Raw genomic sequence first — 54,528 nt, 5'->3', positions numbered from 1 at the left:
AAGCACGCGGATGTCGAACGCCTCGAGAAGCCGGCGTATCTGCCGGTTGCGGCCTTCGTCGAGAACGATCTCCAGCCACGCGTTGCGCTCGCCCGCGCGCAGCAGACGCGCCCGGCGCGCCGACAGAGATTCCCCTTCGATCGCCACGCCCGCCTCCAATGCATCGAGCAGGACCCGATCAGGCACGCGGTCGACCTGCACGTGGTAGGTCTTGTCCTGGCCGTGGGCCGGATCGGTGACGCGTGCGGCCCACTCGGGATCGTTGGTGAACAGCAGCAACCCCTCGCTCGCCTTGTCCAGGCGGCCGACCGGGGCAAGCCATGGCAGGCCCGCCCCCTCCAGGCAGCGATAGACGGTGTCGCGCCCCTGTTCGTCCCGCGTGGTCGTGACCAGGCCGCGCGGCTTGTTAAGCATCAGGTAGTGGCGTGGCGCAGCGGCGGTTTCTTGGTCGTCCACGCGGACCTCGTTCCGACCGGCGACGATGGGGAATTCGGGATCGCGGACGACGCGCCCGTCCACGGAAACGCGTCCTTCGACGATCCAGCGCGCCGCTTCGGTGCGCGAGCAGACGCCCTGCTTGGACAGCACGCGCGCCAGGCCGTGACGCACGGCGGGCGCTGCATCGGTTCGTGGACGCGTACGTGCGCGCCCACGCGGGTCACGGGGCGGTCGTGGCGCGGGCATTGCGTGGCGGCATGAAGAAACGGCCGGGATGCCGGCCGTCGGAAACTCAGTTCTTTTTCGCCGGCTCGGGCGCGGGGGCCGGTGCGGCCGCCGGTGCGCCCGGCGCCTTGACCACACGCACGCCGCGAGCCTTCATCCAGGCATCGAACTCATCGGCGGTCATGCGCTTGCCGTTCTGGCTCATGTCGAAGCGCCACGGCGTGTTGTCGTGCGCGGTCTTGGGCTGGTAGGCCGCAGGGCTGTTGGCGACGGCGGCGGCAGGCGCGCCCGTCGGCGCAGGCAGCGCCTTCGCGACATTGCGGCAACCTTCGATGCGCAGGCGCAGCAGGACGCGGTCTACCGACTGCGCCTCATCGAATGCGTGGGAAGCGAGCACGCCCGAGGGAGCGCCGAGTTGCGTGGCGGTGGCGGTGAACTCGGGAGCGACCGGCGCGATCACCGTGGCAGGCGTCTTCAACGGGGCCTGCACCAGACCACTCGCGCAATCCGGCGCCGCGTACGCGGCAGGAGCGGCGGCGATGCACAGCAAGCTGGCGAGGACATGGCGGCGCATCGGGCAACTCCTGATTCTTTTCTACGTGGCGCGAGTGTAGGCAGCGCATCCGGGCATGGCAAGAAAATGCGCGGCGGCATGCGCGGCGATGCGAAAAGACGGCGCTGGGTCACGCAAGGCGCGCGAACCGCGCCGAAAAAAAGAAGCCCGGCACTAGGCCGGGCTTCGGTACTGCGGGAAGAGCGTCCGATCAGTTCTGGACGTTCAGTTCCGTACGACGGTTACGCTCGCTCTTGCAGCCCGGCAGGGTCTGCGCGGTCGGTTCCAGCGGACGGCTCTCGCCGTAACCCACCGGGCCCACCAGACGCGAAGCGTCGACGCCATTGCTGGTCAGGTAGTCGTACACGGTCTGCGAACGACGCTGCGACAGCGACTGGTTGTAAGCGTCCTTGCCGCACAGGTCGGTGTGGCCGGCCACTTCGACGCGCAGGTCGGGGTAACGCTTCAGGATCTCGGCGGCTTCGCTCAGGATCGCGATCGCGTCCGGACGCAGCGTCGACTTGTCGAAGTCGAAGTTCACGCCCTTCAGGTCGATCGAAACCTGCACCGGGCAGCCGTCCGGACCGATGGTCTGGCCAGCCTGCGAACCGGGGCACTTGTCGTCGCAGTTGTTGACGCCGTCGCCGTCGTCATCCAGGTCCGCGCAGGTGGTGGTCGGAGCCGGCGCCGGCGCCGGGGCGGCTTCCGCCTTCGGGCCCAGCGGGATCACGACGCCGACCGAAGCCAGCACGTCGCCGAACCAGCTCTCTTCCTGCTGGTGGATGCCGCCTTCGGCGGTGTAGCTCTGATCGTCGAAATCAGCGCGGTAGGCCACTTCGGCACGCACGGCGATGCGCTTGTCGAACGTGGACTGCAGACCCAGGCCCAGCTTGGCGGCCAGGTTGTTGTCGCGGCGCTGCGCCGGCGAGTTCGGGCTGTTGATCACGTACTCTTCTTCCGAACGCTGCATGCCCAGGCCGGTGACGAGGTACGGGTTCCAGCCGCGGCCTTCCTTGATGAAGTGGCGACGCAGGTCGAGCGACAGGCCGTACTGGCTCCAGTTCAGATCTTCGTTGAAGGAGAAGTTCGGGTTCTGGTAGTTCAGCTCACCGTCGAGCGACCAGTTCGGGCTGATGAACTTGCCCAGACCCAGGGTCACGAACTGGGTATCTTCGGTACGACGATCGTTGTCCTGCATGTTCTGGCCAACCGAACCAGTCAGGTACCAACGGTCATCGAATTCCTGCGCCATCGCGGTGTTCGCAAGGCTCAGGCCGCCCAGCAGCGCGGCGCAGAGAATCTTCTTGTTCATTTGCAGCTCCTTGGAAAAGTTCAGTTGTAGAGAAACCGAAAGACTTTGTTCGTGGTTCCGGCGATTCTTTTTGTTATTCGAGGCGACAGACTCCCGTCGCCTTGCTGAACAGATTATGCGGGGGTACGTGAAGACTGTGTTAACGGTACCATAACAAGTTGGGCAAGGTTAACACTCTTCCCGAGAACTGGCACCTGGATCGCCCCCCGATACCCATCCGTTGCCGCGGTACGCACTCAACCCCCACCACGGCAACACACTGATGCGCCGGGGTGACTTGGTGATCGCGGCCCCAGCCTCGATGCTGTCGGCATGGACACGTCGCCCGCCTCCGATCTCCCCAGTCTCTTCCTGTCGCACGGTTCGCCGATGCTGGCCGTCGAGGACTCGCCCACCGGCCGTTTCCTGGATCGCCTGGGGGGGATGATGCCGCGTCCACGAGCGATCGTCGTGGCGTCCGCTCACTTCATCCACGCACGCCCCACGGTCACGGCCACCCCTGCGCCGGACACGATCCACGACTTCGGCGGTTTCCCCGAGGCGCTCTATCGCATCCAGTACCCCGCTGCGGGTGCGCCTGCGCTTGCGGAGCAGGTCGCCACTGCCCTGCGGGACGCTGGCTTCCCTGCGCAGGTGGACGCCCATCACGGGCTGGACCATGGGGTGTGGGTGCCGCTGCGGCGGATGTACCCGGATGCCGATATCCCCGTCGTCGCCCTGTCGGTCAATCCGGCGCAGACCGCCGAATGGCACTACCGCCTGGGGTTGGCCCTGGCGCCATTGCGCGAGCAGGGCGTGCTGGTGGTCGGGTCCGGCGGGTTCTCGCACAACCTGCGGGCGCTGGACTGGCAGCACGCGCATGCTGCCCCCTACGATTGGGTCGCCGCGTTCACCGATGCGCTGCGCGAGCGACTGCTGGCTGGCGACGCCATCGGTGCGCTCGACTGGACGGCGCTGCCCGAGGCCCATCGCAACCATCCGACGACCGAGCACCTCTTCCCTCTCTATGTCGCGCTGGGAGCAGGTGGCGCGCGCGCGAAGGGACGGCTCCTTCACCGCGACGTGGAAATGGGTGGCCTGGCGCTGGACGCCTTCGCCTTCGCTGCCTGAGCCGCCCTACAGCCCGCGCTCCCAGGGCGGGTGGTCGCCGAACTGCTCGATCAGGAAGTCGGTGAATGCCCGTACGCGGGGCGGCACCAGCCGGCGCTGCGGCATTACGGCACTGATCGCGGTCGTGGCCAGCGGGTAGTCCGGCAAGACAACTTCCAGCCGGCCAGCGCGCAGGTCATCGGCGACATGCCACAGCGAATGGATGACGACGCCCTCGCCCGCCAGCGAGGCATCGCGCAGGACTTCGCCGAAGTTGCTCTCGAAGCGCCCCTGCACCCGCACCGCGACCTCGCCACCCGTCGGCGTGCCCAGCCGCCACACGTCCTGGCGGCCCCCGCTGCCGAACAGCAGCAGGCAGTCATGCTGGGCCAGGTCGTCAGGCGTGCGCGGCCGACCGCGCCGCCCCAGGTAGTCGGGCGAGGCGCACAGCACGCGCCGGTTGGGCGCGATCCGTCGCGCCACCAGCCTCGAGTCGTCGAGCGCGCCGATGCGGATCGCCAGGTCGAAGCCCTCGCTGACCAGGTCCACCACGTTGTCGCTCAGGTGGATGCTGAGCCGCAGCTTCGGGTGGCGGGCGAGGAACGCCGGCAGCAGCGGCGAGACGTACTGGCGTCCGAACGACGCAGAGGTCGTCACCCGCAGCGTGCCGGCGACGTCGCGGGCGGCCTCGCGCAGGCCGGTGCCCAACGCCTCGAGCTCCTCCACCAGCACCCGCCCCTGCTCGGCCAGCGCGGCGCCCTCCGGCGTCGGGTGCAGGCGGCGGGTCGTCCGGTGCAAGAGCCGCACGCCCAGTTCCTTCTCCAGCCGCTTCAGGCGCTGGCTGGCCACCGCCACGGACAGGTCCAGGCTGTGGGCGGCCGCCGTGATCGACCCGAGATCGAGCACGCGGAGGAACAGGGCCAGGTCGCCGACACGGTCCATTATCAATAATCCATTGATAGTGATTCGGCATATTCGCCATTTTTCATTACCAAGGGAAGGCGCAAGCTGCGCGCCTCGTTCCCTCCGGGCTTCCACCATGCCTTCCGCTTCCACGTCCTCCCGGCTGCCTTTGGGCCTGTATGCGCTCACGGCCGGCGCCTTCGGCATCGGCACGACTGAATTCGTCATCATGGGCCTGCTGATGCAGGTCGCCGCCGACCTGCAGGTCTCCATCGCTGCCGCTGGCCTGCTGATCTCCGGCTATGCGCTCGGCGTGTTCGTCGGCGCGCCCCTGCTGACCGCCGCCACCAATCGCATGCCGCGCAAGGCGGTGCTGGTCGCGCTGATGGTCGTGTTCACCCTGGGCAACCTGGCCTGCGCTCTCGCGCCGAACTACGAACTGCTGATGGCCGCGCGCGTGATCACGTCGCTGGCGCACGGTACGTTCTTCGGCGTCGGCGCCGTGGTCGCCACCGGCCTGGTCAGCGAAGACCGCAAGGCCTCGGCCATTTCCATCATGTTCACCGGCTTGACCGTCGCCACGCTGCTCGGCGTGCCGGCCGGCGCCTGGCTGGGGCTGGAATACGGCTGGCGCGCGACCTTCTGGGCGGTGACCGCGATCGGCGTGTTCGCCACCGTCATCATCGCCACGCTGGTGCCGGCCGATCGCAGCGCGCCCGCGCCGCTGTCGTTCCGCGACGAACTGCGCGTGGTCGGCCGGCCGCAGGTGCTGCTGGGCCTGTTGATGACCGTGCTCGGCTTCGGCGGCATGTTCACCGTCTACACCTACATCCAGCCGCTGCTGACGCAGGTGACGGGCTTCGCCGATGCGGCGGTCTCGCCGATCCTGCTCGTGTTCGGCGTCGGCATGATCATCGGCAACCTGCTGGGCGGGCGCTTCGCCGATCGTCGCCTCGCCACCGCCCTGCTCGGCACGCTCGCGGCGCTCGCCTTGGTGATGGGCGTGATGAGCTTCGCGCTGCACAGCCGCTGGGCGATGATCCTGTTCACCGGCCTGCTGGGCGCCGCGGCCTTCGCGACGGTGTCGCCGCTGCAGCTGTGGGTGCTGCAGAAGGCCAGCGATGCGCAGAGCCTGGCCTCCAGCCTGAACATCGGCGCCTTCAACCTCGGCAACGCGCTCGGCGCGTGGCTGGGGGGCGTGGTGATCTCGCAGGGCCTGGGCCTGTCGGCGCTGCCGTGGATCGCCGCGCTGGTGCCGGCCTCCGCATTCGCCGTCGCATTGTGGGCGCTGGCGCTGGAGCGTCGCCAGCGCTTCGCGATCGCCGCCGACTGCGCCTGATCCTCCCTTCGTCGCATCGCCTGTTTGTCCCGCGCGCCGCATCATCGCGGCACGCGTCCCGACTCCCCACGAGGAACCGCCATGAAAGCCGTTGCACTCACCCGCTACCTGCCCATCGACGATCCGCAATCGCTGCTGGATGTCGAACTCGGGACGCCCACCGCCACCGGCCACGACATCCTCGTGCGTGTGGAAGCCGTCTCGGTGAATCCGGTCGATACCAAGGTGCGCTCGCCGAAGCCGCAGGTTGAAGCGCAGCCGAAGGTGCTGGGCTACGACGCTGCGGGCGTGGTCGAAGCCGTCGGCGAGGCCGTGACGCGCTTCAAGCCCGGCGACGCGGTGTACTACGCCGGCGACATCACCCGCCCCGGCAGCAATGCGCAGTTCCAACTGGTCGACGAACGCATCGTCGGCCGCAAGCCCGCGACGCTGGACTTCGCGCAGGCCGCTGCATTGCCGCTCACGACGATCACCGCCTGGGAACTGCTGTTCGACCGCATGCGCTACGCGCCGGACGGCGGTGGCGCCGGCAAGTCGCTACTCGTCATCGCCGGTGCCGGCGGCGTGGGATCGATCGCGATCCAACTGGCGAAGCGCGCCGGCTTTACCGTCATCGCGACAGCGTCGCGCCAGGACACGATCGACTGGTGCAAGGCGCTGGGCGCCGACCATGTGATCAACCATCGCGAAGCGCTGGGCCCGCAGCTGAAGGCGGCGGGCTTCGACACGATCGACGCCGCCTTGAACCTGGCCGACACCGACCGCTACTGGACCGAACTGGGCGAACTGCTGGCACCGCTCGGCCACGTCGGCCTGATCGTCGAACCACGCGGCGAACTGCGCATCGGCGACCCGTACAAGGCCAAGAGCATCGGCATCCATTGGGAAATGATGTTCGCCCGACCGCGCTTCCGCACCGCCGACATGGGCGAACAGGGCGCGCTGCTGGACCGCGTCGCCGACCTGATCGATGCCGGCCAGCTGCGCGGCACGCTGACCGATACGCTGTCGCCAATCAATGCCGCGAACCTGCGCGAAGCGCATCGTCGGCTGGAATCCGGCACGACGATCGGCAAGCTGGTGATCGCCGGCTGGTAAAGGTGGGATCGCTGTGGGAGCGACGCAAGTCGCGAAGGATGCGAGGAGACCCCTGCATCTCCTCCTTTCCGATCGCGACTTGCGTCGCTCCCACAGCATTACCCCGGATCACGCGGCCGCGGCATCCCCACTGCGGTCGCGCTTCAGCACGGCCACCGGCTCGGCCCAGGCGCTGGCCGCGCGACGCTTGCTGGTCGCCAGCACCAGGTCGGACGGCTCGAACACATTGACGTTGTGCGTGATCGGCGTGGTCAGGATGTACTGCGCGTCGGTCGAGCGCAGGAAGCGTCCGACCTTCTCGATGTTGGCCACGTCCAGGTGCGCGAACGGTTCGTCGATGAAGACGAAGCCGCCGGGTTGCTCCTCGTCCCGCAGCAGCGCGACCAGCAGCAGCAACGACTTCATCACCTGCTGGCCGCCCGAGGCTTCGCCGTCGTCCAGGCCGATCCAGCCCTTGCGGTCGAAATCGAAGCGCACGGTCAGGCCGGCCTGCGCCAACGCGGTGTCCTCGTTCACCAGTTCCGGCAGTTCGGCATCCACGCCGATGCCCGCCAGTTCGCCGAGCGACGCCAGGTTGCGCTTGTAGCGGCGTACCGTGGCGCGCAACACGTTGATGTAGGCGCCACGTGCTTCTTCGGTCAGTCGGCGCGCACGGTGAAGGTGCGTCTCCCGCTTGCCGATGGCGGCCTCCAGGCCGGCATGATCGGCCGCGAACTTGTCGCGCAGCGCGACGCATCCATCGTCCTCGACGTAACCGCCGCGCGTGATGCGCTCGTCGATCCGCTCCAGTTCGCGACGCACGGCGCTGGCGCTTTCGTACTCCTCGCGCGCCGCACGCAGCACGGCCGCACTGCGCCACGCGACCGGCATCTGCGCGCGCCGGCGACGGAAATCGAGGATGCGCTGGGTCAAGGCGAGGCGTTCCTGGCCGATCTGCTGGCCGCGTTCGTGCAACTCGCCCGCCAATGCCTTGATCTCGCCGGTTCGGCTGGCCGCGGCGATGCCTTCGGCCTTGTCCTGTGCTTCGAGCGCGTCGAGCTGCTGGCGGGCTTCCGCCAGCGTCGCCGCCGCTTGCGCCGCCGCATCGGCCAAGGCCGGCAGGCGTTCGGCACCATCGGCGAACTCCGCCGCGCGCGTCACCAGTTCCTGGCCGGCATCCAGCCCCAACAGGCGCGACTGCGCGGCATCCAGTTGCTTGCGCAGGGTCGCCAAGGCGTCCTCGCGCTGCTGTGCCCGGTCCTGCAGCATTGCCTGTTCGGAACGCAGCGACACCAGGTTCGCCTGACGGGCACCCGCGCCGAAATGATGCGCGCCGCCACCGACGTGGCGTCCACCGCGCTGCTCACGCAGGTAACCCTGCGCCGTGATCCAGTCCTGGCCCTTCGGCAGGCGATGGCCCGCTTCCACGTCGGCCACACGCTGGATGCGGTCCAGGTGGCGCGGCAGCCAGGCCGGCGGATCCTCGGAGAAGCGCACGACTTCCAGCAGCGAGCCTTTCGTCGCTTTCTCCACCGGCGCGCGGTCGGCGACGACGAAGTGGCGGTACTGCATCCGCTCGCCGAGGCGCCAAGCCTCGCGTGCGTCCTTCGGGTGCTCCAGCAGGACGAGGTGGCGATACGGGGCCAGCACCGCCTCCACCGCCACCGCCCAGTCGCGGTCCGCCACGTCGACCATCTCGGTCAGCACGCGATGCGCGATGCCTTCGCGATCCAGCGCAACGCGGAAATCGCGTTCGAAGGCTTCCACCACCCGGCCGCCACCACTCAACGCGGCCACCTGCGCGGCGATTTCGCCGCTGCGCTGGCGGTCGCGTTCGGCTTCCAGCTTCAGCTCGGCCTGGCGGCGACGTCCGTCCTCCAGCGCGCGCGTCAGCGCATCCACGTCGTCGCTGCCGCGCTCGGCCTGCAGCTTCGCGAGGTCGTCGTGGCGGCGCACCAGCGATTCGGCATCGCGCGCGTGGTCGCGTGCCTGGGTGAAGGCGTGCTCGGCCTGTTTCAGGCGAGCCTTGGTCTCGGCGAGTTCTCCACCCGCTCGATCACGCTGCAGTTGCGCGGCGACTTCCTGCGCGAGCAGTTGGGCATGCGTACGTCCGCGCTCGCGCAGCGCGCGGCGCAGGCCGGTCAGGCGCGGGCGCGCGCCCTCGATGGTGGCGCGCTGGTCCGCGAGTTCCACCTTCGGCGCGATCTCGGTCTGCAGCCGGTTGCGCTGCGAGCGCAACGACAGGCCATCCTCGAACGAACGCACGTCGGCGCGCGACGACTCCAGCCTGACATGCAGTTCGGCCAGGCCCTGCTGGAGTTGCGCGATCTCCTTCTCGACGTCGAACTGCTCGTTGCGGGCGCGTTGGTAGTCGTCCAGCACGGCCTTGTCTTCGAACACGTCGAACACCAGCTGCAGCAGCTCGCGCGGCGACAGCTGGCACAGCTTGTCGGTGGCGCCCTGTTCCAACGTGAGGACGCGGCAGATCGCCCGACTCAGGCCTGCCCCTGCCAGCCGCACGCGGTAGTCGCGTACGCCCAGCCAGTCGCCGCCCTGGTCCAGCGTTTCCACCGGCACGTCGCCGGCGACGATCTGGTAGTCGCGCGACCAGTCGCCACCGCGCTTGCGGATGCGGCAGGCGATGGTCACCTGTTCGTCCATGTGCGGGAAGAACGCGCGCTTGCCCCGCCGGTCGACCGGATTGCTGACCACCGCGCGCAGCCAGGCGTACGGCTTGCCGTTGTGGCGCAGGTAGGTCTTGTAATCGCGGGCCATGTCGCGGTCGTCGATGGCCAGCAGCGTGCGCAACGCATCGAGCAGCGTGGTCTTGCCGGAGCCGTTCGGCCCCACGACGGTGATGATCGAGGCGTCCAGCGGCAACGTGTAGCGCTGCCAGTAGTCCCAGTGGACGACTTCCAGGCTGCGGAACTCAAACATCGGCCTGCTCCTCGTTCGCTTCGTCCATGCGCTCGTCCACCGGCGCCTCGGGCGCGTTCGCCTGCGAGGCGCGTGCCTCGTCGATCACGTGCGCGAGCGCGCCATCCATCACGCGGCTGGCGATGCGCTCGTAGTCGAAGGCCAAGTCGAGCAGCGGGCCCTCGTGGATGCGCTCGCGGCGTCGCACGATGAAGCCATGCCGCTGCAACGTGCCCAGGCTCATCTGCACGCGACCCTTGCCGCCCAGGCGGTCGGCGAAATCCGCCAACAGCGTGCGTTCGTTGAGCGGCTCGACCATGTCGCTACCGACCGGCACCGGCTTCATTTCGGCGAACATCTGCTCCTGCTCGTGCTGGCGCTCGCCCTCCTGCCGCGCGATCTGGCGCTGGCGCTTGGGCAGCACCAGCAGCGCCCACAACACCACCAGCAGCGCAATGGCGTCGCGCCCCAGCGAGAGGTTGCTGGCCGCCCACGCGTCGCCGTGGCCGAACACCTCGCTTTCCTGCGCGCGCGCGATGCCGACGGCGACGTGCGCGGCATACGGATGCTCGAGCAGGCGCAGGCCGGCGGCGGCAAGGCGACGGTCCAGGTCGTCGCGCAGGTCGGCGTCGACGAGCACCTGGCGCACGGCGCGATCCTCGCGCGGCAGCCAGCGCTCGGCCAGCAGCCGTGCGATCAGGGAAGCGATGGGGTCATTCATGCGGTACGGGCTTTCTTCTTGCGGGAAGGTGCAGGCTCGGCCTGCGCCTGGAGTGTCTGCGGCAGCAGGCGACCGCGGCTCATGTAGGCCACGCCGGCGCGCTGCACGGGTTCGAATTCGGCATCGACGTGCCACTGCATCGGCAGTTGGGCCAACGACGCAGCCACGCCGTGGCGGTTCTCCGCACCGGCATCACCGATCAGGCCCAGCAGCGACAAGCGGTACGCACTGACGGCGAAGCCGTCCTGCGGCACCCAGTCCGACAGCGGCGCTTCGGTGTCGAGCGCGGCGAGCTGGTCGAACCACTGCTCGGCATGGCCGTAGTCGTTCTGCACGACCGGCGCCTGGGTGTCCACGGGGGCCGCCTGTGCCGGCGGCAGCGAGGCGTCGTCCTGAGCGGCGCGCTCGCGCTCGACCAGTTCGTACTCGGCCACGTCCAGCGCGATCGGCCCCAGCGCGAACGCCGGCTGCGGCATCCGCGCGAGCACGTCGTCTGCCAGGTCCGAGAGCGCAGCCACATCGAGCGCACGCAGGTAGCGATTGACGTCGGAAGACGACAGGCCGCTGGCGCCGAGGTGCACGCGATGGCGGTCCAACTGGTTGAGTGCGCGCTGGAACACCGACGCCTGCCGCAGCAACGCGCTCTGCGCACGACCGATCTGCTGGGCCACGCGGTGGGTCGCGGTGTCGAGTTCGCCATCGGCGGCGATATCGCGGATCAGCGCGGTGCCCTTCTCGACCCACTGCCAGACCGACTGCAGGGTATCGGCGGCGCGCTGGATGCGATGTTCGGAACCGCTCAGCACGGCCTGATCGAAGTCTTCGCGCAGTTCGTTGAGGCGCGACAACAGATGCTGCAGGTCGTCGGCGCCCACGCGCCCCATCGCCTGGCCTGCGGCAAGCTGCGCGGTGACGTACGCCAGTTCGTCGCCTTCGCGGTTGAACTGCAGCAGCAGGCCGATCGAGGCCAGCGCCTGGCGGCCGACCGGGCTGATGCGGTAGCGCTGGCTGGGGGCGTCCCACAGCAGCAGGCCGTTCTCGCGCAGGCGCCCGAGCACCGTGTCGAACTTGACCGGGTCGAGGTAGGCGAACTGGTCGCGCAGCTCCTGCGGGGCCCAGTCCGGCGCCTGTCCGCGCTCGCCGATGGTGCGCAGGACCAGCAGACGCACCATCACGCTCTCCTCGCCGCCGTGGAACAGCGTCGAGAACGCCCGCAGCAGGTCGCGGGCGTTGAGCAGGGGGTGGAGGTCCGGCAGGTCCGCGGCGGCGATGCCGGCGCGCAGGTAGTCGTGCAGGGGCGGTGAGGCGGTGTCCATGAAGGGCCGGGAACCTGGGTAGCCCATGGTCCCCGAGCCGCCCGCGCCGGACAACTCTTGCAAGCCGGCCGGGTCTGTGCCCTGCTTCGCGCCGCGGATGCCGCTTGCGCCGGACGCCCCGGCGCGGCATCGTTCGCTTCTTCCATACGCACGCGTATCCATCGCCCGCATGACGTCGACCGCCACCGCCAACGACTCCACGCCCTACCCCCACCTGTTCACCCCGCTGGACCTGGGCTTCACCACGGTCCGCAACCGGGTACTGATGGGCTCGATGCACACGGGCCTGGAGGACCGGGCGAAGGACTTCCCGCGCCTGGCGGCGTACTTCGCCGAGCGCGCGGCCGGTGGCGTCGGCCTGATCGTCACCGGCGGCTTCTCGCCCAATCTGGTGGGCTGGCTGAAGCCGTTCGGCGGCAAGCTGTCGTGGCCGTGGGAGGCGCGGCCGCACAAGTTCGTGACCAAGGCCGTGCACGAACATGGCGCCAAGATCTGTGCGCAGCTGCTCCATGCCGGCCGCTACGGTTACCACCCGCTGACGGTGGCGCCATCGAAGCTCAAGGCCCCGATCAATCCCTTCACCCCGCGCGCGCTGTCGGCCCGCGGCATCGAACGCCAGATCGGCGCGTATGCCAATGCGGCGAAGCTGGCCCGCGACGCCGGCTACGACGGCGTCGAGATCATGGGTTCGGAAGGCTACTTCATCAACGAGTTCACCGCGCCGCGCACCAACAAGCGCGACGACGCCTGGGGCGGCACGCCGGAGAAGCGCATGCGCTTCGCGGTGGAGATCGTGCGGCGCGTGCGCGAGGCAGTGGGTCCGGACTTCATCATCATCTACCGGCTGTCGCTGCTGGACCTGGTCGAAGACGGCAACCAGTGGGACGAAATCGTCCAGCAGGCCAAGGCCGTGGAAGCCGCTGGCGCCACCCTCATCAACTCCGGCATCGGCTGGCACGAAGCACGCGTGCCGACCATCGTGACCTCGGTCCCGCGTGCGGCCTTCGTGGACGTCACCGCCAAGCTCAAGCCGCACGTGCGCGTGCCGCTGGTGGCGACCAACCGGATCAACATGCCCGAGGTCGCCGAAGGCATCCTGGCCGCCGGCAAGGCCGACATGGTGTCGCTGGCGCGCCCGTTGCTCGCCGACCCGCAGTGGACGGCCAAGGCACGTGCCGGCACGCCGCAGGCCATCAACACCTGCATCGCCTGCAACCAGGCCTGCCTGGACCATGTGTTCGAGAACAAGCTCGCCAGCTGCCTGGTCAATCCACGCGCCTGCCACGAGACCGACCTGCTCTACAAGAAGACGTTCACCCCGAAAACCATCGCCGTGGTCGGCGCCGGTCCGGCCGGGCTGGCTTGCGCGACGGTCGCCGCCGAACGTGGCCACCGGGTGACCCTGTTCGACGCGGCGGGCGAGATCGGCGGGCAGTTCAACTACGCCAAGCGGATCCCGGGCAAGGAGGAGTTCCACGAGACGCTGCGCTACTTCCGCCACCGGCTGGAAGAGACGCGCGTGGACGTGAAGCTCTCGACAGTGGCGACAGCCGCCGACCTGGCCGGCTTCGACGAGGTCGTGCTGGCCACCGGCATCACGCCCCGCCAAGTGGCATTCCCGGGCGCCGACCACGCCAAGGTCGTCAGCTATGTGGATGTGCTGTCGGGCCGGGTGAAGGTGGGCGCACGCGCCGCGCTGATCGGGGCCGGTGGCATCGGCTTCGACGTCGCCGAATACCTGACCCACGAAGGCCATTCGCCCTCGCTGGACCCGGCCCGCTGGATGGCCGAATGGGGCGTGGACCCGACCTTCGAGGCCCGTGGCAGCCTGTCCCGTCCGCAGCCGGAACCGCCGGCCCGCGAGGTCTGGCTGCTGCAGCGCAGCCCGGGCAAGCCCGGCGCCCGCCTGGGCAAGACCAGTGGCTGGGTCCACCGGGCCACGCTGAAGGCCAAGCAGGTGAAGATGCTGGGCGGCGTGGAATACGTGGGCGTGGACGACACCGGCCTGCGCATCAAGGTGGACGCCACCGAACAGCTGCTTCCGGTCGACCACGTGGTGGTCTGCGCCGGCCAGGAGCCGCGACGCGAGCTGCAGGCCGCCCTGCTGGCCACCGGTCGGACGCCGCACCTGATCGGCGGTGCCGACGTCGCCGCCGAGCTGGACGCCAAGCGCGCCATCGACCAGGGCAGCCGGCTGGCGGCACGCCTGTAATCGCGCGAAGAGCGTGCCGAGAGGCACCAGGAACGGTGTCGGAAACCCGGTTTCCGACCCCCTGACCTGCGACGCGCCTCACAATTTCCAGCCAGACCGGGGGGCCCGCGTCAAGCCGGCCCGTTCAGGCCGAGTTGGGTCGCCCCCCCCTACCTTGCGCGCACTTTCCGGCCCGCCGCCCAGTTCAGGCGGGCTGAGCCCGGCGCTCGGACCCTCTCTTGGTCCGGCCTTGCCGGTCCCCGGGCAGCCCGTGTGACGGCTGCCTCCCCATAACGCCCTGCCGCGTCCCCTGATGTCCTTCCCTGCGTAACGGGAGAGGCGGGGGCGCGGGAAAGACGGAGCAAGGAGTTCCCATGAAACTGGCCTGGATCCTATGGCTGTCGCAGATGTTGCCGCAGCCGGCCGCCGATTCGCTTTGCCTCAGCACCACCGTTTACCTGGAAGCCCGCGACCAGACCCTACGCGGCCAGCAGGCCGTCGCCGAAGTGGCCCTGCGCCGCCGCGACAGCGGCCTGTGGGGCGACTCCGTCTGCTCCGTGGTCACCGCCCGCAAACAGTTCGCCCCCACCATCGTCGGCCCCAACACCCGCCTGAAGAATGCGGATGCCTGGGCCAAGTCGGTGAGCGTCGCCCTGAACGCCGAACGCAACTGGGCCCTGCCGCCCGGCCAGCGCAAGGAAATCGTGCCTGGCGCCAGCCACTTCATGGCGCACCAGATCGCCAGCCCGAGCTGGCGCAACGCCTATCACGTGGCGACGATCGGCGACCACACGTTCCTGCGCGTGCAGAAGCTCAAGCCGCGCTCCTGAGAACGGGCGCTTTCGAAGCCACGCGGTCCAACGCGCCGATCCGTTCGCCGCAGTCGGACCCGCATGGCCCCTGCTCCCCTCTCCCCGCGGGAGAGGGCAAGGGGTGAGGGCAAACCACCGCGATACCTGCGGTTCGTACGCGACACGATCCGTTGCACCGCGCATCACGCTGGAAACATTCGAGGCCCGCGATAATCGCGGGCCTTTCTTTTTCCCAGGGGACACCATGAAGCTCTACACCAAGCCCGGCGCGTGCTCGACCGCCGACCACATCGCGTTGCAGTGGACCGGCCAGCCGTTCGACGTGCAGGTGATGACCGCCGCCGAAATGAAGGAGCCTGCGTACCTGGCGATCAATCCCACCGGCGCGGTACCGGCGATCGTCGATGGCGATTTCGTGCTGACCCAGAACGCCGCGATCATGGGCTACATCGCCGACACCTATCCGCAGGCGCACCTGGCCGGCGACGGTTCGCCGCAGCAGCGCGCGCTGGCGGCGAAGTGGTTGTCCTTCGTGAACTCCGACGTGCACCCCGCGTTCCATCCGCTGTTCGGCCCATCCCGCTTCATCGGCGACGAGACGCAATTCGATGCGGTGAAGGACGCGGCGCGCAAGCGCCTGCGCGGGTTGTTCGAGCAGGCGGACAGGCAGTTGCAAGGCCGCGACTGGCTGGCCGGCTTCCGCAGCTTCGCCGATCCCTACTTCTACATCACGCTGCGCTGGGCCGACCGCACGGGCGTGGACCTGTCGGGCCTGCAGAATCTCGCCGCGTTCAAGCAGCGCATGGAGGCCGATGCCGGCGTGCAGGCCGCATTGAAGGCCGAAGGCCTGGCCTGACCCCGCACGGCGCGCGTCAGGCCAGCGACGCGCGCACCTCTTCCAGCCAGCGCGTGGCGAAGGTGTGGTCGCGCGCCTTCGTCATCGCGGTGGCGACATCGGGCAGCAAGGCTTCCAGATCGTCCGCGTTGGCGCAGCGCTCGACCTTGAGTTGCAGGAAGTAACCCTTCAGGCCGATGTGCGCGCGGATGTCGTCGGTGATGCGCGCGTACAGCAGGTTGTAGCGTTCGGCGGAGGTCATGATCACCACGGGCGCACCGTCGTTCGATTTCGTGGCGGCCACCGCGGCCAGCATCGATGCCGCCCCGGACCGTCGCTCGATCAATCCGTCGGTGGCGAGCTGGCGCAAGGCATCATCGGGCGCATGCAGCCCGCTCATCATCGCCTGCAGTTCGTCGTCGCTGCGCTGGCCATCCACCAGCAACAGGATCGAGCGCAACCCCGCCGGCAGCTTGCGCGTGCGCTGCTGGATCTCGTTGCGCCCGGCCTCGGTCTTGCTCCATCTGGTCTGCATGGCATCCCCCCACGCCGCGCGGCGGGCCCCTCCCACGGCTACGGCGTTCCCCTGTCCGCCAGTAGTACCGCGGCACGGCCACCTGCGGCTGCCACGCGGATCACACAAACGACACGGGGCCGCCCGACCTTCGTCGAAACGGCCCCTCAGGGCGCGAGTGCGGACCTCAGCGCTGGTCGATCGGCACGAAGGCCAGGTCGTCCGGGCCGGTGCAAAAAAACGCCCTCACCCTTTGCCCTCTCCCGCAGGCGGGAGAGGGGACGTGGGTGCCATGCGGGTTCGACTTCGATCAGCGCCGGTCCAGCGGAACGAATTCCAGATCCTCGGGCCCCGTGTAATTGGCGCTCGGGCGGATGATCTTGCCGTCGATGCGCTGCTCGATCACGTGCGCGCTCCAGCCGCTGGTACGCGCGATCACGAACAGCGGGGTGAACATCGCCGTCGGCACGCCCATCATGTGGTAGCTGACCGCGCTGAACCAATCGAGGTTCGGGAACATCTTCTTGATGTCCCACATCACCGACTCCAGGCGCTCGGCGATGTCGTACATCTTCATGCTCGACTGCTCGGCGGAAAGATCCTTCGCCACGTTCTTGATGACGTCGTTGCGCGGGTCGCCGGTGGTGTAGACCGGATGGCCGAAGCCGATCACGACTTCCTTGCGCTCGACGCGTGCCTTGATGTCGGCTTCCGCTTCATCGGGCGACTCGTAGCGCTTCTGCACTTCGAACGCCACTTCATTCGCGCCACCGTGCTTCGGACCGCGCAGCGCGCCGATGCCGCCGGCGATGGCCGAATGCATGTCGCTGCCGGTGCCCGCGATGACACGACAGGTAAAGGTGGATGCGTTGAACTCGTGCTCGGCGTACAGGATGAGCGAGGTGTGCATCGCGCGCACCCAGCTGTCCTTCGGCTTCTCGCCGTGCAACAGGTGCAGGAAATGTCCGCCGATCGAATCGTCGTCGGTCTCGACGTCGATCGCGCGGCCGTTGTGGCTCCAGTGGTACCAGTACAGCAGCATCGAACCCAGCGAGGCCATCAGCTTGTCGGCGATGTCGCGCGCGCCGGGATGGTTGTGGTCGTCCTTCTCGGGCGATACGCAGCCGAGGATCGATACGCCGGTGCGCATCACGTCCATCGGGTGCGCGGACGGCGGCAGTTCTTCCAGCGCGGCTTTCACGGCGGCCGGAATACCGCGCAACGACTTCAGCTTCGCTTTGTACGCGGCCAGTTCGGCGCGGTTGGGCAGCTTGCCGTGCACCAGCAGGTAGGCGACTTCCTCGAACTCGCTGGTCGTGGCCAGGTCGAGGATGTCGTACCCGCGGTAATGCAGGTCGTTGCCGCTGCGGCCGACCGTGCACAGCGCAGTGTTGCCCGCGGCGGTGCCGGACAGGGCGACGGATTTCTTGGGCTTGAAGCCGGGTGCGGGTGTGGTTTCGCTCATGGTGGACTCCCTACGTCACTTCTTTGCGGAAAACAGGGTATCGAGCTTCTGCTCGAAGGCGTGGTAACCGATGCGGTCGTACAGTTCCTCGCGCGTCTGCATGCTGTCGACCACGTTCTTCTGGTGGCCGTCGCGGCGGATCGCTTCGTACACGTTCTCCGCGGCCTTGTTCATCGCGCGGAACGCCGACAGCGGATACAGCTGGATCGCCACGCCGACCGAGGCCAGTTCGTCGCGGGTGAACAGCGGCGTCTTGCCGAACTCGGTGATGTTCGCGAGCACCGGCACCTTCACCGCATCGACGAAGCGCTGGTAGGTGGGCAGGTCGTAGGCGGCCTCGGCGAAGATGCCGTCGGCGCCGGCCTCGACGCAGGCGATGGCGCGCTCGATGGCGGCCTCGACGCCTTCGACCTGGATGGCATCGGTGCGTGCGATCAGGAAGAAGTCGGGATCGGTCTTCGCGTCGGCGGCCGCCTTCACGCGGTCGACCATCTCGCCGGCCGACACGATTTCCTTGCCGGGGCGATGGCCGCAGCGCTTGGCGCCCACCTGGTCCTCGATGTGGCACGCGGCGGCACCGGCCTTGATCAGCGACTTCACCGTGCGCTCGATGTTGAACGCGCTGGGGCCGAAGCCGGTGTCGATGTCGACCATCAGCGGCAGATCGCAGACATCGGTGATGCGGCGCACGTCGATCAGCACGTCTTCCAGCGTGTTGATGCCCAGGTCGGGCAGGCCCAGCGATCCCGCGGCGACGCCGCCGCCGGACAGGTAGATCGCCTGGTAGCCGGCGCGCTTGGCGAGCAGCGCGTGGTTGGCGTTGATCGCGCCGATCACCTGCAGCGGCGATTCGGTGGCGAGCGCGGCGCGGAATTTCGCGCCTGCGGACGGGGTGTTCATGCGACGTGACTCCTCATCGGTCAGCGAGTGGCCCAGGCGCGGAGCCGGTGCCGGAGGTGCGTGAAGGGTACGCCCCTCTTCGGGACGCAAATCTGGCACCATCCGCAGGGTTGATCAATCTTGATCGAACGAATCAATATTTCTCCATGGCCTCCGCGACCGACCTACTGTCCGCCCGCGACACCTGCCGCCTGCTGGGCATCAGCCAGGCCACGCTGTACGCCTACGTCAGCCGCGGCCTGCTGGAGTCGCGTCCCGGCAAGGACCACCGCAGCCGCCTCTACCTGCGCCAGGACGTGGAGCGGCTGGCCCAGCGCAAGCAGGTGGGGCGCGGCGCGGCGCGGGGCGCGGCGCAGAGCCTGGACCGGGGCCTGCCCGTGCTGGAGACGCAGATTTCGCTGATCCGGCCGGATGGCCCGTATTACCGGGGGCGTTCGGCGATCGGCATGGTCCACGACGGCGCCACGCTGGAAGACGTGGCGCGGCAACTCTGGGACTGCGGCGACGAGGACCCGTTCACTGCGCGTTCGCTGGCCCACTGGCCGGCCGTCGTCGCGCCACTCGCGTCCGATGCCTCTCTGCCGCCGCTGGAGCGCGCGATGGCGGCGATCCCGCTGCTGGCGCTGGATGTGCGCCACTCCTTCAATTCCGCGCCCCGCGTGCGCCACGAGATCGCCGCGGGACTGCTGCGCCACAACGCGGCGCTGCTGGTCGCCCAGCCGCCGTCTGGTGCGCCGGTGCACCGCGTGCTCGCGCAGGCCTGGCACCCGGGCGATGACGGATTCGCCGACCTCGTGCGCGCCGCGCTGGTCGTTTGCGCGGACCACGAACTGAATGTCTCGGCATTCGCAGCGCGCGTGGTCGCCTCCACCGGGGCGCATCTGCACGCCACCGTCTGCAGTGGCCTCGCCGCGCTGTCCGGACCGCGCCACGGCGGCGCGACGGCGCGTGCGTACGCACTCATCGCCGATGCCCGTGAGGCCGGCAACGCGCGCCGCTTCATCAGCGAGCGCTGGCAACGCGGCGACGACCTGCCCGGCTTCGGCCACGCACTGTATCCGCAGGGCGATCCGCGTGGCGCCGAACTGCTGGCGCGTGCACGCGAGCGCCATGCGGGCGAGCGCGAGATGGCCGCACTGGAAACCCTGGTCGCGGCCACCGAAGACATCAGCGGCCTGCGCCCGAACATCGACTTCATGCTTGCGGCGATCTGCCACCTCAATAGGCTGCCGGCGACGCCCGCGCTGGTGATGTTCGCCGCAGGCCGTCTGGCCGGATGGCTGGCGCACGCGCTCGAACAGCAGGCGCAGGGCCGCCTGATCCGCCCGCGCGCCAGCTACACCGGCATCACGCCACCGGCATGAGGCGCGCGCGGGTTTGACATCGCGGGCGCATGCAGGGACCCTGCGGACGTCCGTCCACCGTGTCGCCTGCAATGCGCCCTGCCCTCGTCCTGTGCCTGCTGCTGACGATGATGACCCCGACCACCATCGCCCGGAACGCCTCCAACCCGCACCCACCGGCCACCGCCTCCACGCCGGTGCCGCCGCCGCCCGCCTGGTTGCCCGCGCTCGATGCGCGTTACGACGCCGAGCTGCGTGCTGCCGGGCTCGACAACCGCGTGTTCACGGCCGAGCACTGGTGGACCGTGGCCACGCCGCTGCTGGAGCGCGCGCGCGGCTTCCACGTGGAGGACATCGGCCGCAGCGTGGAGAACCGTCCCCTGCGCCACGTGCGTTGGGGCGAAGGCACGACGCAGGTGCTGCTGTGGTCGCAGATGCATGGCGACGAGAGCACGGCCACGATGGTGCTGGCGGACCTGTTCCGCTTCCTCGGCGAACATCCGGACGATCCGCAGGTGAAGGCGCTGCATGCGAACACCACGCTGCACGTCCTGCCGATCCTCAATCCCGATGGTGCCGCGCGCTTCCAGCGCCGCAATGTGCAGGGCATCGACATCAACCGCGATGCACGCATGTTGGCGACGCCCGAAGCGCGCACGCTGAAGGCGCTGTACGACCGGGTGAAGCCGATGTACGGCTTCAACCTGCACGACCAGCGCGTGGGCTACCGCGCCGGCGATTCCGACCGCGGCACCGCCATCGCGCTGCTGTCGCCGCCCTACAACCATGCCGCCGACGTCAACGAAGTACGCACCCGCGCCATCGAGGTGACCGGCGTCATCCGGACGGCGCTGGAGCCCTACCTGGCCGGCCATATCGCGCGCTGGGACGAAACCTTCGACCCGCGTGCGTTCGGCGACCTCACCACGCAGTGGGGTGCCAGCACGGTGCTGATCGAGGCCGGCGGCATCGAGGGCGACGTGCAGAAGCAGCGCCTGCGCAAGCTCTACTTCCTCGGCCTGGTGGCCGCGCTGGACAGCATCGCGACAGGCAGCCACGCGGGCGTATCGCCTGCGCTCTACCGCGAACTGCCGGAGAACGGCGATGTCTGGCCCGACCTGCTGGTGCGCAACGGCACGCTGTCGGTGCCGGGCCGCCCGCCGACGAAGGCCGACCTGCTGGTCAACTTCCGCAATCCGCTGGCGGAAACCGAGGGCGCGATCGCGGGCGTGGGCGACCTGGGCAACATGAAGGCGCGGCGGCGCATCGATGCGCAGGGGCTCTTCATCGTGCCGCTGCCGGGGCATGCGGGCGAACGCACGGTGATCGAAGCGAACGACGACAGCGACAACGACGAGCCACCCTCGCCGCTGCCGCTCACCCCCGGCGCGAGCGCACGCTTCGCGCTCAGCCGCGATCCGCAGGGCCGCGACGTGGTCTGGACGCTCGATGGCAGCGTGGACCCGGCCACGCCATCGCCACCTGCGCGCTGACGGTCAGCTACCGACCTCGGGCCCGCGCTCCAACGCGCGCTTCACTTCCTCCAGCGCATTCGGATCGTCGAGCGTGGAAAGATCGCCAGGATCCGCACCCTGGGCCAGCGCCTGCAGCGAGCGCCGCAGCAGCTTGCCGGAGCGCGTCTTCGGCAACGCATTGACGATGTAGACGCGCGCCGGCCGCGCGACCGCGCCCAGGCTCTGCTCCACCGTGCGCCGCATGCCGTCGGCGGCCTGCACGCGCTCGTGCGGTTCGTCGGTGGCCTGCCGCAACGTGGCGAACACCACCGGCACCTGCCCTTTCAGTTCGTCGGCCACGCCGATCACGGCGGCCTCCGCCACGGCCGGGAAGCCGGAAACGGATTCCTCGATCTCGCGCGTGCCCAGGCGATGGCCCGCCACGTTGATGACGTCGTCGGTGCGGCCGAGGATGAAGGTGTAGCCGTCCTCGTCGCGGATCGCCCAGTCCAGCGAGCTGTACAGCAGTTCCTTGAAGTGGCTGAAGTAGCTGGAGAGGAAGCGCGCGTCGTCGTTCCAGATCGTCGTCATGCACCCCGGCGGCAACGGTGGCTGCATGACCAGCACGCCCTTCTGGCCGGGCCCGACCTCCTCGCCGGTGCTTTCGTCGATCACCTTCATCTTGTAGCCGAGGTTCGGGAACCCGGGCGAACCGAACCGCACGGGCTTCATGTCCAGGCCCGGCAGCAACGTCAGCGCCGGCCAACCGGTCTCGGTCTGCCAGTAGTTGTCGATCACCGGCTTGCCGATCGCATCGGTGATCCAGTGCGCCGTCGGTTCGTCGAGCGGCTCGCCCGCGAGGAACAGGTATTTCAGCTCGGACAGGTCGTGGCGCTTGATGAAATCGATGTCGTGCTTCTTCAGCACGCGCACCGCCGTTGGCGAAGAGAACATCGTGCGCACGCCGTACTGCTCGCACAACGCCCACCAGATGCCGGCATCGGGTGCGGTCGGCAGGCCTTCGTAGAGGACCGACGTGGCGCCGACGATCAGCGGCCCGTAGACGTTGTACGAATGACCCACCGCCCAGCCGACGTCGGAGGTGGAGAACATCACCTGCCCCGGCCCCACGTCGAACACCGTGCGCATCGACAGCGCGAGCGCGACGGCATATCCGCCGACATCGCGCTGCACGCCCTTCGGCTTGCCGGTGGTGCCGGAGGTGTAGAGCAGGTAGCTGGGTTCGTTCGACTCCAGCCATTCGACCGGCACCTCGGCGTCGCCGACGGCGGCGCGCAGCGTGGCGTAGTCCTCATCGCGGCCGGCGACCTTCGGCTCCGCCGGATCCAGGCCGCGCGACACGATCAGCACCTTGGCCGGCGGCGTGTTCGCCTTCGCGCAGGCCTCGTCGATGAGCGGCTTGTAGGGAATGATCTTCCCGCCCCGGCTGCCCGCATCGGCGGCGATCAACAGCTTCGGTTGGGCGTCGTCGATGCGCAGCGCCAGGTTGTGCGCGGCGAAGCCGCCAAACACCACCGAATGCACGGCACCGATGCGCGCGCAGGCCAGCATCGCGAACACGGCTTCGGCCATGTTCGGCATGTAGATGACCACGCGATCGCCACGGCCGACACCGAGCCGCTTGAGCACGGCCGCGAAGGCGTTCACTTCGCGGTACAGCTCGCGGTAGGTGATCTCGCGGGTGACATCGGTTTCGGTGGACACCGCCACCAGCGCCAGCTGGTCGCCGCGCTCGGCGACATGGCGATCCACCGCGTTGTAGCAGAGGTTGGTCCGGCCGCCGACGAACCAGCGACGGAACGGAGGCTGGGCATACTCCAGCACCTGCCGTGGCGGCGCGTGCCAATGGATGGCCTTCGCCTCTTCGCCCCAGAAGGCCTCGGGCTGCTCGATCGAGCGCCGGTAGACGTCTTCGTATGCCATGCGAACCTCCCAGATCCGACACCGGGACCAGCATAGACCCGCCCTGCCGCGGCCACCTTCCTACCTTGGTCGCATGGGACATTCCGTCGCACCCGAAAGAAGAACGCCGGGCGCGGACCCGGCGTTTCCCTGGAGCTGCGGCAGCGCTGCGTCAGTTGCGTTTGGCGGGCGCGGGCTTCACGTAGCGGTCGAACCAGGCCAGCATTTCGGCGATGAAGTGCTCGTTCGATTCCTGCGCCGTATACCAGTGCGGTTCGAACGGCAGCATCACCAGGCGGGTGGTGCCGCCGGTGCCGCGAATGGCCTGGAACAACCGCGGCGACTGCAGGGATTCGGTACCCGGGTTGGCATCGTCGCTGCCATGCACGATCAGCAGCGGCTCGTTGACCTTGTCGGCATGGAAGAACGTCGATGCCTGGTCGTACACCTTCGGTGCCGCCCAGAACGAGCGGCGTTCGTTCTGGAAGCCGAACGGGGTCAGCGTCTTGTTGTAGCCGCCGCTGGACGCCACGCCGGCACGGAACAGATCCGAGTGGGCCAGCAGGTTGGCGGCCATCAGCGCACCATGGCTGTGCCCGGTGACACCGATGCGGTCGCGATCGACCACGCCGAGTTCGACCGCCTTGTCGACCGCGGCTTCCGCGTTCGCCACCAACTGTTCTAGGTAGGTGTCGTAGGCCGTCTTCGGATCGCCGACGATCGGGAAGGAGGCGTTGTCGATGATGGCGTAGCCGGCGAGCAGCAGCAGGCGATAGTTCGACAGGCGCGTGAACGTCTGCTCCGAACCGCTCACCTGCCCCGCTTTGGAGGGGTCGGCGTAGTCCATCGGATAGGCGTACAGGATCGCGGGGACGCGTTCGCCTTCCTTGTAGCCCGGTGGCGTGTAAAGCGTGAAGGACAGCTCCACGCCATCCTTGCGCTTGTAGGTCACCAGGCGCTTCTTGATGTCGCGCACCTGCGGCGTGGGATCCGGGAAGCGGGTCAGCGGTGCGGGCTCCGAGCGCAACGTCGCTTCCGCCGGACCTGCACCCTGGATGGCATCGCCCAGCGTGCGGCGTTGCAGGTTGGGCGGATCCTTGGGCGACTGGTGCCAGGTGAGCAGGCGACGGGTGTCGTCTCCTTCGAAGCCCACGAAGACTTCGTACGCCGCCGCATCGCTGCGGAACAGGCGGCGCGTGCTGCCGTCCTTGATCACGTAGCGATCCAGGAAGGGCCGGTTGCCCTGCGGCGTGGCGCCCATGCCGCTCAGGAACAGCGCTCCGTCTTCCTCGCGCAGTACCCACGCGCCGTTGGGCAGTCGGTCGTACTCCGGATTGCCCGGGTCGGCGTACAGCTCATCGCTCGACAGGTCCCACAGCACGCGCGCGGGTACGCGCTTGTCCACGTCCACCAGCGTCGTGGTCTGCCAGTTGCGGTTGGCATCGTACTCGTGCGTCAGCGCGCGACCGCCTTCGCGGAACCAGGCGAGACCGGCGTAGCGCTGCTTCAGGCGCGCGATCTCCTTCGGCTTGCCGGTGAACGGCGCGGCGAGCATCAACAGGCGATCGCGGGCCGGCACGTCGTTCTTCCAGTCACCGCCATCGAGCGCTTCAGCCCACACGAGCGTCGCCGGCTGGTTCGCGCGCCATGCATGGCTGCGCGGACCGGTGGGAACGCCACGCACAGGCACGCGGTCGGCGACCGGCAGCTTCGCCACCGGCACGATACGACCATTGGCCAGGTCGAGAACGCCCAGGTCCTTGGCGAAACGCTGCCAGGTGGTGACGTAGGAATACGGCCGCGCCAGCACTTCCACCAGCACGTGGCGACCATCCGGCGCAGCGTCTGCCGCGCCATACACGGCCTTGGCGCCCACGGGCGTCACCGTGCCGGTGTCGGCATCGACCACCGCCAGCTGCGACGTGGCGTAATGGTCGAACAGGGCCTCGTCTTCAGGACCGGACAAGGTGTCGCGCGCTTCGTACGTGCTGCTTTCGCCCTTGCCGGCGATGGCTTCCTTGATCTCCGGGCCCGGAGGGACCGCGGAGCGCACCGGTGCGGCACCGATGTCCGCCGGCACCTGCTTCACCAGCAGCGAGTGCTTGTCGCCCAGCCACTGCACCGCACCGCCCAGGATCGTGTTGAGCTTCACGCCTTCCACGCGGCGCACCTGCCCATCGGCGGCGCGGCCCACCCACAGCTCCACGCCATCATCGGTGGTGTTGTCGAAGGAGAAGCGCGTGCCATCCGGCGACCACGACGGCGTACCCGGGCATGCGCCCGCGGGCAACGCAACGGTGGTTTCCTTTCCGCTGGCCAGCTCCAGCACGCTGAAGCTTTCCAGGCAGGTACGGATGCCGTAGCCATTGGAACGATCGTGGCGGCTGTGATTGCGGGGCTCCACGCGAACGCCCGCGAGCTTGAGATACGGCTCGGCGACGCGGGCGATCGGTGGATATTGCGACTGCCGGATCAGGATCGCCCGCGTGCCGGTGGGGTCCAGCGACGGCGACGGATTGAGCGGTGCGCGGAACACCTGCAGGAGCGGTTCGGGAGGCTGCAGGTATCGCGCCTCCTGCGCCGCCACCAGCGACGGCATCGCCAGGGCCAGTCCCACGACCAGCAACATCCTTCCTTTCCGCATCACCCACCCCCTTGAGGAAACCCAGAAAGTAACACGACAAAAAAAGGGGCGGCTTGCGCCACCCCTTCTTCATCGCCTGCGACGTGCCCGCTATCAGAGCAGGTGCGCCACGCCGCTGCGCTCTTCTTCCAGCTCGGCCAGGGTCTTGTCGATGGCCTTCTGGCTGAAATCGTCGACCGGCAGGTCCTTGATCATCGTGTACTCGCCGTTCTGGGTGGTGACGGCGAAACCGAACATCACGCCTTCCGGAATGCCGTAGCTGCCGTCGGACGGAATGCCCATCGTCACCCACTTGCCGTTGCTGCCCAGCACCCAGTCGCGCACGTGGTCGATGGCGGCGTTGGCGGCCGAAGCGGCCGACGACAGACCGCGCGCTTCGATGATCGCGGCGCCGCGCTTGCCGACCTGCGGGATGAAGGTGTTCGCGTTCCAGTCGGCGTCGTTGATCTTGTCCTTCAGCGACTGGCCGTTGACGGTGGCGAAGCGGTAGTCCGGGTACATGGTCGGGCTGTGGTTGCCCCACACGACCAGCTTGTCGATGTCGCCCACGGCCACGCCGGCCTTGTTGGCGAGCTGCGACAGCGCGCGGTTGTGGTCCAGGCGCAGCATGGCGGTGAAGTTCTTCGACGGCAGGTCCGGCGCGGACTTCATCGCGATGTAGGCATTGGTGTTGGCCGGGTTGCCGACCACCAGCACCTTGACGTTGCGGCTGGCGACCTTGTTCAGCGCGGCGCCCTGGGCGGTGAAGATCTTGGCGTTCTCCAGCAGCAGGTCCTTGCGCTCCATGCCCGGGCCGCGCGGACGCGCACCGACCAGCAGGGCCACGTCGACGTCCTTGAACGCGACTTCCGGATCGTCGGTGCCGACGACGCCGGCCAGCAGCGGGAACGCGCAGTCTTCCAGCTCCATGATCACGCCCTTCAGCGCGGCCTGGGCCTTCTCCAGCGGCAGCTCCAGCAGCTGCAGGATGACCGGCTGGTCCTTGCCCAGCATTTCGCCGGAAGCGATGCGGAACAGCAGCGCGTAGCCGATCTGGCCAGCAGCGCCGGTGACGGCGACTCGGACGGGGGTTTTCATGGTGCGGTTCCTCGGGGTTTCGTAGGGTGGGCGTCGGCCCACCGCGTGGGGAAAGAGTGGGCCTGCGCCCACGCAACGGTTACTTCAGTTCGGCAAAGAATTCCTGGAAACGCTGCAGGCCCGGCGCGAGTTGCGGCGTCGGACAGGTGTAGCTGATGCGCAGCGCGCGCGGCTCGCCGAACGCGGAGCCCGGCACGCAGGCCACGCCCTTCGCTTCGAGCAGCGCGTTGCAGAAGTCGACGTCGTTGGCGATCGTCACGCCGTCGTGCGACTTGCCGAAGGCGCAGCTGATGTCGGGGAACACGTAGAACGCGCCCTGCGGACGCGGGCACACCACACCCGGGATGGCTTCCATCGCCGCCAGCACCTGGTCGCGCTTGGCCTGGAACTCGGCGTTCTTCGCGACAGGCACGTCCTGCGGGCCGGTGAGCGCGGCGATGGCCGCGGCGGTGACGACTTCCGGCACGTTGGTGATGTGGTTGGAATTCATCGTGGTCAGCGCCTTGGCGACCACTTCGGGGCCGGCCATGAAGCCCACGCGCCAGCCCGGCATGCCGTAGGTCTTGGACAGCGAATCGACGAACACCGTGCGGTCGCGCAGCTCCGGCCGCGCTTGAACGAAATTGGTGTAGGCCAGTCCGTCGAACAGCATGCGGTTGTAGATGTCGTCGGTGACGATCCAGGTCTCCGGATGCTTCACCAGCACATCGGCCAGCGCAGCGACTTCCTCGCGCGTGTAGACCATGCCCGTCGGGTTGGACGGATTGTTGAACAGGAAGACCTTCGGCGTGTGGATCGTCAGCGCTTCGTCCAGCTGCGCGGGCGTCAGCTTGTAATCCTGGCTGGCCGGGCACGGCAACGGCACGGCCTTGGCGTTGACGATGTCGGCGATGTCGGCGTAGGTGGTCCAGTACGGCGACGGGTAGACGATGGTGTCGCCCTCGTCGAGCAGCGACTCGGCCAGGTTGTACAGGATGTGCTTGGCGCCGATGCCGGTGGACACGTTGGCGCGCGTGTAGCCGGTCAGGCCCAGCGCTTCGATGTGTTTCAGGAATGCGTCCAGCAGCGCGTCGGTGCCGCGGTTGCTGCCGTACTGGCCGGAGTCCTTCGCCAGCGCGTCGCGCGCGGCCTGGTAGACGTGGTCACCGGGCAGGAAATTGGGAACACCGATCGAGAAGCTGATGATGTCGCGGCCGTCGGCTTTCAGCTTCTTGGCCTTTTCGGCCACCGCCATGATCGCACTTGGCTTGGCGCGACCGATGCGCCGGGCAAGCAGGGGCATTGCACAACCTCGCGTGGAAACGGTTAGAGAGCGTCGCCGCCGTTTTTTTGCGGCGCAAAATGGTATCACGCCACCCCGCCGCGACCGACTAGCCCATGGTCTAGGCCCGTCGGCTCAAGCCTGCCCCGTCACAGGTAGTCGACCACGTCGCCAAGGTCGTAGTTCTCGTCGAAATAGGCCTGCCACTGGGCATACGCCGCGCGCAGGCAGGCGGGGGTGTCGCAGGCATCCAACTGGCGGGTCGCGGCCTGGACCGTGCGATCACCGTCGGGATAGCGGTCGGCGAGTTCCTTGAACTGCCGGCGCATGCCGGCATCCAGCGCGCCGAACTCCTCGTGCCCGCAGACCAGAGTGGCGCGGACGCTGCCGGCCGGGGCATCGGTGTCGCATACCGCGGCGGTCTCCGGCGCCTGGACCGCGGCCACGGCAGCGGCGAGCTCGTTGCGGTCGCGTCCGGTCAACCGGCGCACGAAGCCCAGGTCGTCGGTCTGGCCGGCACCCCAGGTGATGCGCAGGGTGAAGCCGTTTCCGCTCTCGTCCTGCAGCTTGCGCAGGGTCACCGTCTCGCTGGGCCCGGTCTCGGAGGCCAGGTGCAGGGCCAGTGTGCCGTTGTCGAGGTCGAGGTCGACATCCTCCACCTTGCCATCCAGCCAGGCGCCATCACGCACGACCTGCAGCCCGGCGTCAGGCTGCCATGCGATGGCGTACAGGGTTTCGGCGTCGTCGCCTTCGCTGTCGTTCGTACTCCACACGCCTTCCAGGCTCTGCTGGAAGCTCTCCGCCGACGCCTCGACGGCGGTCGCCGCGGCGGGATCGGACGGGGTCTCCGCGTCCTTCGTACAGGCACCCAGCGCCAAGGTGGCGGCCAGCAACATGGCCACGCGGATCGCGCGCCGGCAATGGTCCTTCATGGTGGTGCTCCGTAAGAAGAAAGGGCCGGTCGATGACCGGCCCTTTCATTCGATCACGCGGACAGGACGCGGTTCCACTCCGCCACGCGGTCGGCCTTGGCGGCCAGCACGGCGTCGGCGTCGCCGGCAATGGTGACCTTGGTGATCAGGTCGCCCTGCTTCACGGCGTCGACCACGTCCAGGCCTTCGGTGACCTTGCCGAACACGGTGTGCTTGCCGTCCAGCCAGGGGGTGGGCACGTGGGTGATGAAGAACTGGCTGCCATTAGTGCTGGGGCCGGCATTGGCCATGGACAGCACACCGCGCTCATGGCGCACGCCATTGGTGGTTTCGTCCTCGAAGCGGTAACCCGGGCCGCCGCGGCCGGAACCTTCCGGGCAGCCGCCCTGGATCATGAAATCGGGGATCACGCGATGGAAGTTCAGGCCGTCGTAGAAGCCACGCTTGGCCAGGTTGACGAAGTTCGCCACCGTCAGCGGGGCCTTGTCGGGGTACAGCTCGATCGTGATCGGGCCGCGGGAAGTATCGAAAGTGGCGGTCAGCTGGCTCATCGGGTGGTTCTCCAGGGGTAGAAAGGGGGCGGGCCGCAGGGATCGCCAAGGGAAGGCAGACGCCCGTTCAGGCGCCATCCGCATCCCAGATCACGACGATCCGGGGCGATTTCAAGGGCGCTCCCTCCCGGTTGGCGGCATCCATTCTGGCGTTGTTCGGAAAATCAGGTGCTTAGCACGCCATAGCCCGCTATAATACGCCGCCTTCTTTCCTCCCCGTCCTCGCGCCCTGCCCCTTCGAAGGGGGTACCCGGGTGCGTTTTTCCGATCCCAGAATCCATGTCCATCGAAAACCTCCGCAATATCGCGATCGTCGCGCACGTCGACCATGGCAAGACCACCCTCGTCGACCAGCTGCTGAAGCAGTCCGGCACCCTCTCCGAGCGCACCGTGCTGGCCGAGCGCGTGATGGACAGCAACGACCAGGAAAAGGAACGTGGCATCACGATCCTGGCGAAGAACACCGCCATCACCTGGAACGGCAACCGCATCAACATCGTCGATACCCCGGGCCACGCCGACTTCGGCGGCGAAGTCGAGCGCGTGCTGTCGATGGTGGACACGGTGCTGATCCTGGTCGACGCGATGGACGGCCCCATGCCGCAGACGCGCTTCGTCACCCAGAAGGCCTTCGCGATGGGCTTCAAGCCGATCGTGGTGATCAACAAGGTCGACCGCCCCGGCTCGCGTCCGGAGTGGGTCGTGGAGCAGGTGTGGGACCTGTTCGACCGCCTGGGCGCCACGCCCGAGCAGATGGATTTCCCGATCGTCTACGCGTCGGCGCTGAACGGTTACGCCGGCCTGGAAGACAGCGTGCGCGGCGGCGACATGACCCCGCTGTACGAAGCGATCATGCAGCACGCGCCGAAGCCGGAAGTCGATCCGGAAGGCGCCTTCCAGATGCGCATCAGCCAGCTGGATTACAACAACTTCGTCGGCGTGATCGGCATCGGCCGCATCCAGCGCGGCACGTTGAAGAAGAACATGCCGGTCGCCGTGATCGACCGTGAAGGCAAGAAGCGCCAGGGCAAGGTGCTGCAGGTGCTGGGCTTCCTGGGCCTGGAGCGGATCGAACAGGACAGCGCCGAGGCCGGCGACATCGTCGCCATCTCCGGCATCCAGGACCTGACCATCTCCGACACGATCTGCGCGCTGGACACCCCGGAAGCGCTGCCGGCGTTGACGGTCGACGAGCCGACGATCTCGATGACCTTCCAGGTCAACAATTCGCCGTTCGCCGGTAACAAGGACCTGTCGGGCGGCAAGTTCCTCACCAGCCGCCAGCTGAAGGAGCGCCTGGAGCGCGAGACCGTGCACAACGTCGCGCTGAAGGTCGAACAGCTGGAAGACGCCGACAAGTTCCTGGTCTCCGGCCGCGGCGAACTGCACCTGTCGGTGCTGATCGAGAACATGCGCCGCGAAGGCTATGAGCTGGCCGTGTCGCGCCCGGAAGTGATCATCAAGGAAATCGACGGCCAGCTGATGGAGCCGATCGAGCAGCTCGTCGTCGACGTGGAAGAAACCCACCAGGGCGGCGTGATGGAGAAGCTCGGCGTCCGCAAGGGCCAGCTGAAGAACATGGAACCGGACGGCAAGGGTCGCGTGCGCCTGGACTACCAGATCCCGGCGCGTGGCCTGATCGGCTTCCAGAACGAATTCAAGACGCTGACCCAGGGCTCGGGCCTGCTGTTCCACGTGTTCGACCACTACGGCCCGAAGGAACAGGGCGCCATCGCCAAGCGCCTCAACGGCGTGATGATCGCCAATGCGCCGGGCGCCACGCCGGCCTACTCGCTGGGCCCGCTGCAGGAGCGCGGCAAGCTGTTCGCCGCCGAGGGCGACAACGTGTACGAAGGCCAGCTGATCGGTATCCACTCCAAGGACAACGATCTGACCGTCAACGCGATCAAGACCAAGCCGCTGACCAACATGCGCGCCTCGGGCAAGGACGATGCGATCCAGCTGACCCCGGCGATCAAGTTCTCGCTGGAGCAGGCGCTGGACTTCATCGACGACGACGAACTGGTCGAAATCACGCCGAAGGAAATCCGCCTGCGCAAGAAGTTCCTGACCGAGAGCGACCGCAAGCGCGCCTCCCGCGCGGCCTGACCGCCGCGCCGCGCCTTGGACGAGACCGCCTACAACCCGGACCCCAAGGCGCATCCCGGCCTGCACGCCATCGCCCTGTTCGAGGGCGCCAAGGGCGTGCTGGCCCTGGCCTTCGCCGGCGGACTGCTGGCGTTTGGTCCTGATCGCCTGCGCGAGAGCGTGCAGGCGATCGTCGCCCGCTTCATCCCCGACGCCGGCCCCGGCGTGATGAGCCAGTGGCTGGACCGCATCAACCCCGAGTCGGTCCACGTGGCCGTGCTGATCATCGCGGTGTATGCCGGCATGCGCCTGCTGGAAGCCTGGGGCTTGTGGCGTGCCCGCGCATGGGCCTCGTGGCTGGGCTGCATCGGCTCCGCCGCCTACCTTCCGCTGGACGTCTACGCGCTCTACCACCACCCCGGCTGGCACACCTGGGCGTTGCTCATCGTCAATCTGGTGATCGTGTGGGTGCTCTGGCGCGACATCCGCCGGCGCAAGCGGATTTGACGCGCGGGGCGACGGCTGCGTAGCCTGCGGCAACTTCGCGAAGGTGTCCGCATGCGTCGATCCCTGCTGCCGTTCGGCCTGATGCTCGCCCTGGCGGCCTGCCAGCCGGCGCCGCCGCAGGCGGCCGCTCCGCCGGCCCCCACCGACTTCATCTACGCCGAACTCGACATCGCCGACCTGCAGTCGCGCATGCAGTCGGGCGAGTTGGACAGCCGCCGGCTGACCCAGGCTTACCTGGACCGCATCGCGGCCGTCGACAAGGCCGGCCCGCAACTCAACGCCGTCATCGAACTGAATCCGGATGCGCTCAAGGAAGCGGCACTGCGCGATGTGGAGCGGCGCGCCAACGCCGTCCGCGGCCCGTTGCACGGCATTCCGGTGCTGTTGAAGGACAACATCGATGCTGTTCCGATGGCGACCTCCGCCGGCTCGTTGGCGCTGAAGGATTTCCGCCCGGGCCAGGACGCCTTCCTGGTGCGCCGCCTGCGCGAAGCCGGCGCGGTGATCCTGGGCAAGGCCAACCTGAGCGAGTGGGCGAACTTCCGTTCGATGCATTCGACCTCCGGCTGGAGCGGCCGCGGCGGCCAGACGCGCAACCCGTATGCGCTGGACCGCAACCCGTGCGGCTCGAGCTCCGGCAGCGCCGTAGGCGTGTCCGCCAACCTGGCGGCGATCAGCGTCGGCACCGAAACCGACGGCAGCATCCTGTGTCCGGCCGCAGTCAATGGCGTGGTCGGCCTGAAGCCCACCGTGGGCCTGGTCAGCCGGCAAGGCATCCTGCCGATCTCCCACAGCCAGGACACGGCAGGGCCGATCGCCCGCAGCGTGTCGGATGCGGCCCTGCTGCTCGGCGTGCTGGCAGGCCGGGACCCGGCCGACGCCGCGACGACCAACGCCGCCTGGAACACCACGCTGGACTACGGTGCCCGCCTGAAACCCGGCGCACTCCAGGGCGCACGCATCGGCGTGCTGCGCAGCAAGGCCGAGATCCACCCCGACGCGGCCGCCGCGCTGGAGGAAGCGTTGCGCGTGCTGCGCGAAGCGGGCGCCACCGTGGTCGATGCGGAGATCCCGACCGACGGGCAATGGAACGCGGACGAACTGAACCTGATGCTCTACGAGTTCAAGCACGGCCTGGAACGCTACCTGGCCGAGCGCAAGGCGCCGCTGACGACGCTGACGCAGCTGATCGGCTACAACGAGCAGTACCGGCTGTCGGAAATGCCCTATTTCGGCCAGGACCTGTTCGAGCGGGCCAACGACAAAGGGGCCCTGGGTGAAGCCGAGTACATCACCGCACGCACCCGGGCGCGCCGGCTGGCCGGCCCCGGAGGCATCGACGCGGCACTCAAGGCCCAGCAACTGGACGCACTGATCGCGCCCACCACGGGCCCGGCGTGGCTGACCGACCACAAGGCCGGCGACCACTTCCCGGGAGCCGGCTACGGGGCGGCGGCGGTCGCGGGGTATCCCAGCCTCACGGTCCCGATGGGCCACAGCGACGGCCTGCCGCTCGGCCTCACGTTCATGGGACCGGCCTGGAGCGAGGCACGCCTGATCGCGCTGGGATACGACTATGAACAACGTACGAGGGCACGCAGGCCGCCCGAATACTGGCCCACCCTGCCCGCTCGCGCCGAAGGGCGTTGACCGGCCTCCCAAAGTGAGTCGTCTGGCGCAAGGGAATGCTTGCAGGCGCCACGGGTTCGTGGCGTCATAGCCGTAACCAGCAGGCGGGGAAGACACGCGTGGAGTCTGGCGCGGACCGGGGGGCGGAGCGGCGGGCGTTCGGTGGATCTGGATCCACGGCGCGCCGTAGAGAGCGCAACCTCAATTCGCTGGCGTGGGGCGTGCTGGTCGTCGCCTGCCTGCTTTCACTGTGGACCGGCCTGATCACCTGGCGCCAGGCGCGCGATCATGGCCGTGCGCAATTCGATGCGCGCGCGGACGCCGTGGCCACTGCGGTTACCACCCGCATGAATGCCTACGAAGACACCGTGCGCGCCGCCGCCGCGGTGCTGGAGGGTCGCCAGGACATCGACCAGGACAGCTTCTACGCCTTCGTAGAGAAGCTGCAGGTCCCCACGCGCCAGTCCGGCGTGCATGGGCTCGGGTTCGCGCGCTATGTCCGCGCGGCCGAACGCGAGGCCTACGTCGCTGCACGGCGCACCCGCTATGGCGACGCGTTCGCGATCCATCCGGCCGGCGACCGCAGCGAGTACGTGGTGATCGACCTGCTGTACCCGGATGCGCCAGGCATGCGCCCGTTGCTGGGCAAGGACGTGATGGCGGAAACCGTGCGGCGCGGCGCGATCGAATCCGCACGCGACACGGGCGAACTCGCGGCCGCGCCGCTGGTGGCGCTCGGCGACGCCTCCCGCGGCAGTACCGGCCTGCCCGGCTTCCTCCTGTATGCGCCCGTGTATGCCGACTCCGTGGCTGCACGCGAAAGCATGGAGGCGCGGCGCGCGCTGCTGCGCGGCTTCGCGACGGCTGGCTTCGGTTGGCAGCAAGTGATGGACGACGCCATCGGCCGCACCGATGGAGGCGAGTTCGACCTGCTGTTGCTCGCCCGCGACCATGGTGGCGAACCGGTCTACCAGACCCGCGCGCTGCGCGATCGCCATGGCGAAGGCTGGAAGCCTGCCTTCACGTCGCAGCGCGACCTGCGCCTGCTGGGCAGCCAATGGCAACTGGTGCTGCATTCCCCGCCGATCCGCGAGGCCCTGCCCGGACAGCTGCCGATCCTGCTGCTTTCGCTGTGCGGCATCGTCCTTGGCGTACTGCTGTTCCTGCTGCTGCGCAGCCTGGCGCGCACGGAACGTCGCAGCCGCGCCCTGCTGGATGCCGTTGCCGACCACCTGCCCGCCCTGATCGCCTACGTCGATGCCGAGGGGCGGTATGGGTTCGCGAACCGTGCCAGCCGCACGTGGTCGGGCGCCCGCGAAGGCTGGAGCGACCGCCACGTGGACGACGTGCATGCGGACGATCCGGAATTCCTCGCCTCGCTCAAGCGCGCGATGCGCGACTGCACGGCCGAGCACTGGGTTGCCTGGGATGCGGAGATCGGAAAGCCCGCGCGCCCGGTGCACCTCTACCTGGTGCCCGACGTGGAGCGCAACCAGCGCATCGCGGGTTGGTACCTGATGGGGAACGACGTCAGCGAACAGCGCCAGGCCCATCGCGAACTGGCGATGGCGCGCGATCACCTCAAGCGCGTCACCGAGCGCCTGCCCGCGCTGATCGCGCAATTCGACGCGAAGCACAGGCTCGTGTTCAACAACCGGGCTTGCGCCGAGCAAATCCGTTGGCATGCGCCGCTGCGCGTCGGCGCGCACATGCGCGACCTGTTCGGCGAAGAAGCCTACACGCGCCGCCTGCCGCACATCGAAGCCGCGCTCGCCGGGCGTGATGGCGATTTCGAAAGCAGCTTCAGCATGGTGGACGGCGTGCGCCGACTGCACAGTTTCTATACGCCGGACGTCGACGAAGAAGGCGCGGTGTGCGGCTTCTTCGTGATGGCGATCGACATCACCGAGAAAGCCCGCCTGGAGAACGCGCTGCACAACGCGAACGAACTGGCGGAAGTGACGCTGACCTCGATCAGCGAGGCCGTGATCACCGTGGACGTGGAAAGCCGCGTCACCTACTTGAATCCCACCGCCGAAGCGCTGAGCGGTTGGGGGCTGGAACAGGCGTTGGGCCAGCCGCTGGACCGCATCGTCCCGCTCGTGCGCGTGGAAGCGCCCGACGACGCGGAGGCGACCGCGCATCCGCTCGCGCAAGCGGGAGACCTGCAGCTCGTGCGCCATGACGGATCGCGGATCCTGGTCGAGCGCTCGCTGTCGTCCATCCACGATCGCGATGAGCGCCTGGTCGGCAGCGTCATGGTGTTGCGCGACATCACTGAGCCGCGCGCACTGAGCTCGCGCATGACCTACCTGGCGCATCACGACGCGTTGACCGGCTTGCCGAACCGCCTGCAGCTCAACGAACGACTGGGCCAGGCGATCACCCACGCCACCAACCATGGCAATGGCATCGCGGTGCTGTTCCTGGACCTGGACCTGTTCAAGCACGTCAACGACGCGCTCGGCCACCATACCGGCGACGAGCTCCTGCAACAGGTGGCGCGACGCATCCAGCGCAACATCGGCAACCTCGGCACGATCTATCGCACGGGCGGCGACGAGTTCGTGGTGCTGTTGCCGAACGTGGTGATGCGGGAGAGCGTATTGCAGGTGGCCGATCGCCTGCTGTCGCTCAGCGGCACGCCCTACCCGGTCGCCTCGCACGAACTCCACCAGGCCTTCAGCATCGGCATCAGCCTGTTTCCGGAAGACGGCTACGACGCCGCCACGCTGATGATGCGCGCGGATGCGGCGATGTACCTGGCCAAGCGCAATGGCCGCAACGCCACGCGTTTCTACACACGCGAACTCGCCACCAGCGTCGACGCACGCATCGAGCTGGAGAACAGCTTGCGCCGGAGCCTGCGCAATGGCGATCTGTTCCTGCATTACCAGCCCCAGATCGACTGCCTCACCGGCCGCATCGTCGGCGTCGAAGGCCTCGCACGCTGGCAACGGGGCGACCGTCTGGTCATGCCGGGCGAGTTCCTGCCGATCGCGGAGGAAACCAACCTCATCGTCGACATCGACCAGTGGGCGATCCGGGCGGCCTGCCGGCAGAACCGCATCTGGCAACAGGCCGGACTGCCGCCGATCCGCGTGTCGGTCAACATCGCCGCCGCCAACTTCGACACGGACGACCTCGTGGACACCGTCACCGGCGCCCTGGAAGACAGCGGATTGCCAGCCGAGTTCCTCGAACTGGAAGTCACCGAAACCACCCTGATGCGCGACGTACAGCGCACCGACCGCACGCTGCGCGCGCTGAAGGCACTGGGCGTCCGCATCGCGATCGACGACTTCGGCACAGGCTTCTCCAGCCTGAGCTACCTCGGCAACTACGGTTTCAACGTGTTGAAGATCGACCAGTCCTTCGTCCGCGACGTGTCGGAGCCGAACCAGGCCGCGATCACCCGCGCCATCATCGGCCTGGCGGCCCAGCTGCAGTGCCGCACCATCGCCGAAGGCGTGGAAACACCGGCGCAGGCCGCATGGCTGGCCGCGAACGGATGCGACGAACTACAGGGCAATTACTTCAGCACGCCGGTGCCGGCGGCCGAATTCGCACGCATGTACGCGCGCGCGAAGACCTGGACCATACCGCCCGTGCCTCACGCCGTGCAGACGCACGGCGCGTAGCGGGACGGCTCAGCGCGCCGCGGGTGCGGCCACCTGGTTCTGCTTGCGCACGATGGACATCGCGATTTCCAGCGACTGCTCGTAGTTGAGGCGCGGGTCGACCGTCGAGCGGTAAGCGCGCTCCAGATCCGCATCGGTCAGTTCGCGCGCACCCCCGGTGCACTCGGTGACATCCTCGCCCGTCAGTTCCAGGTGGACGCCGCCGAGTCGCGTGCCCGCTGCGGCATGCAGGTCGAAGGACTGCTCGACTTCGCTGCGCACGTTGTCGAACCGCCGCGTCTTGAAGCCATTACTCGTGCTTTCCGTATTGCCGTGCATCGGATCGCAGACCCAGAGCACGCGACGGCCGTCGCGCCGGACCGCATCCAGCAGCGGCGGCAACTTGTCCGCGATCTGCGCCGCACCCATCCGGTGGATGAAGGTCAGGCGGCCCGCTTCGTCTTCCGGGTTCAACACATCGATCAGGCGCAGCAGTTGGTCCGGCGTGACCGACGGCCCCACCTTGATCGCGATCGGATTGCGCACGCCGCGCAGGTACTCCACGTGCGCGCCATCCACCGCCGCCGTCCGCATGCCGATCCACGGGTAGTGCGTGCTGAGGTTGAACCAGCCCCACTGCCGCGGGACTTCGCGCGTCAGGGCTTCTTCGTACGGCAGCAGCAACGCCTCGTGCGACGTGTAGAAATCAATCCGATTGAGGTTGTGCACCTCGGAGCCCGACAGGGTCTCCATGAACTTCACCGCATCACCGATCGAGGTCACCATCTGCTGGTACTCGTCAGCCAGCGGCGAACAGCCCACCCAGCTGAGATTCCAGTACTCGGGGTGGTGCAGGTCGGCGAAACCGCCATCGATCAGCGCACGGACGAAGTTCATCGTCATCGCCGAGCGGGCGTGCGCCTTGATCATGCGACGGGGATCGGGCACGCGCGCCTCGGCCGTGAACGCCGGCGCATTGACCACGTCGCCGCGGTAGCTCGGCAGCGCCACGCCGTCCCGCGTTTCCATGTCGGCCGAACGCGGCTTCGCGTACTGCCCCGCGAAGCGCCCGACGCGCACCACCGGCAGGCGCAGGCCATGCACCAGCACCAGGCTCATCTGCAGCAGTACCTTGAGCCGGTTGGAGATGAGGCCGGACTCGCAATCGGAGAAGTTCTCCGCGCAATCGCCGCCCTGCAACAGGAAGCGCTTGCCTTCCTGCGCTTCGGCCAGTTGCTTCTTCAGCGAGAAGATCTCCCACGAGGTCACCAGCGGGGGCAACTGGCGCAGTTCGCCCAGCGCGGCCTCCAGCGCCCCGGCATCCGGATAGGTCGGCATCTGCATCGCCGGACGCGCGCGCCAACTGTCGGGCGCCCAGTTCGGCGGCAGGCTGACGGCGCGCAGGGGGCGGTCGGTGGGGTTCATGGCGGGACTCCTTGCGGCCCACCATCCTGACAGACTGGTGCGCCGCGTCAAATCAGCGGAAGGTCGAGGTCTTGCGGGCGCGGAAACCGATCCTCAGGGCCCAGATCGCGAGCAGCACGAACCACACCAGACTCCACATCGGCATGGTCAGACCGAGGAAACTCCAATCGACGGTGCTGCAGTCGCCCTTCGCGGACAGCACCTTCTGCACGACGCCCAGCCACGTGTTCGTCTCGATCATGTAGTCCCAGCCCGGGCCGCAACTCGGAATCAGAGGCGGGAACACCTGCACCCAGACATGCCGCCCCGCGATGCCGATACCCGTGGCCGCGGCGAGGAAGGCGAGCACGCCATAGACCCGCTGGCCACCGGAGCGACGCGGTCCGTGCAGCGCGCCGAGCAGGAACATCACGCCCGTCGCCGCAAAGGCCAGCCGCTGGAAAATGCAGAACGGACAGGGTTCCAAGTGCTGCACGAACTGCACATACAGCGCATACCCGAGCAGGCCCGCGCACGTCGCGAAACCCAGGAAGCACTGCGCACGAAAACTCCAGCGGAGAGGATTCATCGTCACCGGTCGGATGGGGGTTGCCGCATTATCCACATGCGGGCGTATCCGCGTCACCTGCGACGGCACGCCGCAGTGGCGGATGAGGCCCCTCGAAAGCAAAAACCCCGGCAGGGCCGGGGTCTTCGCGTGACACTGGATGCGGACCTTACTCGGTCGCCGCTTCCGGACGGTCGACCAGCTCGACGTACGCCATCGGAGCGTTGTCGCCGGCGCGGAAACCGCACTTCAGGATGCGCAGGTAGCCACCCGGACGCGACTGGTAGCGCGGGCCGAGGGTGGTGAACAGGGTGCCGACGGCTTCCTTGTCGCGCAGGCGGGCGAACGCCAGGCGGCGGTTGGCGACGCCGTCGATCTTGCCGAGGGTGATCAGCGGTTCCGCGACGCGGCGCAGTTCCTTGGCCTTCGGCAGGGTGGTCTTGATCAGGCCGTGCTTGATGAGCGAGGCGGCCATGTTGCGGAACATCGCTTCGCGATGGGCGCTGGTGCGGCTGAACTTGCGGCCGGCTTTCTGGTGGCGCATGGGTTGGATTCCTAAAGAAGAATGGGTCGTTGGACTTCGCTGTCGCCATCCAGGCGTTGGAACAGTGGACTGCGGTTGGTCCGGACCGGCCATCCTTGACCGGGACGTCGCGGGCCTTCAGGTCCGTCGACGGAGGTGTTGCAAGGAAGCTCCCGCGCGAGCGCGGGAGCTTCCGGGTACTTCATCAGCCGAGCATGCCGTGCTGGGCGACACCGGCCGGCGGCCAGTTCTCCAGCTTCATGCCCAGGGACAGGCCGCGCTGCGCCAGGACTTCCTTGATCTCGGTCAGCGACTTCTTGCCGAGGTTCGGGGTCTTGAGCAGTTCGACTTCCGTCTTCTGGATCAGGTCGCCGATGTAGTAGATGCTCTCGGCCTTCAGGCAGTTGGCCGAACGCACCGTCAGCTCCAGATCGTCGATCGGGCGCAGCAGCACCGGATCCACGCCGCTGGCAGCCTGCTTCGGCGCGCCGCGGTCGCGGTGCGTGAAGTCACCGAACACCGACAGCTGGTCGCTGAGGATGTCGGCGGCGGTGCGCACGGCTTCCTCGGCGTCGATCGTGCCGTTGGTCTCGATGTCCAGGACCAGCTTGTCCAGGTCGGTGCGCTGCTCGACGCGCGCGGCTTCCACCGCGTACGCGACGCGACGGACCGGCGAGAACGAGGCGTCCAGCACCAGACGGCCGATCGCACGGGTTTCTTCGTCCGGACGGCGACGGGCGGCGGCCGGCTGGTAGCCGAAACCGCGCTCGATCTTCAGGCGCATGTTCAGCGCCGTGTCCTTGGTCAGGTTGCAGATGACCAGTTCCGGATTCAGGATCTCGACGTTGTGGTCGGTCTTGATGTCGCCGGCGGTCACCACGCCCGGGCCCTGCTTGGCCAGGCTCAGGGTGGACGAATCGCCGGAGTGGATGCGGATGGCCACATCCTTCAGGTTCAACAGCACTTCCAGCACGTCTTCCTGCATGCCTTCGATGGTGCTGTATTCGTGCAGCACGCCATCGATCTCGACTTCGGTGATCGCGAAGCCGGGGATCGACGACAGCAGCACGCGGCGCAACGCATTGCCGAGCGTATGGCCGTAACCCCGCTCCAGCGGTTCGATGACCACCTTCGCACGGTTGCCGGTCAGGCGCTCGATCTGCGGGCCGCGGGGGCGCAGCACTTGCTGAGTAATACCCGTCATGTTGCTTTGTCTCCTGCGGTCCCCCGGTCGCCCGGGGGTGCGTGAATGAATTACTTCGAGTACAACTCGACGATCAGCGCTTCGTTGATGTCGGCAGGCAGGTCCGAACGCGCCGGAACCGCCTTGAACACGCCGCTGAACTTCTTCGCATCGACTTCGACCCACGACGGGTTCAGGTCGAGCTGCTCGGCGACCGTCAGCGACTCCTGGACGCGGAGCTGCTTCTGGGCCTTCTCCGACAGCGCGATCGCGTCACCGGCCTTGATCTGGTACGAAGGCAGGTTGACCGGCTTGCCGTTGACCAGCACGCCACGGTGCGAGACCAGCTGGCGGGCGGCCGGACGGGTCACGGCGAAGCCCATGCGGTAGATGACGTTGTCCAGGCGGGTTTCCAGCAGCTGCAGCAGGTTCTCGCCGGTGTTGCCCTTCTTGGTCGAGGCCTTCTTGTAGTAGTTGCGGAACTGGCGCTCCAGCAGGCCGTAGATACGCTTGACCTTCTGCTTTTCACGCAGCTGGGTGGCGTAGTCGGACAGCTTGCCCTTGCGGGCGGTGGCGCCGTGCTGGCCGGGCTTCTGCTCCAGCTTGCACTTGGAGTCCAGCGCACGGGCCGGGCTCTTGAGCGACAGGTCGGCGCCTTCACGGCGCGCGAGCTTACAGGTAGGACCGATATAACGAGCCATTTCTTATCGCCCCCTTAGACGCGACGCTTTTTCGGCGGACGGCACCCGTTGTGCGGGATCGGCGTCACGTCGATGATGTTGGTGATCTTGTAGCCCACGTTGTTCAACGAACGCACGGCCGACTCACGACCCGGACCCGGGCCTTTGATACGGACTTCCAGCGACTTCACGCCGTAGTCCAGTGCGGCACGGCCGGCCTTTTCGGCGGCGACCTGGGCCGCGAACGGCGTGGACTTGCGGGAACCGCGGAAACCGGCACCGCCCGAGGTCGCCCAGGAAAGCGCATTGCCCTGGCGGTCGGTGATGGTGACGATGGTGTTGTTGAAAGAAGCGTGGACGTGGGCGACGCCATCGGTGATGACGCGCTTGATCTTCTTCTTGACTTTGGCAGCAGCTGGCTTGGCCATGATGGTCGCCCCTTACTTCTTGATGGCTTTGCGCGGACCCTTGCGGGTGCGGGCGTTGGTACGGGTGCGCTGACCACGCAGCGGCAGGCCGCGACGGTGACGCAGGCCGCGGTAGCAGCCCAGGTCCATCAGGCGCTTGATGGCGATGCCGACTTCACGGCGCAGGTCGCCTTCGACCACGTACTTGCCGACTTCGGCGCGCAGGCGCTCGACTTCCGGCTCCGACAGATCGCGGATCTTGGTGGTCGAGACGACGCCAGCGGCTTCGCAGACCTTCTTGGAACGGGTACGGCCAATGCCGTAGATGCTTTGCAAACCGACCCAGACATGCTTCTGGGCAGGCAGGTTGACACCTGCAATACGCGCCATGACGCGGTTCTCCAACTGTGAGTATTGGCCCGTGTACGGTCATCCCGGGCGGGATTCGCGCAGACAGGCGGAGTGAACTGGAAAGTGTAGCAAGATCCGGGGTTCCTTGGAAGTCCGCGCCAGCAAGGCTGGCGTTGGACCCGGCATGGGGAGTGTGCCCATGCTCCGGCGTCGGAACCGGCCTGGTGCGAGGAGAAGGTTGCCCTTCTCCCTGCCCCGCCCGCGCTACTCTGGCGCAGGGACTGGCTGGTTCTCACCCCCGCGCCGGATCGCCGCGGAAGCCGCCCATCTAAGTCAGCCGGCCACGAGGGACCGGACTGGTGCGGGAAGACCCGCGATTATACCTCAGCCACGGGGGGCAAGACCGCCCCGCGAGCCACCCTTCAGATTGGCCTTCTTCAGCAGGCTCTCGTACTGGTGCGACATCAGGTGCGCCTGGATCTGCGCGATGAAGTCCATCACCACCACCACCACGATCAGCAGCGAAGTGCCGCCGAAGTAGAACGAGGTCCCCAGCTGCGTGCGCATCACTTCCGGCAACAGGCAGACCGCCACCAGATACAGCGAACCGATCGCGGTCAGGCGGGTCAGCACGCCGTCCACGTAGTCGGCCGTGGCCTTGCCCGGACGGATACCCGGGATGAGCGCGCCGGACTTCTTCAGGTTCTCCGCGGTTTCCTGGGAGTTGAACACCAGGGCCGTGTAGAAGAACGCGAAGCCGATGATCATCGCAGCGAACACGATCATGTGCAGCGGCTCGCCCGGGGCCAGCGCATTGGAGATGCGCTGCAGCCACGTGGCCGCGCCACTGCCCTGGCCGGACCACATCGCCAGCGTGGCCGGGAAAGCCAGGATGCTGGAGGCGAAGATCGGCGGGATCACGCCAGCCATGTTGAGCTTGAGCGGCAGGAACGACGTCTGGTTCATGTACGCGTTGCGGCCACCCTGGCGGCGCGCGTAGTTCACCGTGATGCGCCTCTGTCCACGTTCGACGAACACGACCAGGAACGTGAAGCCCAGCACCACCAGCGCGATGACCAGCAGCGAGATGAAGCTCAGCGTGCCATCGCGGAAGGCGCCGACGGTCTGGATGACCGCACCCGGCAGGCCCGCCACGATACCGGCGAAGATGATCAGCGAGACGCCGTTGCCGATGCCGCGCTCGGTCACCTGTTCGCCCAGCCACATCAGGAAGATGGTGCCTGCGGTCAATGCGACGACGGCGGTCAGCACGAAGCCCATGCCCGGCGCGTACACCACCGGCATACCACCCGGCGCAACCTGGTTCTGCAGCGCGGTGGCGATGCTGCCGCCCTGCACGACCGCCAGCAGCACGGCGCCGATGCGCGAGTACTGGGTGATCTTGCGGCGACCGGATTCGCCTTCCTTCTGCAGCGCCTTCAGGCTCGGGAAGATGTGCACGCCAAGCTGCATCACGATCGATGCCGAAATGTAGGGCATGACGTTCAGCGCGAAGATGCTGAAACGGTGCAGGGCGCCGCCGGAGAACATGTTGAACATGTCCACGATGCCGCCGCCCTGCGCCTGCATCATCGCAAGCATGGCATCGGGATTGACGCCCGGGACCGGGATGAAACAGCCGATCCGGTAGACGATCAGCGCGCCCAGCACGAACAGCAGGCGCTGGCGGAGTTCGGTGAACTTGCCTGCGCCTGCCAGCGCACTGGCGGCATTACCCTGCGCCATGCGTCCGTTACTCCTGCACGCTGCCGCCGGCAGCCTCGATGGCGGCCTTGGCACCGGCCGTGGCGGCCACGCCCTTCAGCACGAACTTCTTGGTCAGTTCGCCCTTCTTGACGATCTTGGCGCGCTTGGCGGTGCTGGGCACCAGCTTGGCGGCGCGCAGCGCGGCGAAGTCGATCTCACCGGCTTCCAGCTTCTCGAGCTGGTACGACAGCACTTCGGCGCAATCCAGCTTCAGCTTGGAGCGGAAGCCGACCTTGGGCAGACGCTTGATCAGCGGCATCTGGCCGCCTTCGAACTTCGCCTTGATCTTGCCCTTGCCGGAGCGCGCGAACGAACCCTTGTGGCCACGACCAGCGGTCTTGCCCAGGCCGGAACCGATACCACGACCGACGCGGGTGCGTTCGGTGCGGGCGCCATCGGCGGGCTTCAGTGTGTTGAGACGCATGTTGATTACTCCTCGACCTTGACGAGGTAGTGAACCTTGGCGATCAGGCCGCGCACCTGCGGGCTGTCCTTCAGTTCACGCACATCGTTGAGCTTGTTCAGGCCCAGCGCCTTCACCGACAGGCGGTGACGCGACTGGGAACCACGCAGGCCGCGCACCAGGCGCACCTTGACGGTCTTGTTGGACTCGTTAGCCATTGAGGAGTTCCTCCACCTTCTTGCCGCGCTTGGCCGCGATGCGGGTGGGCGACTGCATGTCGCTCAGGCCCTTCAGCGTGGCGCGAACCAGGTTGATCGGGTTACGCGAACCGACGGCCTTGGCCAGCACGTTCTTCACGCCCACCGCTTCCAGCACGGCGCGCATGGCGCCGCCGGCGATGACGCCCGTACCTTCCGAGGCGGGCTGCATGAACACGCGCGCCGCGCCATGGCCGGCCTTGACCGGGTGCCACAGGGTGCCGTTGTTCAGATCGACGTTCAGCATGCCCTTGCGGGCATATTCCATCGATTTCTGGATGGCGACCGGCACTTCGCGCGCCTTGCCGTAGCCGAAACCGATCTTGCCGTTGCCGTCGCCCACCACCGTCAGTGCGGTGAAGGTGAACTGGCGACCGCCCTTGACCGTCTTGCTGACGCGGTTGACCGCGACCAGCTTCTCGATCATGCCGTCGTCTACTTTCTCTTCGCGGTTGCGGTCGCGATCGCGACCCCGCGGCTGACGTTCTTCTGCCATTGCTTGAATTCCTTGGTTGATGAGGTATGTACGGCTTGGCCGCTTATGGTTGTGATGTGGAGCGGTGGCGCGACGGCCGCTACAGAAGAGCGACCACGCCCGGCGCAACCCGTGCCGGCGGGACAAGGCATGGGGTCGCCCCCATGCCCTTCAAGCTTAGAACTGCAGGCCGCCTTCGCGCGCTGCGTCCGCCAGGGCCTTGATGCGGCCGTGGTAGCGGTAGCCCGAACGATCGAATGCGACCTTCTCGATGCCTTCGGCCTTGGCGCGCTCGGCGATGAACTTGCCCACGCGGGCAGCGGCATCGCTGTTCTTGCCGTTCTTCAGGCCATCCTTGACGTCCGCTTGCAGCGTGTTGGCCGACGCGATGACCTTGGCGCCATCGGCGGTGAACAGCTGGGCGTAGATGTGCTGCCCGGTGCGCAGCACCGACAGGCGCGGCACGCCGAGTTCGCGGATGTGCGCGCGGGTGGACTTGGCGCGACGCAGGCGGGCGGTGTTCTTGATGCTCATGATCTGGTTCCTCGAAGCCGAAAGCCCGGTTAGGCCTTCTTCGCTTCCTTGCGGATGATGGTTTCGTCGGAGTACTTCACACCCTTGCCCTTGTAGGGCTCCGGCGGACGGAAACCGCGGATCTTGGCGGCGACTTCACCAACGCGCTGCTTGTCGGCGCCCTGCACCAGGATTTCGGTCTGGGTCGGGGTGACGATGGTGATGCCTTCCGGCGTCTTGAACAGGATCGGGTGCGAGAACCCGAGCGACAGGTTGAGGTCCTTGCCCTGCATCGCGGCGCGATAGCCGACGCCCACCAGCTCGAGCTTGCGCTCGAAGCCGTCAGACACGCCCTTGACCATGTTGGCCAGGATCGCGCGGATGGTGCCGGTGAGAGCGTCGTCGGCCGGGGTGACCGGCGACAGGTTGGCCACGCCATTGTCGATGTTGAGATCGACGCCGGCCGGCTTGGCGATGGTCAGGGTGCCCTTCGGGCCCTTGACGTTGAGGGTCTCGCCCTGGACGGTCAGTTCGACGCCCTTCGGGAGATTGATCGGCTTCTTGGCTACGCGGGACATGTCTGGGCTCCTTCGCTTAGGCCACGAAGCACAGGACTTCGCCACCGACGCCGGCCGCACGGGCCTGCGCATCGGTCATGATGCCCTTCGAGGTGGAAATGATGGCGACGCCCAGGCCACCCAGGACCTTCGGCAGTTCAGCCTTGCCACGGTACTGGCGCAGGCCCGAACGGGACACGCGGCTCAGCTTCTCGATGACCGGCTTGCCTTCGAAATACTTCAGGACGATCTCGAGCTCGGCCTTGTTGTTCTCGGTCTTCGTCACGCGGACGTCGCCGATATAGCCTTCCGCCTTCAGGACGTTGGCGATCGAGGTCTTGATCTTGGAGGACGGCATTTTCACCGTCTGCTTGCCAACAGCGGCGGCATTGCGAATGCGCACCAGCATGTCGGCGATGGGATCAGTCATGCTCATTAGAGTCTGCCTTATGAGTAGCACCGATATCCGCTTTCGCGAAAATCTAGGTTGTGCCTGGACACCCCCAGGTAGGGTGGCGGGTCGACCGCCCTCCCCCGGCCGGAGCCATGGGAGCCGAACATTGTACAGCAACAAGTCCGGCATGTGCCGGACTTGTCTTCAACCTCCGTGCGACTCCCCAAGGGCGTCGCCAGGAGCTGTTGTTACCAGCTGGCCTTGCGCAGGCCCGGCACGTCGCCGTTCATCGTCGCTTTGCGCAGCATGTTGCGGCCGAGGCCGAACTTGCGGTACACGCCACGCGAACGACCGGACAGCTCGCAGCGGTTGCGCTGGCGGCTCGGCGACGAGTCGCGCGGCAGCTTCTGCAGCTTGGTCACCGCGTCGATCTTGTCTTCGTACGACGCGTCCTGGCTGGAGATGATCTTCTTCAGCGCGTCACGCTTGGCGGCGTACTGCTTGGCCAGCTTTTCCCGCTTGATGTCGCGGTTGACCATCGAGGTCTTTGCCATGATGTCTTTTTCCTAGCGAATCAGTTGCGGAACGGGAACTTGAACGCTTCGAGCAGCGCCTTGGCTTCGGCGTCGTTCTTGGCGGTGGTCGTGATGGCGATATCCATGCCGCGGATCGCATCGACGGCGTCGAAATCGATTTCCGGGAAGATGATCTGTTCCTTCACGCCCATGTTGTAGTTGCCGCGACCGTCGAACGAACGGCCGGACACGCCACGGAAGTCGCGGACGCGCGGCAGCGAGATGCTGATCAGGCGGTCCAGGAATTCGTACATCTTGGCGCGACGCAGGGTGACCTTGCAGCCGATCGGCCAGCCATCGCGGATCTTGAACGAAGCCACCGACACGCGGGACTTGGTCGTGATCGGCTTCTGGCCGGTGATCTTGGCCAGGTCGGCCACGGCGTTTTCCAGGATCTTCTTGTTGGTCGCCGCTTCACCCACACCCATGTTGATGGTGATCTTGGTGATCTTCGGCACTTCCATCGGATTGGTGTAGCCGAACTTCTTCATCAGAGCCGGCGCCACTTCTTCCTTGTAGATTTTTTCGAGACGGGTGGTCATGTCCTCATTCCTCAGGCGTCGAGCGCCTCACCGCTGGAGCGGAACACACGCAGTTTGCGTCCATCCTCCAGCACCTTGAAACCGATACGCTCGCCCTTGCCCGTCGCCGGGTTGAACAGCGCGACATTGGAGATGTGGATCGAGCGTTCGCTCTCCACCACGCCACCCGCGACACCGGCCTGCGGGTTCGGCTTGGTGTGGCGCTTGACGACATTGACGTTGGAGACGACCACGCGGTCGCCATCAACGCGCACCACGTCGCCCTTCTTGCCCTTGTCCTTGCCGGTGATGACGACGACCTGGTCGCCCTTCTTGATACGGTTAGCCATTTCTATGTCCTCCGCTCAGAGCACTTCAGGCGCGAGCGAAACGATCTTCATGAACTTCTCGGAACGCAGCTCGCGGGTCACGGGCCCGAAGATGCGGGTACCGATCGGCTCCTGCTTGTTGTTGAGCAGCACGGCGGCGTTGCCATCGAAGCGGATCAGCGAACCGTCGGGGCGGCGAACGCCCTTGCGGGTGCGCACGACCACGGCGTCGTAGACTTCGCCCTTCTTGACCTTGCCGCGCGGAATGGCGTCCTTGACGGTCACCTTGATGATGTCGCCGATGCCGGCGTAACGGCGCTTGGAGCCGCCCAGCACCTTGATGCACATCAGTTCCTTGGCGCCGGAGTTGTCGGCCGCGTCAAGGTAGCTCTGCATCTGGATCATGATTCAGATCTCCTCTTATTCAGCCGCACGGGTGATGATTTCCACCACGCGCCAGTTCTTGGTCTTGGACATCGGGGCGATCTCGGTCACGCGCACCACGTCGCCTTCCTTGCAGCTGTTGTCCGCGTCGTGCGCGTGCAGCTTGGTGGAACGCTTGATGTACTTGCCGTACAGGGCGTGCTTGACCTGACGCTCCACCAGGACGGTGACCGTCTTGTCCATCTTGTTGCTGACGACGCGGCCTTCGATGGTGCGTTGCGCTTTGTCTTTGTTATCGCTCATCTTGGTCGCTCCTTACTTCTGGCTGCCCAGCAGGGTCTTGACGCGAGCGATCTCGCGGCGGACCCGGCGGGTTTCATGCGTCTTCGGCAGCTGGCCGGTCACCTTCTGCATGCGCAGGGAGAATTGCTCCTTGCGCAGCTCGGTCAGGTGGGCCTTCAGCTCGTCAGCCGATTTCTCGCGGAGTTGCTTGAGTTCCATTAGCGCACCGTCCGGGTCACGAAAGTGGTGGTGACCGACAGCTTGGCCGCGGCCAGGCGGAACGCCTCGCGCGCGATGTCCTCACTGACGCCTTCGATTTCATAGATCATGCGGCCCGGCTGGATCTGGGCGACCCAGTATTCGACGTTGCCCTTACCCGAACCCATTCGGACTTCGATGGGCTTCTTGGTGATCGGCTTGTCGGGGAACACACGGATCCACATCTTGCCGCCACGCTTGACGTAGCGGCTGATCGAACGGCGGGCCGCTTCGATCTGGCGCGCGGTCAGCTGACCGTGCGCCGTGGCCTTCAGGCCGTACTCGCCGAAACTGACGAGGTTACCGTTCCAGCTCAGGCCTTCGTTCCGGCCCTTGTGCATCTTGCGGTATTTGGTTCGCTTGGGTTGCAACATGATTGATTACCTCGCGTCGCGGTCACGAGCCGGGCGCGACGGACGTTCGCTGCGCTCGGGGCGCGCGTCGTCCTGCTTCTCCTGACCCACCTGGCTGAAATCGAAGATTTCGCCCTTGTAGACCCACACCTTGATGCCGATGATGCCGTAGGTGGTCTTCGCCTCGGCAAAACCGTAATCGATGTCGGCACGCAGCGTGTGCAGCGGCACGCGGCCTTCGCGGTACCACTCCGAACGGGCGATTTCCGCACCGTTGAGGCGGCCAGCCACGTTGACCTTGATGCCCAGGGCACCGAGGCGCATCGCATTGCCCACGGCGCGCTTCATCGCGCGACGGAACATGATGCGGCGCTCCAGCTGCTGCGCGATCGACTCGGCCACCAGCTGCGCGTCCAGCTCGGGCTTGCGCACTTCGGTGACGTTGATGTGCGCCGGGACGCCCATCAGGTCGCTCACTTCCTTGCGCAGCTTCTCGATGTCCTCACCGCGCTTGCCGATCACCACGCCCGGACGGGCGGTGTGGATGGTCACGCGCGCGGTCTTCGCCGGACGCTCGATCAGGATCTTGGAGATACCGGCCTGGGCGAGCTTCTTGCGAAGCATCTCGCGCACCTTCAGGTCCGCGGCCAGGTAATCGGCGTAGTCACGCTTGTTGGCGAACCACTTGGAATTCCAGTCCTTGGCGATGCCCAGGCGGATACCGGTCGGATGAACTTTGTGACCCATACTTATTTGCCCTCGCCCACGACCACAGTGATGTGGCTAGTGCGCTTAAGAATGCGGGTGCCGCGGCCCTTGGCACGGGCCATGAAACGCTTCAGCACCGGACCTTCATCGACCATGATGGTCTTGACCTTCAGCTCGTCGACGTCGGCACCCTGGTTGTTCTCGGCGTTGGCGATGGCGGACTCCACGACCTTCTTGATCAGGTGTGCCGCCTTCTTGTCCGAGAACTTCAGCAGGTTGACGGCGCGTTCGGCCGGCAAGCCACGCACCTGGTCAGCGACCAGGCGGGCTTTCTGCGGGGAGATGCGCGCGGTGCGCAGGATGGCTTTCGCTTCCATGGTCATCTCTCCTTACTTCTTGCCGCCGGCTTTCTTGTCGCCACCGTGACCCTTGAAGGTACGGGTGACGGCAAACTCGCCGAGCTTGTGGCCGACCATGTTCTCGTTGACCAGCACCGGAACGTGGTTCTTGCCATTGTGGATGGCGATCGTGAAGCCCACCATTTCCGGCAGGATCATCGAACGGCGCGACCAGGTCTTGATCGGCCTCTTGCTGCCGCCCGCGGCCTCCACCTTCTTGACGAGGTGGTGATCGACGAACGGGCCCTTCTTGAGTGAACGTGCCATGGTCGATTAGCCCCTACGATCGCGGACGATGAATTGCTGCGTGCGCTTGTTCTTGCGCGTCTTGTAACCCTTGGTCGGCACACCCCAGGGGGTGACCGGATGCGGGTTGCCCTGGCCGGCCTTCGCCTCGCCACCACCGTGCGGGTGATCGACGGGGTTCATGGCCGCACCGCGGACGGTCGGCTTGACGCCGCGCCAGCGCTTGGCACCGGCCTTGCCGAGCTTCTCCAGGCTGTGCTCGTCGTTGCCGACTTCACCGACCGTGGCGCGGCACTCGACCTGCACCTTGCGCATTTCGCCGGAGCGAAGACGCAGCGTGGCGAAACCCTGCTCGCGGGCGACCAGCTGCACGGCGGCGCCGGCGGCACGGGCGATCTGCGCGCCCTTGCCGGGCTTCAGCTCGATGCCGTGGATCGTCGTACCGACCGGGATGTTGCGCAGCGGCAGCGTGTTGCCGGCCTTGATCGGGGCATCGCTACCGGCGATGACCTGGTCACCGGCCTTCAGGCCCTTGGGGGCGATGATGTAGCGACGCTCGCCATCGACGTAGCACAGCAGCGCGATGTGCGCGGTGCGGTTGGGATCGTATTCGATCCGCTCCACGCGCGCCGGGATGCCTTCCTTGTCGCGCTTGAAGTCGATGAGGCGGTAATGCTGCTTGTGGCCACCGCCGATATGACGGGTGGTGATGCGACCGTGGTGGTTGCGACCGCCGGACTTGCTCTGCTTTTCCAGCAGCGCAGCATGCGGGGCACCCTTGTGCAGGTCGGGCGTCACCACGCGGACCGCCGAACGGCGGCCGGGAGAGGTGGGTTTGAATTTCATCAATGGCATGTGGGTCTACCTCAGGCCTTGGCCGACACGTCGATGGCCTGACCATCGGCCAGACGCACGTACGCCTTGCGCCAGTCGCCGCGACGGCCGGCGCGGTTACGGAAGGACTTGTTCTTGCCCTTCACGTTCACCACGTTGACCGTCTCGACCTTGACGTCGAACAGCTGCTCGACCGCGGCCTTGACATCGGCCTTGGTGGCATCGTTCGAGACTTCGAAGACGTATTGGTTGGAGAGTTCCTGCAGGCGCACGGTCTTTTCGGAGACGCGCGGAGCACGCAGCACGGCAAAAATCTTTTCGTTGCTGATCATGCCAGCCACTCCTCGATCTTCTTGACGGCGTCGGCCGTGATCAGCACGGAGTCGGCACCGACCAGCGCCGCCGGATCCAGGCCCTGCACGTCGCGCACTTCCACATAGGGAAGGTTGCGGGCGGACAGGTACAGGTGCTCGGAAGCATCCTCGGTGACGATCAGCGGGCGACGACCCAGGTCCAGGCCCTTCAGCTTCTCGATCAGGGCGCTGGTCTTGGTGGCGTCCACGTCGAACGCTTCCACGACCTTCAAGCGGTTCTGGCGATTCAGCTCCGACAGGATCGAGCTGATGGCCGCGCGGTACATCTTGCGGTTGACTTTCTGCGCGAAGCTGCGCGGCTTCGCCGCGAAGGTCACGCCGCCGCCAACGAAGATCGGCGCGGTCAGCGCACCGTGACGGGCGCCGCCGCCCTTCTGCTTCTTGGACTTCTTGGTGGTGCCGTTGACTTCGGCGCGCGTCTTCTGCGCCTTGGTGCCGGCACGACCGGCGTTGCGGTAGGCAACGACGACCTGGTGGACCAGATCCTCGCTGAATTCACGGCCGAACACGTCGTCGGAGACCGACAGCTTGTTGGCGCTACCTGTAATGGCTAGTTCCATGGTCGTTCTCCTCAACCCTTGCTCGCCGGACGCACGATCACGTCGCCACCCGGTGCACCCGGCACGGCGCCGCGGACGGCGATGAGGCCGCGCTCGGCGTCCACGCGGACGACTTCCAGGTTCTGCGTGCTCTGCTGCACGGCACCCATGTGGCCGGACATCTTCTTGCCCGGAAACACGCGACCCGGCGTCTGGCGCTGACCGAGCGAACCCGGCGAACGGTGCGACAGCGAGTTACCGTGGGTGGCGTCACCCATGGTGAAGTTCCAGCGCTTGATGGTGCCCTGGAAGCCCTTGCCCTTGGTCACACCCTGGACGTCGACCTTCTGGCCAACTTCAAAGATGTCGGCCTTGATCTCGCCGCCAATGGCGAAGTCGCCCAGCTTGTCGGCTTCGACGCGCAGCTCCCACAGGCCACGACCGGCTTCGACCTTGGCCTTGGCCAGGTGACCGGCGACCGGCTTGGTGATCAGCGAGGCGCGACGCGCACCCACGGCAACCTGCACGGCGCTGTAGCCGTCGGCTTCCGGGGTCTTGATCTGGGTGATGCGATTCGGGGTGGCTTCGATCAGCGTCACCGGCACGGACTTGCCGTCCTCGGTGAACACTCGGGTCATGCCAGCCTTGCGGCCGACGAGACCCAACGAATATTTCTTCGCGGTCATGGTCGTGGCCTCAGGTCAGCTTGATCTGAACGTCGACGCCGGCAGCCAGTTCGAGCTTCATCAGCGCGTCCACGGTCTTGTCGTTGGGGTCGACGATGTCGAGCACGCGCTTGTGCGTGCGGGTCTCGTACTGGTCACGCGCGTCCTTGTCGACGTGCGGGGAAACCAGGATGGTGTAGCGCTCGATCTTGGTCGGCAGCGGGATCGGGCCGCGCACTTGCGCGCCGGTCCGCTTGGCCGTCTCGACGATCTCGCTGGCCGAGCGGTCGATCAGACGATGATCGTACGCTTTGAGCCGGATTCGGATCTTTTGGTCCGCCATTGCGGTAGTTCCTTCGTTAAAGAGCGACGGGCGCGGCCTCTGGGATGCCTTGCCCCGGTTAGTCCAAGCTGATCCAGTCCCCACCACCCGCGAATACTCCACGGCTGGAAAGCGCCTGAATCGGCTGGGGATTCTTCCTGAAAAACAAGGCAGGCCGGTAAACCGGCCCGCCCAGACATGAAAGTATAGGACGCGTGACACACCCCGTCAACCACCGGGGCGCCCTGCCAGGCGCAAGGCCTGCAGGATGGCACGCGACACTCCGTGTCTGGCGAACACGAGGCGCTTCCTGCACCTCTTTTCGCGGTAGGCCGGCCTCCTCCCAGGGGGCGCCGGCGGATAATGCGATCCTGAATAGCGGGTGGCTATTCAGGGGCCGGCATTGTAGCCGGGTAACTCTGCTGCCGCAAGCATTTCACCCGAGAGCAGCGGATGACGTCGTGGAAACAGCTTCCTGATCCCCGACGACATGCCGCACCCACCGGGTGCGGCACGCGGACCTATTACTTGATGATCTTGGCCACGACGCCGGCGCCGACGGTACGGCCACCTTCGCGGATCGCGAAACGCAGGCCTTCGTCCATCGCCACCGGGTTGATCAG

Annotated in this window: 57 protein-coding genes and 1 pseudogene (1 of these 58 only partly in view); 12 read left to right on the top strand and 46 right to left on the bottom strand. The window is 67.1% G+C overall.

Going from position 1 to position 54,528, the window contains the following annotated elements; genetic code table 11:
- From ASD72_RS05090 to ASD72_RS05080, 3 genes are all read right to left on the bottom strand, one after another.
- Positions 1-684, bottom strand: the 5' portion of a protein-coding gene (locus tag ASD72_RS05090; RefSeq protein WP_056878862.1) for a pseudouridine synthase. The gene continues 114 nt to the left of window position 1, outside the view; 684 of the gene's 798 nt are visible here — the first part of the coding sequence; the start codon lies at positions 682-684; its stop codon lies beyond the left edge, outside the window.
- A gap of 46 nt (positions 685-730) precedes the next feature.
- A complete protein-coding gene (locus tag ASD72_RS05085) occupies positions 731-1,237 on the bottom strand; it encodes a hypothetical protein (RefSeq protein WP_056878861.1) in 507 nt (168 codons plus the stop codon).
- Between the two features lie 190 nt (positions 1,238-1,427).
- Positions 1,428-2,528 (bottom strand): OmpA family protein, encoded by a 1,101-nt coding sequence (locus ASD72_RS05080; RefSeq protein WP_056878860.1) that lies wholly within the window; start codon positions 2,526-2,528, stop codon positions 1,428-1,430.
- 312 nt (positions 2,529-2,840) lie between these two features.
- On the opposite strand from ASD72_RS05080, the gene ASD72_RS05075 reads away from it, so the two are divergent.
- On the top strand, positions 2,841-3,638 hold the full coding sequence (locus ASD72_RS05075; RefSeq protein WP_056878859.1) for a class III extradiol ring-cleavage dioxygenase: 798 nt from the start codon (positions 2,841-2,843) through the stop codon (positions 3,636-3,638).
- Between the two features lie 6 nt (positions 3,639-3,644).
- Here the strand turns inward: ASD72_RS05075 and ASD72_RS05070 are convergent, their stop codons facing one another.
- The gene (locus ASD72_RS05070) at positions 3,645-4,559 is read right to left on the bottom strand and encodes a LysR family transcriptional regulator (RefSeq protein WP_056878858.1); all 915 of its coding nucleotides are present in this window, start codon (positions 4,557-4,559) and stop codon (positions 3,645-3,647) included.
- Between the two features lie 97 nt (positions 4,560-4,656).
- Between ASD72_RS05070 and ASD72_RS05065 the strand changes: the two genes are divergently transcribed.
- Both ASD72_RS05065 and ASD72_RS05060 read left to right on the top strand, forming a co-directional pair.
- The gene (locus tag ASD72_RS05065) at positions 4,657-5,859 is read left to right on the top strand and encodes an MFS transporter (RefSeq protein WP_056878857.1); all 1,203 of its coding nucleotides are present in this window, start codon (positions 4,657-4,659) and stop codon (positions 5,857-5,859) included.
- Between the two features lie 81 nt (positions 5,860-5,940).
- Positions 5,941-6,957 (top strand): zinc-binding alcohol dehydrogenase family protein, encoded by a 1,017-nt coding sequence (locus tag ASD72_RS05060; protein ID WP_056878856.1) that lies wholly within the window; start codon positions 5,941-5,943, stop codon positions 6,955-6,957.
- 108 nt (positions 6,958-7,065) lie between these two features.
- On the opposite strand, the gene ASD72_RS05055 is transcribed toward ASD72_RS05060, so the two are convergent.
- The 3 genes from ASD72_RS05055 to ASD72_RS05045 are packed head-to-tail and all read right to left on the bottom strand — an operon-like array spanning position 7,066 to position 11,889.
- Positions 7,066-9,873: an AAA family ATPase gene (locus tag ASD72_RS05055; protein ID WP_056878855.1), complete on the bottom strand. Its 2,808-nt coding sequence runs from the start codon at positions 9,871-9,873 to the stop codon at positions 7,066-7,068.
- A complete protein-coding gene (locus ASD72_RS05050) occupies positions 9,866-10,573 on the bottom strand; it encodes a hypothetical protein (protein ID WP_056878854.1) in 708 nt (235 codons plus the stop codon). Before ASD72_RS05050 ends, ASD72_RS05055 begins: the two co-directional genes overlap by 8 nt.
- A complete protein-coding gene (locus tag ASD72_RS05045; RefSeq protein ID WP_155944482.1) occupies positions 10,570-11,889 on the bottom strand; it encodes a hypothetical protein in 1,320 nt (439 codons plus the stop codon). Before ASD72_RS05045 ends, ASD72_RS05050 begins: the two co-directional genes overlap by 4 nt.
- Before the next feature lie 169 nt (positions 11,890-12,058).
- On the opposite strand from ASD72_RS05045, the gene ASD72_RS05040 reads away from it, so the two are divergent.
- From ASD72_RS05040 to ASD72_RS05030, 3 genes are all read left to right on the top strand, one after another.
- Positions 12,059-14,101 carry an NADPH-dependent 2,4-dienoyl-CoA reductase gene (locus tag ASD72_RS05040; RefSeq protein WP_056878853.1) on the top strand — a complete coding sequence of 681 codons (2,043 nt, stop codon included), beginning with the start codon at positions 12,059-12,061 and terminating at the stop codon, positions 14,099-14,101.
- A gap of 353 nt (positions 14,102-14,454) precedes the next feature.
- Positions 14,455-14,910 (top strand): cell wall hydrolase, encoded by a 456-nt coding sequence (locus ASD72_RS05035; RefSeq protein WP_056878852.1) that lies wholly within the window; start codon positions 14,455-14,457, stop codon positions 14,908-14,910.
- A gap of 226 nt (positions 14,911-15,136) precedes the next feature.
- A complete protein-coding gene (locus tag ASD72_RS05030; protein ID WP_056878851.1) occupies positions 15,137-15,748 on the top strand; it encodes a glutathione S-transferase N-terminal domain-containing protein in 612 nt (203 codons plus the stop codon).
- A gap of 16 nt (positions 15,749-15,764) precedes the next feature.
- Here the strand turns inward: ASD72_RS05030 and ASD72_RS05025 are convergent, their stop codons facing one another.
- The 3 genes from ASD72_RS05025 to prpB all read right to left on the bottom strand — a co-directional run bounded on the left by ASD72_RS05025 (position 15,765) and on the right by prpB (position 18,606).
- Positions 15,765-16,262 carry a hypothetical protein gene (locus ASD72_RS05025; protein ID WP_056878850.1) on the bottom strand — a complete coding sequence of 166 codons (498 nt, stop codon included), beginning with the start codon at positions 16,260-16,262 and terminating at the stop codon, positions 15,765-15,767.
- A gap of 289 nt (positions 16,263-16,551) precedes the next feature.
- A complete protein-coding gene (gene prpC, locus ASD72_RS05020) occupies positions 16,552-17,706 on the bottom strand; it encodes a 2-methylcitrate synthase (protein WP_056878849.1) in 1,155 nt (384 codons plus the stop codon).
- A 15-nt stretch (positions 17,707-17,721) separates the two neighbouring features.
- A complete protein-coding gene (prpB, locus tag ASD72_RS05015; RefSeq protein WP_056878848.1) occupies positions 17,722-18,606 on the bottom strand; it encodes a methylisocitrate lyase in 885 nt (294 codons plus the stop codon).
- A gap of 146 nt (positions 18,607-18,752) precedes the next feature.
- On the opposite strand from prpB, the gene ASD72_RS05010 reads away from it, so the two are divergent.
- Both ASD72_RS05010 and ASD72_RS05005 read left to right on the top strand, forming a co-directional pair.
- Positions 18,753-19,970: a citrate synthase family protein gene (locus ASD72_RS05010; RefSeq protein WP_056878847.1), complete on the top strand. Its 1,218-nt coding sequence runs from the start codon at positions 18,753-18,755 to the stop codon at positions 19,968-19,970.
- A 71-nt stretch (positions 19,971-20,041) separates the two neighbouring features.
- Complete coding sequence (locus ASD72_RS05005) at positions 20,042-21,442, top strand: M14 family zinc carboxypeptidase (RefSeq protein WP_056878846.1); 1,401 nt, start codon at positions 20,042-20,044, stop codon at positions 21,440-21,442.
- 3 nt (positions 21,443-21,445) lie between these two features.
- Here ASD72_RS05005 and prpE read toward each other — a convergent pair whose 3' ends face one another.
- From prpE to ASD72_RS04975, 6 genes are all read right to left on the bottom strand, one after another.
- The gene (gene prpE / locus ASD72_RS05000) at positions 21,446-23,347 is read right to left on the bottom strand and encodes a propionate--CoA ligase (RefSeq protein WP_056878845.1); all 1,902 of its coding nucleotides are present in this window, start codon (positions 23,345-23,347) and stop codon (positions 21,446-21,448) included.
- A 151-nt stretch (positions 23,348-23,498) separates the two neighbouring features.
- Positions 23,499-25,925 (bottom strand): prolyl oligopeptidase family serine peptidase, encoded by a 2,427-nt coding sequence (locus ASD72_RS04995; RefSeq protein ID WP_235577940.1) that lies wholly within the window; start codon positions 25,923-25,925, stop codon positions 23,499-23,501.
- A 138-nt stretch (positions 25,926-26,063) separates the two neighbouring features.
- Complete coding sequence (locus tag ASD72_RS04990; protein WP_056878843.1) at positions 26,064-27,047, bottom strand: malate dehydrogenase; 984 nt, start codon at positions 27,045-27,047, stop codon at positions 26,064-26,066.
- A 79-nt stretch (positions 27,048-27,126) separates the two neighbouring features.
- Positions 27,127-28,329, bottom strand: a complete 1,203-nt coding sequence (locus ASD72_RS04985; protein WP_056878842.1) for a pyridoxal phosphate-dependent aminotransferase — start codon at positions 28,327-28,329, stop codon at positions 27,127-27,129.
- Positions 28,330-28,457: 128 nt separating this feature from the next.
- Positions 28,458-29,240 carry a hypothetical protein gene (locus tag ASD72_RS04980; RefSeq protein WP_056878841.1) on the bottom strand — a complete coding sequence of 261 codons (783 nt, stop codon included), beginning with the start codon at positions 29,238-29,240 and terminating at the stop codon, positions 28,458-28,460.
- A 53-nt stretch (positions 29,241-29,293) separates the two neighbouring features.
- The gene (locus ASD72_RS04975; RefSeq protein WP_056878840.1) at positions 29,294-29,791 is read right to left on the bottom strand and encodes a peptidylprolyl isomerase; all 498 of its coding nucleotides are present in this window, start codon (positions 29,789-29,791) and stop codon (positions 29,294-29,296) included.
- 279 nt (positions 29,792-30,070) lie between these two features.
- On the opposite strand from ASD72_RS04975, the gene typA reads away from it, so the two are divergent.
- The 4 genes from typA (at position 30,071) to ASD72_RS04955 (ending at position 37,656) form a co-directional block, all read left to right on the top strand.
- On the top strand, positions 30,071-31,900 hold the full coding sequence (gene typA / locus ASD72_RS04970; protein WP_056878839.1) for a translational GTPase TypA: 1,830 nt from the start codon (positions 30,071-30,073) through the stop codon (positions 31,898-31,900).
- 15 nt (positions 31,901-31,915) lie between these two features.
- The gene (locus ASD72_RS04965) at positions 31,916-32,386 is read left to right on the top strand and encodes a DUF2127 domain-containing protein (RefSeq protein ID WP_056878838.1); all 471 of its coding nucleotides are present in this window, start codon (positions 31,916-31,918) and stop codon (positions 32,384-32,386) included.
- 51 nt (positions 32,387-32,437) lie between these two features.
- Positions 32,438-34,036, top strand: a complete 1,599-nt coding sequence (locus tag ASD72_RS04960) for an amidase (protein WP_056878837.1) — start codon at positions 32,438-32,440, stop codon at positions 34,034-34,036.
- A gap of 98 nt (positions 34,037-34,134) precedes the next feature.
- Positions 34,135-37,656, top strand: a complete 3,522-nt coding sequence (locus tag ASD72_RS04955) for an EAL domain-containing protein (protein ID WP_162250345.1) — start codon at positions 34,135-34,137, stop codon at positions 37,654-37,656.
- A 9-nt stretch (positions 37,657-37,665) separates the two neighbouring features.
- Here the strand turns inward: ASD72_RS04955 and ASD72_RS04950 are convergent, their stop codons facing one another.
- From ASD72_RS04950 to ASD72_RS20445, 30 genes and pseudogenes are all read right to left on the bottom strand, one after another.
- Positions 37,666-39,060 carry a 3-deoxy-7-phosphoheptulonate synthase class II gene (locus tag ASD72_RS04950; RefSeq protein ID WP_056878835.1) on the bottom strand — a complete coding sequence of 465 codons (1,395 nt, stop codon included), beginning with the start codon at positions 39,058-39,060 and terminating at the stop codon, positions 37,666-37,668.
- 52 nt (positions 39,061-39,112) lie between these two features.
- Positions 39,113-39,628, bottom strand: coding sequence for a disulfide bond formation protein B (locus tag ASD72_RS04945; RefSeq protein WP_056878834.1), 516 nt, complete (start codon positions 39,626-39,628; stop codon positions 39,113-39,115).
- 148 nt (positions 39,629-39,776) lie between these two features.
- Positions 39,777-40,151: a 50S ribosomal protein L17 gene (gene rplQ, locus ASD72_RS04940; protein ID WP_056878833.1), complete on the bottom strand. Its 375-nt coding sequence runs from the start codon at positions 40,149-40,151 to the stop codon at positions 39,777-39,779.
- A 184-nt stretch (positions 40,152-40,335) separates the two neighbouring features.
- Entirely contained in the window at positions 40,336-41,334 is a 999-nt protein-coding gene (gene rpoA, locus ASD72_RS04935; RefSeq protein ID WP_056878832.1) for a DNA-directed RNA polymerase subunit alpha, read from the bottom strand.
- Between the two features lie 50 nt (positions 41,335-41,384).
- Positions 41,385-42,014, bottom strand: coding sequence for a 30S ribosomal protein S4 (rpsD, locus tag ASD72_RS04930; protein WP_056878831.1), 630 nt, complete (start codon positions 42,012-42,014; stop codon positions 41,385-41,387).
- 14 nt (positions 42,015-42,028) lie between these two features.
- Positions 42,029-42,421 carry a 30S ribosomal protein S11 gene (gene rpsK, locus ASD72_RS04925; RefSeq protein WP_055941307.1) on the bottom strand — a complete coding sequence of 131 codons (393 nt, stop codon included), beginning with the start codon at positions 42,419-42,421 and terminating at the stop codon, positions 42,029-42,031.
- Between the two features lie 12 nt (positions 42,422-42,433).
- Entirely contained in the window at positions 42,434-42,790 is a 357-nt protein-coding gene (gene rpsM / locus ASD72_RS04920; RefSeq protein WP_056878872.1) for a 30S ribosomal protein S13, read from the bottom strand.
- 345 nt (positions 42,791-43,135) lie between these two features.
- Positions 43,136-44,497, bottom strand: coding sequence for a preprotein translocase subunit SecY (gene secY / locus ASD72_RS04915; RefSeq protein WP_056878830.1), 1,362 nt, complete (start codon positions 44,495-44,497; stop codon positions 43,136-43,138).
- 7 nt (positions 44,498-44,504) lie between these two features.
- The gene (rplO, locus tag ASD72_RS04910; RefSeq protein ID WP_081420152.1) at positions 44,505-44,948 is read right to left on the bottom strand and encodes a 50S ribosomal protein L15; all 444 of its coding nucleotides are present in this window, start codon (positions 44,946-44,948) and stop codon (positions 44,505-44,507) included.
- The gene (rpmD, locus tag ASD72_RS04905) at positions 44,948-45,139 is read right to left on the bottom strand and encodes a 50S ribosomal protein L30 (protein WP_055941302.1); all 192 of its coding nucleotides are present in this window, start codon (positions 45,137-45,139) and stop codon (positions 44,948-44,950) included. The genes rplO and rpmD overlap by 1 nt, the downstream gene beginning before the upstream one ends.
- Positions 45,132-45,674 (bottom strand): 30S ribosomal protein S5, encoded by a 543-nt coding sequence (gene rpsE / locus ASD72_RS04900; protein WP_055941300.1) that lies wholly within the window; start codon positions 45,672-45,674, stop codon positions 45,132-45,134. Before rpsE ends, rpmD begins: the two co-directional genes overlap by 8 nt.
- 156 nt (positions 45,675-45,830) lie before the next feature.
- Positions 45,831-46,187 carry a 50S ribosomal protein L18 gene (rplR, locus tag ASD72_RS04895; RefSeq protein WP_056878828.1) on the bottom strand — a complete coding sequence of 119 codons (357 nt, stop codon included), beginning with the start codon at positions 46,185-46,187 and terminating at the stop codon, positions 45,831-45,833.
- 29 nt (positions 46,188-46,216) lie between these two features.
- Entirely contained in the window at positions 46,217-46,744 is a 528-nt protein-coding gene (rplF, locus tag ASD72_RS04890; RefSeq protein ID WP_056878827.1) for a 50S ribosomal protein L6, read from the bottom strand.
- 16 nt (positions 46,745-46,760) lie between these two features.
- Positions 46,761-47,159 carry a 30S ribosomal protein S8 gene (gene rpsH, locus ASD72_RS04885; RefSeq protein WP_056878826.1) on the bottom strand — a complete coding sequence of 133 codons (399 nt, stop codon included), beginning with the start codon at positions 47,157-47,159 and terminating at the stop codon, positions 46,761-46,763.
- Positions 47,160-47,365: 206 nt separating this feature from the next.
- Complete coding sequence (gene rpsN, locus ASD72_RS04880; RefSeq protein ID WP_056878825.1) at positions 47,366-47,671, bottom strand: 30S ribosomal protein S14; 306 nt, start codon at positions 47,669-47,671, stop codon at positions 47,366-47,368.
- Between the two features lie 20 nt (positions 47,672-47,691).
- Positions 47,692-48,234, bottom strand: coding sequence for a 50S ribosomal protein L5 (gene rplE, locus ASD72_RS04875; RefSeq protein WP_055941290.1), 543 nt, complete (start codon positions 48,232-48,234; stop codon positions 47,692-47,694).
- 11 nt (positions 48,235-48,245) lie between these two features.
- Positions 48,246-48,563 carry a 50S ribosomal protein L24 gene (rplX, locus tag ASD72_RS04870; RefSeq protein WP_056878824.1) on the bottom strand — a complete coding sequence of 106 codons (318 nt, stop codon included), beginning with the start codon at positions 48,561-48,563 and terminating at the stop codon, positions 48,246-48,248.
- A gap of 15 nt (positions 48,564-48,578) precedes the next feature.
- Positions 48,579-48,947 carry a 50S ribosomal protein L14 gene (gene rplN, locus ASD72_RS04865; protein ID WP_013535986.1) on the bottom strand — a complete coding sequence of 123 codons (369 nt, stop codon included), beginning with the start codon at positions 48,945-48,947 and terminating at the stop codon, positions 48,579-48,581.
- 15 nt (positions 48,948-48,962) lie between these two features.
- Complete coding sequence (rpsQ, locus tag ASD72_RS04860; protein ID WP_056878823.1) at positions 48,963-49,229, bottom strand: 30S ribosomal protein S17; 267 nt, start codon at positions 49,227-49,229, stop codon at positions 48,963-48,965.
- A 12-nt stretch (positions 49,230-49,241) separates the two neighbouring features.
- Positions 49,242-49,427 carry a 50S ribosomal protein L29 gene (gene rpmC / locus ASD72_RS04855; RefSeq protein ID WP_055941284.1) on the bottom strand — a complete coding sequence of 62 codons (186 nt, stop codon included), beginning with the start codon at positions 49,425-49,427 and terminating at the stop codon, positions 49,242-49,244.
- Positions 49,427-49,840 (bottom strand): 50S ribosomal protein L16, encoded by a 414-nt coding sequence (gene rplP, locus ASD72_RS04850; RefSeq protein WP_056878822.1) that lies wholly within the window; start codon positions 49,838-49,840, stop codon positions 49,427-49,429. The genes rpmC and rplP overlap by 1 nt, the downstream gene beginning before the upstream one ends.
- A 6-nt stretch (positions 49,841-49,846) precedes the next feature.
- The gene (rpsC, locus tag ASD72_RS04845; RefSeq protein WP_056878821.1) at positions 49,847-50,566 is read right to left on the bottom strand and encodes a 30S ribosomal protein S3; all 720 of its coding nucleotides are present in this window, start codon (positions 50,564-50,566) and stop codon (positions 49,847-49,849) included.
- 2 nt (positions 50,567-50,568) lie between these two features.
- A complete protein-coding gene (rplV, locus tag ASD72_RS04840) occupies positions 50,569-50,904 on the bottom strand; it encodes a 50S ribosomal protein L22 (RefSeq protein ID WP_056878871.1) in 336 nt (111 codons plus the stop codon).
- A gap of 12 nt (positions 50,905-50,916) precedes the next feature.
- Complete coding sequence (gene rpsS, locus ASD72_RS04835) at positions 50,917-51,192, bottom strand: 30S ribosomal protein S19 (RefSeq protein WP_056878820.1); 276 nt, start codon at positions 51,190-51,192, stop codon at positions 50,917-50,919.
- Positions 51,193-51,198: 6 nt separating this feature from the next.
- Positions 51,199-52,026, bottom strand: a complete 828-nt coding sequence (gene rplB, locus ASD72_RS04830; protein WP_056878819.1) for a 50S ribosomal protein L2 — start codon at positions 52,024-52,026, stop codon at positions 51,199-51,201.
- Positions 52,027-52,037: 11 nt separating this feature from the next.
- The gene (gene rplW / locus ASD72_RS04825; protein WP_055941273.1) at positions 52,038-52,337 is read right to left on the bottom strand and encodes a 50S ribosomal protein L23; all 300 of its coding nucleotides are present in this window, start codon (positions 52,335-52,337) and stop codon (positions 52,038-52,040) included.
- The gene (gene rplD / locus ASD72_RS04820) at positions 52,334-52,939 is read right to left on the bottom strand and encodes a 50S ribosomal protein L4 (RefSeq protein ID WP_056878818.1); all 606 of its coding nucleotides are present in this window, start codon (positions 52,937-52,939) and stop codon (positions 52,334-52,336) included. The genes rplW and rplD overlap by 4 nt, the downstream gene beginning before the upstream one ends.
- Before the next feature lie 11 nt (positions 52,940-52,950).
- A complete protein-coding gene (rplC, locus tag ASD72_RS04815; RefSeq protein ID WP_056878817.1) occupies positions 52,951-53,604 on the bottom strand; it encodes a 50S ribosomal protein L3 in 654 nt (217 codons plus the stop codon).
- A gap of 10 nt (positions 53,605-53,614) precedes the next feature.
- Entirely contained in the window at positions 53,615-53,926 is a 312-nt protein-coding gene (rpsJ, locus tag ASD72_RS04810; RefSeq protein WP_027070119.1) for a 30S ribosomal protein S10, read from the bottom strand.
- Between the two features lie 503 nt (positions 53,927-54,429).
- Positions 54,430-54,528: pseudogene (locus tag ASD72_RS20445) on the bottom strand (elongation factor Tu); the annotation flags it as partial.

Source organism: Pseudoxanthomonas sp. Root630 (assembly GCF_001427585.1).
Lineage (GTDB): Bacteria > Pseudomonadota > Gammaproteobacteria > Xanthomonadales > Xanthomonadaceae > Pseudoxanthomonas_A.
Note: the sequence above shows the minus strand (reverse complement) of the source record. Positions and strands in the feature narration are given on the sequence as shown.

What these genes read in the sequence shown, in the direction of transcription:
- ASD72_RS05085 (WP_056878861.1), bottom strand. Translation starts at nt 1,237, where the DNA reads ATGCGCCGCCATGTCCTCGCCAGCTTGCTGTGCATCGCCGCCGCTCCT.
- ASD72_RS05080 (WP_056878860.1), bottom strand. Translation starts at nt 2,528, where the DNA reads ATGAACAAGAAGATTCTCTGCGCCGCGCTGCTGGGCGGCCTGAGCCTT.
- ASD72_RS05075 (WP_056878859.1), top strand. Translation starts at nt 2,841, where the DNA reads ATGGACACGTCGCCCGCCTCCGATCTCCCCAGTCTCTTCCTGTCGCAC.
- ASD72_RS05070 (WP_056878858.1), bottom strand. Translation starts at nt 4,559, where the DNA reads ATGGACCGTGTCGGCGACCTGGCCCTGTTCCTCCGCGTGCTCGATCTC.
- ASD72_RS05065 (WP_056878857.1), top strand. Translation starts at nt 4,657, where the DNA reads ATGCCTTCCGCTTCCACGTCCTCCCGGCTGCCTTTGGGCCTGTATGCG.
- ASD72_RS05060 (WP_056878856.1), top strand. Translation starts at nt 5,941, where the DNA reads ATGAAAGCCGTTGCACTCACCCGCTACCTGCCCATCGACGATCCGCAA.
- ASD72_RS05055 (WP_056878855.1), bottom strand. Translation starts at nt 9,873, where the DNA reads ATGTTTGAGTTCCGCAGCCTGGAAGTCGTCCACTGGGACTACTGGCAG.
- ASD72_RS05050 (WP_056878854.1), bottom strand. Translation starts at nt 10,573, where the DNA reads ATGAATGACCCCATCGCTTCCCTGATCGCACGGCTGCTGGCCGAGCGC.
- ASD72_RS05045 (WP_155944482.1), bottom strand. Translation starts at nt 11,889, where the DNA reads ATGGACACCGCCTCACCGCCCCTGCACGACTACCTGCGCGCCGGCATC.
- ASD72_RS05040 (WP_056878853.1), top strand. Translation starts at nt 12,059, where the DNA reads ATGACGTCGACCGCCACCGCCAACGACTCCACGCCCTACCCCCACCTG.
- ASD72_RS05035 (WP_056878852.1), top strand. Translation starts at nt 14,455, where the DNA reads ATGAAACTGGCCTGGATCCTATGGCTGTCGCAGATGTTGCCGCAGCCG.
- ASD72_RS05030 (WP_056878851.1), top strand. Translation starts at nt 15,137, where the DNA reads ATGAAGCTCTACACCAAGCCCGGCGCGTGCTCGACCGCCGACCACATC.
- ASD72_RS05025 (WP_056878850.1), bottom strand. Translation starts at nt 16,262, where the DNA reads ATGCAGACCAGATGGAGCAAGACCGAGGCCGGGCGCAACGAGATCCAG.
- prpC (WP_056878849.1), bottom strand. Translation starts at nt 17,706, where the DNA reads ATGAGCGAAACCACACCCGCACCCGGCTTCAAGCCCAAGAAATCCGTC.
- prpB (WP_056878848.1), bottom strand. Translation starts at nt 18,606, where the DNA reads ATGAACACCCCGTCCGCAGGCGCGAAATTCCGCGCCGCGCTCGCCACC.
- ASD72_RS05010 (WP_056878847.1), top strand. Translation starts at nt 18,753, where the DNA reads ATGGCCTCCGCGACCGACCTACTGTCCGCCCGCGACACCTGCCGCCTG.
- ASD72_RS05005 (WP_056878846.1), top strand. Translation starts at nt 20,042, where the DNA reads ATGCGCCCTGCCCTCGTCCTGTGCCTGCTGCTGACGATGATGACCCCG.
- prpE (WP_056878845.1), bottom strand. Translation starts at nt 23,347, where the DNA reads ATGGCATACGAAGACGTCTACCGGCGCTCGATCGAGCAGCCCGAGGCC.
- ASD72_RS04995 (WP_235577940.1), bottom strand. Translation starts at nt 25,925, where the DNA reads ATGCCGTCGCTGGTGGCGGCGCAGGAGGCGCGATACCTGCAGCCTCCC.
- ASD72_RS04990 (WP_056878843.1), bottom strand. Translation starts at nt 27,047, where the DNA reads ATGAAAACCCCCGTCCGAGTCGCCGTCACCGGCGCTGCTGGCCAGATC.
- ASD72_RS04985 (WP_056878842.1), bottom strand. Translation starts at nt 28,329, where the DNA reads ATGCCCCTGCTTGCCCGGCGCATCGGTCGCGCCAAGCCAAGTGCGATC.
- ASD72_RS04980 (WP_056878841.1), bottom strand. Translation starts at nt 29,240, where the DNA reads ATGAAGGACCATTGCCGGCGCGCGATCCGCGTGGCCATGTTGCTGGCC.
- ASD72_RS04975 (WP_056878840.1), bottom strand. Translation starts at nt 29,791, where the DNA reads ATGAGCCAGCTGACCGCCACTTTCGATACTTCCCGCGGCCCGATCACG.
- typA (WP_056878839.1), top strand. Translation starts at nt 30,071, where the DNA reads ATGTCCATCGAAAACCTCCGCAATATCGCGATCGTCGCGCACGTCGAC.
- ASD72_RS04960 (WP_056878837.1), top strand. Translation starts at nt 32,438, where the DNA reads ATGCGTCGATCCCTGCTGCCGTTCGGCCTGATGCTCGCCCTGGCGGCC.
- ASD72_RS04950 (WP_056878835.1), bottom strand. Translation starts at nt 39,060, where the DNA reads ATGAACCCCACCGACCGCCCCCTGCGCGCCGTCAGCCTGCCGCCGAAC.
- ASD72_RS04945 (WP_056878834.1), bottom strand. Translation starts at nt 39,628, where the DNA reads ATGAATCCTCTCCGCTGGAGTTTTCGTGCGCAGTGCTTCCTGGGTTTC.
- rplQ (WP_056878833.1), bottom strand. Translation starts at nt 40,151, where the DNA reads ATGCGCCACCAGAAAGCCGGCCGCAAGTTCAGCCGCACCAGCGCCCAT.
- rpoA (WP_056878832.1), bottom strand. Translation starts at nt 41,334, where the DNA reads ATGACGGGTATTACTCAGCAAGTGCTGCGCCCCCGCGGCCCGCAGATC.
- rpsD (WP_056878831.1), bottom strand. Translation starts at nt 42,014, where the DNA reads ATGGCTCGTTATATCGGTCCTACCTGTAAGCTCGCGCGCCGTGAAGGC.
- rpsK (WP_055941307.1), bottom strand. Translation starts at nt 42,421, where the DNA reads ATGGCCAAGCCAGCTGCTGCCAAAGTCAAGAAGAAGATCAAGCGCGTC.
- rpsM (WP_056878872.1), bottom strand. Translation starts at nt 42,790, where the DNA reads ATGGCGCGTATTGCAGGTGTCAACCTGCCTGCCCAGAAGCATGTCTGG.
- secY (WP_056878830.1), bottom strand. Translation starts at nt 44,497, where the DNA reads ATGGCGCAGGGTAATGCCGCCAGTGCGCTGGCAGGCGCAGGCAAGTTC.
- rpmD (WP_055941302.1), bottom strand. Translation starts at nt 45,139, where the DNA reads ATGGCTAACGAGTCCAACAAGACCGTCAAGGTGCGCCTGGTGCGCGGC.
- rpsE (WP_055941300.1), bottom strand. Translation starts at nt 45,674, where the DNA reads ATGGCAGAAGAACGTCAGCCGCGGGGTCGCGATCGCGACCGCAACCGC.
- rplR (WP_056878828.1), bottom strand. Translation starts at nt 46,187, where the DNA reads ATGAGCATCAAGAACACCGCCCGCCTGCGTCGCGCCAAGTCCACCCGC.
- rplF (WP_056878827.1), bottom strand. Translation starts at nt 46,744, where the DNA reads ATGTCCCGCGTAGCCAAGAAGCCGATCAATCTCCCGAAGGGCGTCGAA.
- rpsH (WP_056878826.1), bottom strand. Translation starts at nt 47,159, where the DNA reads ATGAGCATGACTGATCCCATCGCCGACATGCTGGTGCGCATTCGCAAT.
- rpsN (WP_056878825.1), bottom strand. Translation starts at nt 47,671, where the DNA reads ATGGCAAAGACCTCGATGGTCAACCGCGACATCAAGCGGGAAAAGCTG.
- rplE (WP_055941290.1), bottom strand. Translation starts at nt 48,234, where the DNA reads ATGACCACCCGTCTCGAAAAAATCTACAAGGAAGAAGTGGCGCCGGCT.
- rplX (WP_056878824.1), bottom strand. Translation starts at nt 48,563, where the DNA reads ATGGCTAACCGTATCAAGAAGGGCGACCAGGTCGTCGTCATCACCGGC.
- rplN (WP_013535986.1), bottom strand. Translation starts at nt 48,947, where the DNA reads ATGATCCAGATGCAGAGCTACCTTGACGCGGCCGACAACTCCGGCGCC.
- rpsQ (WP_056878823.1), bottom strand. Translation starts at nt 49,229, where the DNA reads ATGAGCGATAACAAAGACAAAGCGCAACGCACCATCGAAGGCCGCGTC.
- rpmC (WP_055941284.1), bottom strand. Translation starts at nt 49,427, where the DNA reads ATGGAACTCAAGCAACTCCGCGAGAAATCGGCTGACGAGCTGAAGGCC.
- rplP (WP_056878822.1), bottom strand. Translation starts at nt 49,840, where the DNA reads ATGTTGCAACCCAAGCGAACCAAATACCGCAAGATGCACAAGGGCCGG.
- rpsC (WP_056878821.1), bottom strand. Translation starts at nt 50,566, where the DNA reads ATGGGTCACAAAGTTCATCCGACCGGTATCCGCCTGGGCATCGCCAAG.
- rplV (WP_056878871.1), bottom strand. Translation starts at nt 50,904, where the DNA reads ATGGAAGCGAAAGCCATCCTGCGCACCGCGCGCATCTCCCCGCAGAAA.
- rpsS (WP_056878820.1), bottom strand. Translation starts at nt 51,192, where the DNA reads ATGGCACGTTCACTCAAGAAGGGCCCGTTCGTCGATCACCACCTCGTC.
- rplB (WP_056878819.1), bottom strand. Translation starts at nt 52,026, where the DNA reads ATGCCATTGATGAAATTCAAACCCACCTCTCCCGGCCGCCGTTCGGCG.
- rplW (WP_055941273.1), bottom strand. Translation starts at nt 52,337, where the DNA reads ATGATCAGCAACGAAAAGATTTTTGCCGTGCTGCGTGCTCCGCGCGTC.
- rplD (WP_056878818.1), bottom strand. Translation starts at nt 52,939, where the DNA reads ATGGAACTAGCCATTACAGGTAGCGCCAACAAGCTGTCGGTCTCCGAC.
- rplC (WP_056878817.1), bottom strand. Translation starts at nt 53,604, where the DNA reads ATGACCGCGAAGAAATATTCGTTGGGTCTCGTCGGCCGCAAGGCTGGC.
- rpsJ (WP_027070119.1), bottom strand. Translation starts at nt 53,926, where the DNA reads ATGGCGGACCAAAAGATCCGAATCCGGCTCAAAGCGTACGATCATCGT.